Genomic DNA, 57,671 nt, shown 5'->3' with positions numbered 1-57,671 from the left:
CGCGATGCCGGCGGTGCGGACGCCGGCCTCAAGCACTCCCTGGCCACCGCGCTGGTCCGCGGACCACGCGTGAAACTCTCGGTGAGCATCATGTCCCAGACCGGGGGCCACGGGGACAGCTGGTTGCTCTCGGGTGCGTGCTCACCCATGCTCGCGCCGCACACCGGCCGCCCCGACGGCGTGGCCGACGGTCCCGACGGCGTGCGGCGCAAGGCCCGCGAGATCCTGCGGGCCGGTGCAGACCAGATCAAGATCTGCTCCACGGGCGGCGTGTTGTCCCCCGACGACGATCCGCAGCACTCGCAGTTCGGCCCGGACGAGATCGAGGTCATCGTGGCCGAGGCCCGCGCACAGGGTGCCTACGTGATGTCCCACGCGCAGGGTGCCCCCGGGATCAAGAACGCCCTGCGCGCCGGAGCACGATCCGTGGAACACGGGATCTTCCTGGACGACGAGGCCATCGAGCTGCTCCTGGAGAACGACGCCTTCCTGGTCCCCACGCTGCAGGCCCCGCTCGCGGTGATCACGGCCCACGAGGCGGGCGTGCCCATGCCCCCGGGCGTGGTCGAGAAGGCCCGCCGCGTGGCGCAAGCCCACAGCGCGTCCGTGGCCAAGGCCCACGACGCTGGCGTGAAGATCGCCATGGGCACGGATGCGGGCGTGGGCACCCACGGCGAGAACCTCGAGGAGATCGAGCTCATGGCGGCCAACGGGATGTCCACGGCTCACGCGTTGCGTGCCGCGACATCCACGGCCGCGCAGCTCATCGAGGAACCGTGCCTGGGCAACCTCGAGCGTGGCGCCACGGCGGATCTGGTCCTACTCCAGGGCGATCTCCACCGCGAGGGCGTCACGCAACTGCGCGGCCGGGTCCGCGGGGTGTGGCAGGCCGGGGAACGGGTGCGCTGAGCGGGGCGCACCGCCCCGGCCCCCGGCAGGAACATCAGGCGCGCGCCAGACGCTCCCACGCGAGTTCGGCGAGGGCCGCGACCTGGGCGCCGCTCCGCCGGGTCCCTCCTCGCCGGGCTGGACCATGAACACGACGTTGCCCGACAGGTCGTCCCGGCGAGCGCTCAGCGGTGTGGCCGCGCCCACGAGACCAGCGGTGTGCAGGTCGGGCCGCAGTGATGTCGCGTCGTCCAGGAACGTCACGCGACCTCCTCGGTCCGGGCGGGCGGTCTCAGTCCCCGTCCGCCGGCATCCCCGTGAGTTCCGGTCCCGGCGCGAGCCGGACCGGGCCACGGGCTGTGGTGATGTCCACTGCCTCACCTTTTTGCTGCACCGTGATCTCCCCCACGTCCGCCAGTTCCCGGGCCACCGCCCGCACCCCGGGCATGTCGTCCCGCCATTCGTCCCCGCCCAGGGCCCGGGCGACGTCGGACGGGCAGATCGTCGTGCCCGCTCGGTGCCGCAGCAACGCACGGATCGTGGCCGCACGCCGTTCCCGCAGTCCGGACTCCGAGGGGCTCTCCCACCACGGGTCACCTCGCTCCCCCAGCGCGACCTTCGCGTCCTGGACCCGCTCGCGCGCGTGTTCGTCCTTGGACTTCACGGCTCGCCGGGCGCTCATGAGTTCGCGGACGAGTTCCTCCCGGAACTTCTCGGGGATGCACGGGTCCGTGGCGCGCCATGTGCGCCCGTTGACCACGATGTGGTGCCCGTCCGCAGTGCGTTCGGGGCCCGACGACGCCGCGGTCGCCGCGTCTTTCTTTTCCGGGGTCATCGGCGCAGCCCCCCGTCTAGTCCCAGGCGGGAGATGAGTTGTTCGTGGCGCGCCAGACCGGCCGTGACCACGGAAGGGTTCCGGGCGTACCAGCGCAGGTGTTCGGCCGCGATGTCCTGTTCCGGGATGTGTTCCCCGTGGATGATCCAGTCATCGTGCGGACCCCCGATCAAGTCGTCTGGATCGTGACCGAGGGCTTCGAGCGTGCTCGCGTATATGGGAGCGCGGATCCCACCGAGCAGTACCCGCCCGGGATCGGGGACGGTCGCGCTGAGGCCGGCCTCCGCCAGGATCGCCGCAGCGACCTCCGTGAGCACACCGTTACCCGGGTGATTGATCACGTGCACGGCATTGGGGCCGGCGGCATCCAGGATCGAGGCGACATCGAGGGCACGGTGCGCGTCCTGCCGCACCCGCAGCTGTCGCAGCGACTCTTCCCGTGCCGCCCACACTGCCTCCGGGGTCGGGCTGGTCAGCTCCACCGTGGACTCACCCCGGGCCGCGGCGGTCAGCACCCGCAGGTCGTGGTACGGAGCCACGGGAGGGTCCCCCACGCCTGGGGCCCGCACGATCGCGAGCGTGGGCATGAGGGCGGTCCAGCGCATCACCGGGATGCGCACGACCCGGGCGTCGTCGGCCAGGCGCGGGAGGACGTCGTCGTTACCCAGGGGCAGGCTGCGGTATCCGGCCACGACCGGTTGGGTCACGAACAGGGCGAGCCGCGGCAACAGGGCGTGCAGGTGGGACAGGTCCTGCTCGGTCAGTTCGTGCACGGGTGGCAGGCGCACGCCGTACCACGCACCGGCCAGTGCGCCGTGGAGCAGGACGCGCAGGGACTCGGCCTGACAGTTGCCGTACACCGCGAACAGCGGGACGTCGGGGAGTCCGTTGAGCCCGTAGAAGTCCCCGTAGTGCACCCGGCGGCCCGCGATGTGTGCGTCGTTCGTCGGTTCAGTGGTCATGTCCCACCCTGTCCTCGAGTCGTCGTGCGGTGTCCGCGGCGTGGACCGGGACCTGCGGATCGTCCGGGTCCACGTCCACCGGATTCGATTCTGCCCGGTTCACGGCACGCACGGAACGCACCGTGAGCAGCCCCGGCACATAAGTCTCCCCGCGCTCGCACCACCGACGCAGGGGCACGTCCAGAGTGAGGGGCGCGTGGACATCGGCGAGGACCACGGCCCGGTCGAGCACGTTCTGCGGTGGTGCACCGATCCGGATCCGGGGGTCCTCGGCGAGCGCGTCCGGGACCTCCGCGCGGTCCACGAACCACACCCCGGCATCCGTGTCGCGCAGGACGTGGGCGGCGGTGAGGTAGGCCTCGGCGGCGTCGTCGTGCCCGTGCACTTGCACGACCGCCCACGGTTGGCCGAACGCGACACCCGACCCGCGCGTGCTGCGCAGTGGGATCCGCCGGGCGAGGGCGAGAGTTTCGGCGTCCTTGACCGCGCGCGTGGCACTGCGGCCGGCGAGGTCGGGACCGTCGTGCCACGCCCCGGCCCCCGGTACGTGGGTGAAGCGCGCCCCCGCTTGCCAGCAGCGGTACGCCAGGTCCCAGTCCTCGCCGCCGTAGCCCACGAGGGTCTCGTCGAAGCCACCGCAGCGCTCGAAGAGTGCGCGGTCCATCGCGAGCAGCGCGCTGATCACGAGCCGGAAGTCCTCGGTCCCCGCGTCCGCCAGATCCGCCGTGCGGGCGTAGCCGTCCGCGAGCCACACGGGATCCTGCAGCCGACGTGCGCCGGGGACGTCCTCGCCCGCGACCCAGCGCAGCACGGCGGGCACGTTGAGGCCGTCGAGCGCCGCGTGATGGCGAGCGCCCACCGCGAGCGCGCCGTGGCCGTCATCCGCACGGGTGAGCCCGGTGAGCATCGCGGAGACGAACCCCGGCTCGGGGATCATGTCCCCGTCCAGGAACACGAGCACATCACCCTGCGCAGTGCGCGCCCCGAGATTGCGCGCCGCCCCCGCGCGGAAGCCCCGGTCCTCCTGGCGCACCACGGTGCACGTGAACGGGACGGGCGGGATCGCGGGGGCCTCTGCGGAGCCGTCGTCGGCGACCACAACCTCCACCTCTTCTACCGGGTGGTCCTGCTGCGCCAATGCGGCGAGCAGGCGGTCCAGGCCGCGCTGGTTCTCGAAGTACGGGACGATGACGCTCATCGACGGCGCGCTCACAGCGCACCTCGCCGAGGTGTGAGTCGATCCCCCGTGATCCGCTCCCACTGCATTGCGGCGGCAGCAGCCGTGCCGGGGACCTGAGCTACATCCCACGCGGCGGGATCGATCCACGTGGCGGCGGGATCCTCGAGTGCGCGAGCCAGCGCCGTCGGGAGGTCATCGGTAAGCGTAAGCGCCCATGGGGCCCGCGCCGCGAGTTCCTCGAAGAACGGGTGGGGCGTCACGAGGGGTTTGCGTCCGCTCGCGATCCACCGGCCCACCGATCCGGACGCCGACACGTGGGACGGTGCGACCACCGGGACCGTGACCTCTTGCGCGGCGCGGGTCAGGGCGGCGTCGGGCAGGAATCCCGTGGCGCTGAACGAATGCCCGAGCGCACGGGCCGCGGCGTCCAGGGCCGGGACGAGGTCGTCGTGACCGTCCGAGGGGCGGCCCAGCGCCACGACGTCAACCGGGGTGAGCACACCTTCGAGGGCCGCGACCACACGGTCGTGGCCCTTGCCCGGATACAGGAAGCCGAGCATCGCCACGCTCGGAGTGCCGTTCGCCGGGTGACGTCGCGCGGCCGCCCACTCCCCCGGCTCCGGCGGATCGATGGGCAGCGGGTCCACGAAAACGGCGGTGACATCGGCTGCGACGAACCGCTCGAGCTGGCGACGTTCCGACGTGCTGCTCACGATCACGGTGCGCGCGAGGTCCGCGACGCGCGCATAGGCGGCACGTCGCGCCTCGAAGGCGTGGCCGTCCGACGGCTGGGGAATGTCGTGCAGGGTCACCGAGACGGGCCGGACCCGAGCCAAACGGGCGATCGTGTCCGCGGCGGCCGTGGTGGAATCGCCGAACACGCGGTCGGTGAAGTGCAGGTGCACGGGGGCGTCGTCGCGGAGCAGGCCGGGCAGGAGTTCGTCGACCGTGCCGGACACCGATCGGGCTTCCGGGGTGTGCCGCGCGAGTGCCTCGGCATGCATGCGGACACCGTGCTGGGCCGGGCCCACACAGGCGAGGAGGGGAACTGTCACCGCCCCACTGTATCGACCCGGCCATCCATCCGGCCCCCAACATCTGTGTCCCGGAACAACACGTGGATTCGAGAATCCGTGCATTTTCGGGCCCCAGGTGTTGTGCAGTCCGGCTGCCGCGGCGGCCAGGAGCGGGCGGGTGGGTGGGTACCGGGTGCGTCCGAGAGGGCCCGGGTGGGCATCGCATGCGTCTTAAAGGACCCGGGTTGGCTGCCGGTCACACCCCGCACGTCGTGGCGGAACTCACTTCACCCGTGCACTCGTTGCACTTGTGCAACTTTGCACTCGTGCATAGGATTTTCGTCGTGCCTGAATCCCATCTCTCCCTGCGTGAACGCCACCGTGTTCGCACCCTCGCGGAGATCCATCGCGCCGCGCTGGAGCTCGCGACGTCGGGGAATTACGCCGACACCGCTGTGGAAGCCATTGCCGAACGTGCCGGGGTCTCCCGCAGGACGTTCTTCAACTACTACTCGTCCAAGGAGGACGCGATGCTGGGGCTCACCCCGCCGCGACTGTCCGAGGCCGCTCGCGAGCGCTATACGGATCCTGACGCCGGGGACGAGTTCGCTCGCACCGTGCGCCTGTTCGTAGACGTCCTCCGGGACGCCACAGGACCCCCGGAACTGGCCACGCGCCGTCGTGAACTGGTGTGCGCCCACCCCGAACTCAAACGGCGCATTGGGATGCACATCACCGCGGTGGAGAACCTCGTGGTCTCCACCGTCACCGAACACTCCGCGCGCGACACCCCTCCCCGCTCGGAGGAGACGACCCACGCGTTCGTCCTGCTGGCCGGCTCGGTCATCAAGTTCGTGTTCCGTACCAACACGCATCTGGCCACCACACCCGACGACGCCGCCATCCAGCGCGCGCTCGACCACGCCATCGGCGTCTTCCGCACCGCTCTCAAGGAGATCTCATGACCGCCACCGCCACCCGGGCTGTATCCAGCCCTCCTGTGGACGAGAAACCACCCCACCTCGGACTGCTGTTCGCGAGCCTCATGGTCGTCATGCTGCTCGCGTCCCTCGGCCAGACCATCCTCTCCACCGCTCTGCCCACCATCGTGGGAGACCTGGGCGGTGTGGACCACATGAGCTGGGTCATCACCGGCTTCATCCTGGCGTCCACCGTGATGATGCCGGTCTACGGCCGCATCTCCGATCTCCTCGGCCGCAAGCCCGTGCTGATCGCGGCCATCGTGCTGTTCATCGCGGGCTCCGCCCTGGGTGCGGCGGCCGGGACCATGAGCTGGCTCATCACCGCCCGCGTGGTGCAGGGCCTGGGCGGCGGTGGTCTGATGATCCTCGCCCAGACCTCCATCGCGGACGTGGTCCCCGCCCGTGAGCGCGGCAAGTACATGGGCGTGATGGGCGCCGTGTTCGCCGTGTCCTCGGTGGCCGGGCCGCTGCTGGGCGGCTGGATCACGGAGGGTCCCGGCTGGCGCTGGGCGTTCTCCTTCAACATCCCGCTCGGCATCCTGGCCATCATCGCGGTGGCCGTGTTCCTCAAGCTGCCCCGGCGGCCCCGCGAGGAGCGCGAACGCATCGACTATTTGGGCATGATCCTGCTGGCTGGTGCCACCACGTGCCTGATCCTGGTGTGCACGTGGGGCGGGACCCAGTACGACTGGAACTCCCCGCAGATCCTGCTGCTGTGCGCCACCACCCTGGCCGGGGCCATCGCCTTCGTGATCGCCGAGACCCGCGCGAGCAGCCCCGTGATCCCCCTGTCCCTGTTCAAGGACCGCAACTTCACCCTGACCACCGTGTCCGGGCTCGCGGTGGGCGTGGCCATGTTCGGCGCGATCGGCTACATGCCCACCTACATCCAGATGGTCAAGGGTGTGGACGCCACCCAGGCCGGTCTGCTCATGACCCCCATGATGGCGTCCCTGCTGATCACCTCGATCGTCTCGGGCCAGATCGTCTCCCGCACGGGTCGGTACAAGCTGTTCCCCCTGGTGGGCATGGTGATCATGGGCGTCGGCCTGTGGCTGCTGTCCACCCTGGAGGTCTCGGACTCCACCGTGCGGATGTGCGTGTTCCTCGCCGTGTTCGGCGCGGGCATCGGGCTGAGCATGCAGATCCTGGTGCTCATCGTGCAGAACTCGGTGCCCAACCGGATCGTGGGCACCGCCACCGCCTCCAGCAACTTCTTCCGCCAGGTGGGAGCCACCGTGGGCTCCGCCGTGGTGGGCTCGCTGTTCATCTCCCGGCTGAAGGACCTGCTGGCGGAGAACCTGCCCAAGATCCCGGGCAAGTCCGCCGGGGCGATGGACGCCAACTCCTTCACCCCGCAGAGCGTGCACGGGCTGCCGGTCATGTTCCGCGACCCGGTGATCCAGTCCTACAACGACGCCCTGCTGCCCATCTTCCTGTTCATGATCCCGCTCGCGGTGCTCGCGTTCGTGCTGCTGCTGTTCGTGGAGGAGAAGCCCCTGGCCACCCGCGTGGACCTGAGCACGGGCGAGATCTCCACGGTCGAGGCCACCGCCACCGAGGCGCAGGCGGCGGTGGGCGCCTCGGACCGCCCCGCAGAATCCCCTCGTCAGCCGGGGACCGTGACGGACAGTGCCGCCTCTGAGTCCCCGCGAACCCGGGAGACCTCGCAGGCGTCGGCAGCCAGGCAGACCGCGGCCCGCCCGCCGCGCAGAGGCCGACGCGGTGGCCGCCCGGCGCCGCGCCACCGGGCCTGAAAGAGCGCTCCGGGATCCGAGTGGTGCACGCCGTTCGCACCCCGGGACCAGCCGCTCCGCGTTGACCGGGCGGGCGCTGAGGCGAGACGGCCCCGCCACGAATGCAGTGCCCGACATCACGGGCCCGCAACCGCGCGACAGCACCGCCCCGCCCCTGGGATCCACCCCAGGGGCGGGGCGGTGCTCGTCAGTCCTCCGACGGCAGTACCTCGCACAGGTCCTCCACCAGATCCTCGAGGATCTCCGGCGCCTCGAGCATCCCGTCCCGCAGGTCGGACAACTCCATCCCGTGCAGCAGACCCACCGCGTAGCGGTCCTTGCCCGTGCGCTGGAAGGACCGGCTGGCCCGGGCCAACCACTCCTCCATGACGGCGGCGTCCGTGATCACGCCCAGATCGTCCTGGTAGTCCTTGGCCACCGCGGCCGCACGGACCCGCTTCTTGCCCGCCGTGGCGTGGGCGTGCCCCAGTGCCTCGGACACGTACCGCGCGGACTTGGCGGCCTTGCGGGTCTCGTGGACCACGTCGAACGCCGCGGCGGTCTGCATTGCGTCCAGACCCGGGAGGGTGATGCGTCGACCCACTTCGGCAGCCATGTCGCTGACGTCGGTCGCGACATCGGCGTCCGGGACCTTGGCGTTGGCGGAGACGAGCACACGGTTCAACGCGGCACCCAGCACGGTCTTGGCGAAGTCCTTGGCCGAAAGTTGCGCCGCGTCCTCGGTGATGTCCTGGCCCGCCGCGAGCACTCGCAGGTCCCGCACGAGTTGCAGGTAGGCGGCACCGTCGAGTTCCCGGCGCACGGTGCGGCCCGCCACCACGCCGAGCTGGTCGGCCGCGGCACGCAGTTCCTGCTTGGCCTGCTCCGTCACCACGCCGGAGGGCTGGGCCTCGAGCAACACGTCGAGTCGCTGACGGGCGACCTCTTGATCGCGGGCATCACCCAGGACCCTGGCAACACCCTTGAGGCGCTGTTCAAGATCCGCGACGACGTCCTCGGTCACGAACCCACGCGCGGCCTGCAGTACGGCCCGCAACGCCCGCGAGCGCACCCGCAACTGGTGCACCGAGTCCGGGGCGTCGATCCGCACGGCGAAGTCCCACCGCTGCAGCTCCCCGGTCAGGCGGGCGAGCATCGCCGCGAGAACGTCCGCTCCGGTCGGCTCGGACTCCGTTTCGGGCTCCGGCTCCGCCGCAGCGGGGACCTGAGAGTCCTTGTCCGAGGACTTCCCCGATTTCTTCTCGGTCTTTTTCTTCGACTTCTTCCCGGACTTCTCCGCCTTGGCCTTCTTGCCCGGCTTCTTGCCGGAGCCCTTGTCCGTCTCCGCATCGCCCGTCATCTCGGACTTCGTGGCCGAACCCCGCTCCGATTCCGCCGACGCCTTCGCGGCATCTGTTTCGCTCACACCACCGTCCGAGGACGTGGCGTGATCGGTGCCGGAACTGGCGTGGTCCGGGAGGGCGGCGTCGTTGGGCGCACCGGCTTGTGCGGCGTGCTCCGGGGCGACGACCCGCACGGAGTCGCCACCGTCCTGGCCCAGGGCCCGGGCGATCTTCGCGACCGACGAGGACGGCGCCGCCCCCGCCGCGTACAGCACGGCCTCCACGGCCTCGAACACCGTGCGGGCTTGCTTCTGGGTGAGGTCGTCGCGCGTGAGCTCGACCTCGCACTCGGACCACTCGCGCGTGACCCCGCCGCGCTCGTCGCGCGCGCTGACCGCGTCCAGGCACAGCTCCGCGTACTGCCCGTCCTCGCCGAGCACCGGGTACACCGTGCGGTGGGTGTTGATGGTTGCCACCGGGGTGAGGTCCTCCCCCAGGGTCAGGCCCAGCAGGACCTTGCGCAGGGCCGAGGGGATCCGCCGGGCGGAGGTCTTCAAGGGCTCGTAATGCAGTTCGCCGCGCACGTGCCCGGCCTGGTACTTGACGTGCCACCCGTCGTCGCTGCCACCCGTGCGACGCCGCACGGCCACCTTCGCGTGCGCGAGCGCGAAATCCGCGGTGTCGTAGTACGTGGCGCTCATCTCGTGCTCCACGGGCTCACCCACGGTGAAGTGCTCGAGCTTGTGCAGCTTGAGCTTGGGGGTGCGCTGCCCCGCGACGTCGTACTTGCGTTCGATCTCGACCTGCTGGGTGACCATGGTGCTCCCTGTGTGGAACGCGCCGCGGCCCTGGTCGGGTCCCGCGGCGCGTTGCTGTCAACGATTCTTCTGCAGAGCTCTCAGGCCCGACGTCGCTTCAACACGTCGTCGAGGTTCAGCGCCGCGGGTTCCTGCTCGCTGGCGCGCACGGCTTCCTTGAGGGACGTGGAACGCGCAGCCGGGCGCTCGGGCACCCGGAGGGGTTCCGGCTCGCTGCGCTCGACCACGGGCGCCTGCGTGTACAGGGGCTTGGGTACGGGGACCGGCTGCCATGTGGCAGCGCTCGACCCGGCCGACGCGGTGCTGCGAGCGACCTTGAGGGCCTCGGCGCGCAATTCGGCGACCGTGTAGGCGGGTTCCGCGGGACGTTCGGCGGTTCCGGTGGCGGGCTGTTCACCGTCCACGGGCAGATCCAGGGACGCGTGCAGCTCGCGGTCGTGCTGAGCGGCTTCCTGGCGGTCCTCGTCCTCGTTGTCGAAGATCGCGTACTGCACGGGGGCGACGTCAGCGATCGCGGGACGGGACGCGGTACGCTCCTCACGATCGGTCACGGCGAGGTAGCGCAGACCGGCCACGCAACCCGCACCCAGCAGGAACAGAACCACGGGCACGGCCCAGGACACGGCGGTCAACGGTGCCGCGAGGGCACTCATCACGGCGGCGACGAGCAACAGCACACCGGTGAGGAAGATGATCGTGCGGTCCCACTTGATCCGCAACCCCGCCAGGGAACCGCGCTGGACTGTGGTCGCGGCCGGCGCGGGTGCCGTTGTCTCCATGGCTGTCGTCTCCCGTTCGTGGACGTGTGATGAGGCTACTGTGTGCACTGTAGTGGACTCCGCGCCCACGCGCTCCCGCCTGTGGATCACGGCTTCGGTCTGCAGATCCGGGGCCTCCATCTGGGCACGTACGGGAGCGTTGGTGCGCCGAGCCACGCGCGGCGCGAACCACACGACGCACAGCACGATGATAACGGCCAACACGGCCGAACTGCTCACCCACGACAATCCCACCGTTTCAGGGTAGGTCACTGCATGGTGATCCCTCGGAACGGGGGCGCGTGTTGCTCACATCAATGTAAATCGATGTTGTCATGACGCCGGCCGATACCGCACGAGGCAGCCGTCAGCGGGACGCGCGCCGGACCGTGATCCCGCGGTCCTCCCCCGTGAAGCGACGGACGAGTCCCTCCGGTGCTTCCTCCGCGGTGAGCGCAAAGCTGCGGTGGTCCGCCCAGTCCCCAGCGATGTGCAGGAACCGCCGCCGCAGTCCCTCGTCCCGGAAACCGAGTTTCTCCACGACCCGCAGTGACTTGGCGTTCTCGGGCCGGATGTTGATCTCCATCCGGTGCAGGTTCAGGTGCTCGAAGCAGTAGTCGGTGGCCATGGCCACCGCCATGGGGGCGATCCCGCGTCCGGCTTGCGCGCCGTCCACCCAGTATCCCAACGTCGCGGAGCGGAACGAGCCCAGGGTGATGCCCGAGACGGTCAGTTGCCCCACGAGTTCGTGGCGCCGGGTCCCGGGGTCCTGCTCGGTGATCAGCCACGGCAGGGTCTGCCCTTCCCGCGCCTGCTTGGTCATGGAGCGCACGAAACCACGGAACGACGGCGCCGCGCCGTCCGCCTCGGGGTTGCTCGCCTCCCATGGTTCGAGCCACTGCTTATTGCGGTAGCGCACCCGGTCCCATTCACCGCGGTCACTCATGGCCAGTGGGCGCAGCACGAGCTGCGCCCACTGAAGGGTGACCGGCCATTCGGCAGCCGTGTTCACGAAGGTGGGGACCTCAGCCTTCGAGGTCGCGGGCGTAGTCCTTGATCCAGGCGCGCAGGCCCGGACCGAGGTCCTCGCGTTCGCACGCGAGCTCGATGTTCGCCTTGAGGTAGGACAGCTTGTCTCCGGTGTCGAAGCGGCGGCCCTTGAAGACCACGCCGTACATGCCGTGGGCAGCATCCCCGCGGTCCGCGATGGTCTGCATGGCATCCGTGAGCTGGATCTCGTCACCGCGACCGGGGGCCGTGTTCTCGAGGATCTCGAAGATCTCCGGGTGCAGCACGTAGCGGCCGATGATCGCGAGGTTGGATGGGGCGTCCTCCGGCGCGGGCTTCTCCACGAGGCCGTTGACCTGGACGTAGTCCTCCCCCTCGACGGCGGTGACGTCTGCGCAGCCGTACGCGCTGATGTTCTCGCGGGGCACCTCCATGAGGGCCACCACGGAACCGCCGGTGCGCTCCTGCACGCGGATCATCCGGGCGAGCAGGTCTTCCTTCTCGTCGATCAGGTCGTCGCCCAGCAGCACCGCGAACGGGTCGTCGCCCACGTGGGTCTTGGCACGCAACACCGCGTGTCCCAGCCCCTTGGGGTCCTGTTGCCGCAGGTAGTGGATCTCGCCCAGGTCCGATGCGTGCTCGACCTCGGCCAACAGGGCCTTCTTGCCGGACGCATCCAGTTGCGCCTCGAGGGCGGGGACGCGGTCGAAGTGGTCCTCGAGGGCACGCTTGGAGCGGCCGGTGATCATGAGGACGTCGTCCAGGCCGGCATCCACGGCTTCCTGCACCACGTACTGGATGGCCGGGCGGTCCACCACGGGCAGCATTTCCTTGGGCATGGCCTTGGTGGCGGGCAGGAATCGGGTGCCCAACCCCGCGGCGGGGATGACGGCCTTGTGTACGCGCTTGGTCTCTTCACGACTCATGGGATCAGGGTAAACGACCGCACACGAGCGCCCGCGTTCCAACGCCCGTGTGATACCGGGAATGCGAGAATTCTCGGGAAATGTACTCCCCACGGTGAACAGGGAAGGACGGTCGACGACGCATGGACCCCACGGCATCCCCCGCGGACGCATCCCCGGTCCCCGAGGACAAGGCGCGATTGCGCGCACGGATCCTGGCGCGGCGGCGTCGTCGTGGGGCGGCCGCACGGCACCGGGCGGAGACGGGGTTCGCGGAGCACCTGGCGCGCGTCCTCGCCGGGACCGGGACGGGTGACCTCGCTGCGTTCCTGCCGCTGCCGGACGAGCCGCCCCTGCTGTCCGCGCTCACGCAGGCGCATTACCGCGGCCACCGGGTCTGGTTGCCCGTGGTGGAACCCCTGCGGCAGTTGAGCTGGGTGCAGTGGCACCCGGATGCCCCTCTGGTCCAGGGGGCGTTGCCCGGGCTGCTCGAACCCGCCGGGGAACGGCACGGGGCGGAGGTGTTCACGGCGGTGCGGGTGTTGCTCGTGCCAGTGGTCGCGGTGGACGAGGCCGGTGTACGGCTGGGCTTCGGGGGCGGGTACTACGACCGGTTCCTGCCGCGCATTACGGGGACCCAGCACCGGCTGGAGGCCATGGCCTGCTGCTACGCGGACGAGGTGCTGCCGGCGGGGACCGTCCCCCGCGAAGCGCACGATGCCGTGCTCGGCAGCGTCCTCACGGAACGCGGCGTCGTGCCCCTGGGGCCCTCCGGGCAGTGACCGCAGCCGTGGACGGGCGAGTAGGATGTGAGGTCGGTAAACCACCCTCACCCCTCGAAGGAACACCCGTGCCCGTTTACGCCTATGCCTGCAAAGATTGCGGCCATGCTTTCGACATCCGCCAGTCCTTCTCCGACGACGCCCTGACGGTGTGCCCGGAATGCGGCGGCCGGTTGCGGAAGAAGTTCAACTCGGTGGGCGTGGTATTCAAGGGTTCCGGTTTCTACCGCAACGACTCGCGCTCGGACTCCTCCTCGAGCGGGAGTTCCTCCGGCACCTCGGGATCGGCGGATGCCACCGCGACCCCGGCCGCGGACAAGGGCGCAGGCAAGGACTCCGGCACCGCTGCGTCCGCCACCTCCGGCAGCGGCACGAGCTCATCCTCCGCCTCGACCGCGAGCGGGTCGACCTCCGCGTCCTGAGTCGACGTCGCTCCCACGGTCACTTCCGCCGGGCCCGCTGCTGACCGGACCAGCGCGGCGTCCCGGCACGACGGGACCCGGGTCGACAGACCGGCGCATGCCTGATTCTCACCGCGGCGAGCGCACTGCACGGGTGAGCGTTCGGCGCTGAGCCCACCCCCGGTCTCCACCGATCCACCACGCCGCTCCGGGACGACGCCGCCACCCGCCTAGCGTCCGGGTATGCGCTCCCGATCCCGTCCGCACTATCCGCTGGCTTTGCGCGTCCGCACCGCGGTGCGGCGCCGCCACCGCCTCGTGGCCGCGGCGCTGTGTGCCCTGGCCCTGACGCTCGTGATCCTGCGACTCGCCCCGCCGAACGCGCAGACCACACCCGTGGTCACGGCGGCCCGGGAGATCCCCGCGGGCCAGTCCCTTGCGCCTGGTGACCTCACGGTCGCAGAGTTCCCGTCCGCCCTCACCCCCGCGTCAGCCTTCAGCAGTCCCGACGACGCCGCGGGGCAGACCACCACGATCGCCCTGACCGCGGGGCAACCCGTGACACCGTCCACCGTGCTGGGCCCCGGGGTGCTCACGGGTCAGCCCCAGGGGACCACCGCTGCGACGGTGCGGGTGAGCGATCCCGCGGTGCTACGACATGTCCGACCGGGTGACGTGGTGGACGTGGTGCACCACACCGACGATGCCTCGAACGGGCGCGGTCGCGCCGTGGCCCAATCGGTCACCGTGCTGTGGGCCGCGACCGCACGCTCCCCCGACACCTCGTCCCTGCTCTCCGCGTCGGGCACCGACGGGGATGCCGGGCTCGTGGTCCTGGCGGCGTCCCGTGAGACCGCCGCGGAACTGGCCACGCTCGACGGGACGGGTCGGGTGTCCCTCGTCCTGGTGTCGTCGTGAGGGAACGCGGGATCATGCAAAACCCTGCCCCGGGTCGAGGTCATACGGACTCGGGTGGAATCACCACCGGATCCATCCGGCAGCCGGCTCACCCCCAGTGGGGCGGGCGCTGCTGTTTCAACCACTGCGCGTGGCCGCTCTCCGCGGCAGCCTCCCGGGGGTCCGGGGCGTCGCCGCCCAGCTCGTCGGAGCCCGCACCCCACTCAGTGGTGCGCAGCGCGCACTCCGCGTCCGGCGCGGTTCCGCCCGTCGCGCGGCGGTGGCCGCGGCGGCGTCGTCCCCCGGGCTGGGCGGAAGTGGCGCCATCCGGGGCGCCCTCGGGCGAGGTGACCGCTGCGCCCGGGGCGTCCTCGCCATCCGTGGGCCTTGGGCCCCGCGCAGGATCCGGAGCCACCTCCTTCGGCGCCGCCTCGTCCCGCGAGCGCCCGTCCCCGGCGTCCGAGCCGTCCCGCGAGGACTCAGGACGGCCCGCCGGGCGATCAGTCGTCACGCGAACCGCTCACTCTCCGCGCGTCGGTCTCCGAGTCGGACCCCGCATCGGGCCCCAGGCCGAGGTAGCGCTGGACGAGACCGGCCACGGTCTGCGGGTCCGTGAAGACCTCCACGGACCACAGGCTCACGTAGTTCCACCCCGCGCGTTCGAACTGTTGCGGGATGAGCCGCGAGCGTTCGCTCACGCTCAGCGCGCGGCTGCGCTCGGACCCGTCGGAGCGCAGCGCCACCGGGATGCGTACGGGCTCGCCCGTGGCCGCACGCTGGGTGACAGCCCCCGCGGACAAGGACTCGGTCTCCGCGTACGCGGCCATGTCGATCATGTGGGCGTAGCCGGTGTGGACCGTGGCTCCGGCGCCCCGCAGCCGTCGGGCGAGATCAGCGACCAAAGCATCCGGGGCGGCGTCGGTGTCCTCGGCGGGAGCCACCGCGCGCTCCGACGTGGTGTCCTCCCCAAAGAGGATCTCGAGCATGTGGTACATGTCCCTGGCGCCGTTCTGCAGCCGCCGCGGCTCGGTGTCCTTGGGGTGGATGGACGTGACGATGTGCGTATGGCGACGCGAGCGGGTCATCCCGCGCACGAACGCCTGGCGCCCGTCCCGCTCGGACAGTGCACCCAACTGCGGGGTGCTGCGCCCGGACGTGGTGCGCCCGAAGCCGAGCGAGAAGATCACGGTGTCCCGCTCGATCCCCGCGGCCCGGTGCAACTCGACCACGCGGAAGGACTCCCGCCCCGGAGCGAAGAACTCGGCGGACTCACCGGTCTCCCGCAGTCGACGCTGCACGGCCTGGGCCACGCGGGCGGCATGCATCGCACTCGCGGTGACCACGGCCAAGGACCGCTCGGGGTGCCGCTCGGCGTGGGCGAAGACCAGGTCCACGGTGCGGTGGACCTCTGCGGTGGGTGCCTGCACCCCTTCGCTGCCCGCGGTGAGCACGCCCACGCCGTTCACGACGTACTCGGCGGACATCCCCGTGCTCACGCTCGTCAGTTCCGAGGCCTGCGGCACGCGGGTCAGGGTGCCGTCGTAGAACGCGTCGTTGAGGTAGTCGAACAAGCGGGGGTCCATGGGCCGGCGCACCGAGGTCAGGGACCGGGAGTCCACCACGCGGGTCAGTGCGTCGTACGCCGAGTCGATGTCCGCGACGGGTTGCGGAGTGTCCCGGGCCGCGACGTGCGGGGCCACCGTGAAGGGCTGAGGACCCGCGGCGTTGCGGTCACCGAACGCGATGACCTGATCCGCCCGCACGAGCGCGGGCAGCGTGGCCGCCAGCGGGGTGGACTCGGCGTCCAGGACCACCACGGTGTCCACGGACTGCTCCTCCCCCAGCGTGGCGGTGAGTACGAGCGGACTCGCGGTCCACACGGGCACGAGCGACGGCGTGAGGTGCTGGACCCGGTCCAGCTCCTCGGTGCGCACGTGACCGCTGCGCAGCATGTTCCGCAGCGCGCGAGCCTCCCGGGGGTTGCGCTTGGTGTCCCGCGCCCAACGCTCGGCCAGCGCGTACTCGAGTCGCGCCGGTGCGGCCGCGATGTGGGCGGAATCGGCGCGGCGGAACACGGATTCCGTGCGGCGCAGCTCGGAACCGTCCGGCATGGCCACGAAGTCATCACCGCTGATCATGGCCTCGAGCACGGACTGCCACCACGCGAGGTCGAGTTCCTCGCCCACGCGCTCGGCGGGTACCGCGCGGGTCTCGAGGTCTTGCAGGAACTCCCCCAGCCCGCGCGCCCGCAGGTCGTCGAGCAACACGGTGCGTTCGGGCAGGGTCGCGAGGTGGGCCTCGTCGTTGATCAGTTCGTCCAGGATTTCCTGGAGTTCGTCCACCCCGGCCGTCTCCAGGCGCGCGGCAGTGCGGGAGCCCTCGAGTGCGATCGCGAGCCCCTCGAGGTCCTCTCGGAACCGGCGATCGATCTGCAGGGTCTCCCCGGCGCGGTCCGAGACGGCGGGCTGTTCGAGCGTGGTGGCCCATTGGCGCCACCTGTCCCGTTCGGACTGCACTTTCACGAGCGCCGAGTGCAGGTCCGAGAGGTGCACGCCGGGTCGGAGGTATTCCTTGGCGGCCTTGCGCAGGCGGGAGCGCTGCAGCCCGCTCAGCTCGATCTCGTGGTCCCGCCGCCAGGACGCTGAGGCCGTCGCGGCGATCAGGTCCGTCACGGGCCGGTCGTAGATGTCCGGTGTGAGGTACTCGAGCGACTCCCCGACCTCGATCACGAGTTCGAGCTGTTGCTCCCATTCGCCGATGGTCGAGCCCACGCGCAGCCCCGAGACCCCCAGGACGTTGCGCATGGCCGTCTTGAGGGTGGTCAGTTCGAGCAGCAGGGACTTGGCGAGGTCGTGGGCCTCACGGGCCTCGTCGTCGTTGACGAGCCGCGCACCGTGCCACGGGCTCGTGAGCGCCGCAGCGTCGAACGCGCCGAGGGTCGCGGCGCGCTGGAGCTGACGCTGCACCTCGCTGCGGTGGGACACTGCGTCCAGCACGGAACGGCGGAACCGCACGGCGGTCTGCGGTCCGGGGGTGCGCGCGGTCAGTTCCGCGAGCGCCTGCATGGCCTCGTAGGGCGAGGCCTGCCAGCGGGGACGCAGTGCGTGCAGGGATTCCTCGTGCACCCGCAGCTGTTCGCGGCTGCGCTGCAGGGCGTCCAGGTGCTGTTCCAGCTGCGGCTGCTCGGCGCGTTCGTTGCGGGCGACGGCGCGCACGAGCCGCTCGGCGACGTCGTCCGGGCTCAGGTGGGAGCCCAGCGGCAGGACGAGGGAGTCCAGGCCGGTGCGGTTCCACGCGCGGTTGAACGCGGCGAGCGTGGTGCGGGACTCGCCGAGCACCAGGACGCTGCGGCCGCGGTGCACGAGTGCGCCGACCGTGGAGACCACGGTGTCCACCGCGGCGGTGCCCACGGGTGTAGCGACCACGAAGCTCTCACCCTGTTCGGCGAGGTCCACGATCTCCTGCTGATTGGCGTCCAGGTCCGTGAGCAGCAGCTCCTGGGCGGGGTCGCGCTCGTCGAGACCGGGTGCCTGATCGGTCAGGGGGCGCACGACTGGCAGTTTGCCGACCTCGGGGTTCTTGAGCCGGGCGAGGTCCTCGATCAACTGGGTGTGCGCGACCACGTGCTCGTCCGCGGGACGTTCGTGCAGATCCGCGAACGTGGAGACCAGCAACTGGTGTTCCACGTGCATGCCCGGGACGTGGGCCGCGAGCTGGCGCAGGGTCTCCAGCACGGGCGCGGGGTCCAACTTGCGGGTGCCGTACGCGAGCCGGGACATCTCCGCCGTGGCCAGTTCCACGCCGTGGTCCTCGCGCAGCCGACGCACGAGTGCCGGGTTGAGGTGGGCGGGACCCACGATGTGCAATTCGAAGTCCTTGTGGTCCGGGCGCAACTTGACCGTGACCGGGGCGAGCAGGACCGGGGCGATGAACCGGCGCAACCCGTCCGCCACGGGATCGGCGAGCCACGACGCCGTGCCCGCGGCCAGATAGGAGGCGTCCAGACCGTGCATTACCGACAGCTCGTGGACCTTGGTGCGCAGCGCCCGGGCCGAGCGCACGGCGCGCTCGTACGCGGGGCTGTCCTGGTGGATCATCGTGGACAGCCGGGTGGGACGGCCCATGAGCAACTGTGCCTGCCCCGAGGAGTTGGCCTCGGTGAGATCGATGCAGACGTTGTCCACCTGGTTGAAGTCCAGCAGGGTGTCCGGGCCCGTGTAGGCGTCCATCTGTTGGGTCCAGGAACGCAGGGACACGCGGGGGTGTTCGCGCTCGCCCGTGGCGCCCGTGTCCTGGGGGGTTGTTCGGGAACGGTCCGGGGCGGGTGTCGACATGGTGCTCCTACTCACGAGTGCGCCGGTCTGCTCACCACGGGGGATGGGGCGGACCGGCGCACCGCAACTAACGATGGCTCTCTACGCGGTGGGGTTCACTCCCACTCGATGGTTCCCGGCGGCTTGGACGTGACGTCCAGGACCACCCGGTTGATCTCCTCGACCTCGTTGGTGATGCGGTTGGACATCCGGGCGAGCAGCTCGGAGGGCAAGCGGGACCAGTCAGCGGTCATGGCGTCCTCGGAGCTGACCGGGCGCAGCACCACGGGGTGGCCGTACGTGCGACCGTCCCCCTGGACGCCCACCGAGTGCACATTCGCGAGCAGCACCACGGGCATCTGCCACACGTCGTCGTCGAGACCGGCACGCGTGAGCTCCTCGCGGGCGATCGCGTCCGCGCGGCGTAGGATGTCCAGGCGCTCCTCGGTGACCTCACCGATGATCCGGATCCCCAGACCCGGACCGGGGAACGGCTGGCGGCCCACGATGTTCTCGGGCAGTCCCAGTTCGCGGCCCACGGCGCGGACCTCGTCCTTGAACAGGGCGCGCAGCGGTTCCACGAGTTCGAACTGCAGGTCCTCGGGCAGCCCGCCCACGTTGTGATGGCTCTTGATGTTGGCGGCACCCTCACCGCCGCCGGATTCCACGACGTCCGGGTACAGCGTGCCCTGCACGAGGAACCGGACGGGCTGGCCGTCCTGGGCCTCGTCGCTGAGCACCTTTTGCTCGGCGGCCTCGAACGCGCGAATGAATTCCCGGCCGATGTTCTTGCGCTTGGTCTCGGGGTCGGTGACACCCTTGAGCGCGGCGAGGAAGCGGTCCTGCTCGCGGGCCACGTGGAGCTTGATGCCCGTGGCGGCCACGTAGTCCTTCTCGACCTGCGCGACCTCGTCCTGGCGCATCAGACCGTGATCTACCAGCACGCACGTGAGACGGTCCCCGATCGCGCGCTGCACGAGGGCTGCAGCCACCGCGGAGTCCACACCGCCGGAGAGCCCGCACAGGGCCTTGCCGTCACCCACCTGGGCGCGGATCGCGGCCACCTGCTCCTCGATGATGTTGCCCGTGGACCACGTGGGCGTGAGCTGGGCCCCCTCGAAGAGGAAGTTCTCCAGGATCTTCTGCCCGTACGCGGAGTGCTTGACCTCGGGGTGCCACTGCACGCCGTAGAGCCTGCGCTCGCGGTTCTCGAAGGCCGCCACCGGGACGCCCTCCGTAGTAGCCAGGGTCGTGAAACCCTCGGGCGCGGCGGTGACCGAGTCACCGTGACTCATCCACACTGTCTGCACGTCCGGGGTGCCGTCCAGGATGGTGCCCACGCCGTCCCCGGAGGTCGAGGCGGCGGTGGCCCCGTACTCGCGCACACCCGTGCGCTCAACGGTCCCGCCCAGGGCGTTGGCCATGATCTGAAAGCCGTAGCAGATCCCCAGCACGGGCACGCCGGCTTCGAACAGTTCGGCGTCCCGTTGCGGCGCACCGGGCGCGTACACGGACGCCGGGCCGCCGGAGAGGATCAGCGCGGCGGGGTTGCGCTGCAGGATCTTCTCGGTGGACCAGGTGTGCGGGACGATCTCGGAGTAGACGTTCGCCTCGCGTACCCGGCGGGCGATCAGCTGCGCGTACTGCGCGCCGTAGTCGACCACGAGTACCGGACGTTGCTCCAGTTCGCTCAGGGTGTCAGGGGATTCACTCACGCGGACAAGTCTAGAACACCGCTCGGACACCCTCGCCCGGTCTCAGTAGCGCCGGGCGGCGCGCGGATTGGCCACGAGTTCGGCCTCCGTGGAGCGGTGGATCTTGCGTTCCACGATGAACGAGAGGAACGGCACCACACCGCCCAGGGCCATCACGACCAGCTGCGCGAACGGCCAGCGCATGAGCGACCACACGCGCAGGCATGAGAGCAGGTAGATCACGTAGAACCAACCGTGGATGATCAGGATCCACGTGGAGATGTTCACGCCCCCGGCCAGGTTCTCGAGCTCGAGGTCCTGCCAACCCAGGGCCACGCTCTGCCCCGTGGCCTTGTCCGTGCCGCCCGCGATCAGGTCGTAGCCGAAGCCGTAGCGGGTGATCATCTCCGCGACGAGTAGCAGCAGGAAGGTACCCGAGATCCACGCGCACACCTTGTAGAAGGTCAGCGCGCCGCGGATCTGCGCCTCGGTCCCGCCGAAGCGCCGTCGTGGTTTCAGCGCGGCGGCCTTGGCGCGCACGCTGTCCGGGACGGTCGCGCGCTCGGGGCTGGCGTCCTCGGGCGCGGTGACCCGCACGCCGTCGGTGCGGCGCACCGGGCGGGGCTGGGAATCGGGCTGCGGCGTGTGATCACTCATGACTGGCTCCGTGGGATCGCGGGGTGGAACTCGTGGGCGGGGTGCGCGATTCCGTGCGCACCGCGGGTTGGTCGTCGAAGTAGTAGTAGCACTGGTCCTGGGCGTCCCAGTAGTAGTAGGACTGCTCGGCCTCGTCCCAGAAGTAGTCGCCGTCGAAGTAGAAGTACTTCTCGGGGTCCTGCCGGCGCAGGTAGTCGTCCCGCACGAAACGCCACCACATGAAGAACGCGAAGCCCGCGAACACGACCCACTCGATCGCGTAGAACAGGTTTAGTGCGTGCACGGAGGTGTCCGCGGGTTGCTGCTGGATCTGCAGGGGTTCCAGCCCCTCCCCCATGAGCCCGGCCGACACCGCGAGCGTACCCTCCCGGGTCACGGGCGCCGGTTCCGCCGCGGGGTCCTCCGCGAACGCGGCCACGTACCCCGAGTACAGGGGCGCGTCCCACAGATTGCTCAGCTGCGCTGACGCCACGGAAGCGACCTGCCCGGCCGGCGCGTTCTCGCTCGGTAGCGGGGAGTCCGTGGGCAGGAGTCTGCCGATCACCCGGATCTCGTCCGACGGCGCTCGCGGCACCCGGTCGGCGGAAGCGACCCAGCCCCGGGCCACCGCGATCGAGACGTCGTTATCGGCGGCGTCCCAGCGCTGTTGCGAATCGGGGATCGCGAGTTGGGTGACTACCCAGTACCCAGGGTTGCCGTCCTGCAACCGTCCCGGGACCAGCACCGTGGAATCGGGGACGTAGCGCCCGACCGCGGATACCATGTGATCGGCTTGCTGAGCGGTCGTGGCCTCCCCCGGGGAGACCACGTCTTCCAGGGTCGAGACCCGGTCCTTGGCGGGATCCACCACCGTGGAAGACTGCAGGGAAGCGTTCAACTGCCACATGCTCAACACCACGAACAGTGCCGCCACGATCAGCGCGACCGCCAGGAAAGCCAGGGAGCGGGGGCGCAGGGCGGTCTTGAGCACCCCTCAACCCTAGTGCTCCGGGCTGGACGTTTCCCAAATCAGCGGGGGTACGGGCAGCCCCGATCACGGGACGGCCACGGGTCACGGGTCCGTAACGGCCGCCGGTTTCCGGGCCGGAAGCGCGGGCGTACCCGCGGCCCGGCGCGGGGGGATCAGCTGCGGATCACCACGTCCGCGCGTTGGAACTCCTTGAGCTCGGAGTAGCCGGTGGTGGACATGGCCCGGCGCAGGGCACCGATCACGTTAGAGGAGCCGTCCACGTGGCGTGAGGGCCCGTTGAGCAGCTCGCCCAGAGGACCCACGGTCCCCACGTGGGTGCGCACACCGCGCGGTGAGTGCGGGTTGTGGGCCTCGGGACCCCACAGCCAGCCCTGACCCGGGGCCTCCTCCGCGCGGGCCAGCAGGGTCCCGAGCATCACGGCGTCGGCGCCCATGGCGATGGCCTTGACGATGTCACCCGAGGTGCCCAGACCGCCGTCGGCGATCACGTGGACGTACCGACCGCCCGACTCGTCGAGGTAGTCGCGGCGGGCCGCGGCGACGTCGGAGATGGCCGAGGCCATGGCCGCGTGGATGCCCAGGATGGATTCGGTGCGCAGGGACGCGCCGCCCCCGAAGCCCACGAGCACGCCCGCCGCACCCGTGCGCATGAGGTGCAGGGCCGGGGTGTAGCCCGCGGCGCCGCCCACGATCACGGGAACGTCCAGGTCATAGATGAACTTCTTGAGGTCCAGGGGCTCCTGGGTGCGCGAGACGTGCTCGGCGGAGACCGTGGTGCCGCGGATCACGAACAGGTCCACGCCCGCCTCGAGCACGGTGCGGTAGTGCTCCACGACGCGCTGCGGGGACAGGGAGCCGGAGACGATCACCCCGGACTCGCGGATCTCGGCCAACCGGGCCTTGATCAACTCGGGCTGGATCGGGGCGGAGTACAGCTCCTGCATCCGCCGCGTGGACTGCGGCAGGTTTTCAGAGCTGAGGTCCGCGATCTCGTCCAGGACGGGCTGCGGGTCCTCGTAGCGGGTCCACAGGCCCTCGAGGTCCAGCACACCCAGACCGCCGCAGCGGCCCAGGGCGATCACCGTGGCCGGGGACATCACGGAGTCCATGGGCGCACCCACCACGGGGATGTCGAAGTTGTAGGCGTCGATCTGCCACGAGGTGCTCACGTCCTGCGGGTCGCGCGTGCGTCGGGAGGGCACCAGGGCGATCTCGTCCAGGCTGAACGTGCGGCGTGCCCGCTTGGAGCGCCCTATTTCGATGTCGTAACTCACGAGGGATCCTTTCACCGCGCGGAGAGCGCGGGGGCTGGCGCGATCAGCGCTTGTAGTTGGGGGCTTCCACCGTCATGGTGATGTCGTGCGGGTGGGACTCCTTGAGCCCGGCCGGCGTGATCCGCACGAACCGCCCCTTGTGCTTGAGCTCCTCGATGCTGTGCGCGCCCACGTAGAACATGGTCTGGCGCAGCCCACCGTCCAACTGGTGCAGCACGGACGCGAGCGGCCCGCGATAGGGCACCTGGCCCTCGATGCCCTCGGGGATGAGCTTCTCGTCGTCGGCCACGTCCGCCTGGAAGTAGCGGTCCTTGGAGTAGGACGTGTTCTTGCCGCGCGACTGCATGGCCCCGAGCGAGCCCATACCGCGGTACGCCTTGAACTGCTTGCCGCCCACGAACACGAGTTCCCCGGGGGACTCGTCGCAACCGGCCAGCAGGGAGCCGAGCATCACGGAGTCCGCACCGGCCACGAGGGCCTTGCCGATGTCCCCGGAGAACTGCAGCCCGCCGTCGGCGATCAGTGGCACGCCCGCGGGGATGGTGACCTGGGCGGCCTCGTTGATCGCGGTGATCTGCGGGACGCCCACGCCCGCGATCACGCGGGTCGTGCAGATGGAACCCGGGCCCACACCCACCTTCACGGCGTCCGCGCCGGCATCCACGATCGCCTGGGCGCCCGCGCGGGTCGCGGCCTGCCCGCCGATGATGTCCACGTGGGCGGCGGCGGAGTCCTTCTTGAGCCGGGCGATCATGTCCAGCACGCCCTGGGAGTGACCGTTGGCGGTGTCGATGAACAGGGCGTCCACCCCGGCCTCCACGAGCGCCATGGCGCGCTCGTAGCCGTCGCCGAAGAAGCCCACGGCCGCGCCCACGCGCAGCCGGCCCTCGTCGTCCTTGGTGGCCAGCGGGTACTGCTCGGCCTTGGTGAAGTCCTTGACCGTGATCAGCCCGGTCAGCCGATCCTGGTCGTCCACGAGCGGCAGCTTCTCGATCTTGTGCTTCGCGAGCAGCGCGTGCGCCTCGTCCTTGCTCATCCCCACCTTGCCGGTGACCAGCGGCATGGGGGTCATCACGTCCCGCACGAGCCGAGTCTCGAAATCGCTCTCGGGCAGGTAGCGGGTGTCCCGGTTGGTGATGATCCCGAGCAGCTTCTGGGACTCGTCCACCACGGGCAGACCGGAGACCTTGTAGTAGCCGCACAACCGGTCCAGTTCCGCGAGCGTGGCTTCCGGGGATACCGTGACCGGGTTGGTGATCATCCCGGACTCGCTGCGCTTGACGCGGTCCACGTGATCCGCCTGGTCCTGGATGGACAGGTTGCGGTGGATCACGCCGATCCCGCCCTGGCGGGCCATGGAGATGGCCATGGCGGACTCGGTCACGGTGTCCATGGCTGCGGAGAGCACGGGGGCCTGCAGCGTGATCCGGCGCGACAGGCGCGTGGTCGTGGAGGCCTCCGACGGGATCACGTCCGTGTTGCCGGGCAGCAACAGCACGTCGTCGTAGGTCAGTCCGGTGAAGCCGAACGGGTCGTCCATGAGGGCCGTGGGCACGGGTTCAGACACGAATAATCCCTTTCACGCGAGAATGTCCCCACCAGTCTACGGCGCCCGCCGAGGGCTCACTCCGTGTCCACCCCCGGTGTGACCTGGACCGCGCGGACCAGGGTGTCGTGCAACAGCGGGGCCATGCTGCGCGTGTAGTCCCACGTGAGGTGGTGGGAGTCCAACCACACCGCCACGTTGCCGATCACCGGGACGCACTCGCCCCGCGGGCAGACCAGCGGCGTGGGGTCCACTCCCATGAACCCGGGGATGGTCTCGAGCGCCTCGGCGGGGTTGTGGTCCCCGAGCACGTCGTTGCTCGAGACCGAGCACAACGGGTCGTCGGAGCTGCGTTCCTGCGCGCACCGGGTCGGGTCGAAGTCCAGCCGGGGGTTGTCCCGGAACCCCACGACAGTGATGTCGTCGGCTGTGAGCTCCAGGACGATCTGTTCGAGACCGGTCACCACGTGCTCGTCCTCCCCGGACATGAGCTCGGACCGTGTGGACGTGGTGACCACCACGTCCGGTTGCATGGCCTTGAGGTACTCCAGGGCGGCCTCGTTGCCCTCACGGCACGCCGCGGACTGGCCCTCCACACCGAAGCCGCACCCCGGTTGCAGCACGGAGATCAACTGCCAGTTCTCCTCTTCCGCCACGGGGATCAGCGCGCCCATGTACTGCTCCATGTGGGAGTTGCCCACCACGGCCACGACCGTGTCCGGGTCCCGCACCTCCGGCGTCTGGCGGCAGAACCCCTGGGCCGTGGCGTTGAGGCTGCGGTAGAGCCCGCTGCACTCCTGCGGCAGTCCCACCCACTGGTCCCCCATGGACTGTGGCAGGACGGGGGCGTTCGGGTCCCCCGTGAACTCGAACGCTGGGTCGAGCACGCGCGCCCCCGGGTTGTTCCGTTCCGCCTGCGCCTCGAGTTGTGCCTCGCGGTGCCGGTCGATGGCGGCCCAACTCGCGGCGGTCGCGGTGACCAGCCCCACGCACACCACGATCACGAGGCCCATGCGCCATGTCCGGGCCTCGGGCCACGCCCACCGCTTCAACGGGGTCTCGATCCACCGGGTCAACAGCAGTGCCAGTACGACCGAGAGCACCACGAGTGCCACACCGGACCGGGGCCCCGCTTCGGGGCGCTCACGGAGCACCAGGTAGGTGATGAGCAGCGGCCAGTGGACGAGGTACAGCGCGTACGCGGCATCCCCCAGTCGCACGATGGGGCCCCGCGAGAGGAACCGGTCGAAACCGATCCGGGACCCAGACTGCCCCGCCACGATGATCGCCGCCGCCGAGAGCAACGGCCACAACGCGATCCATCCCGGGAACGCGCCCTGCACGTCCACGAGCACACCGACCGAGACCATGCTCACGAAACCGAGCCAGCCCAGCACCACGCGCAGCACGCGGCCTGGGTGCAGGTACGGGATCGCGAGCGCGATGAGCGACCCCAGCGCGAACTCCCACAGTCGGGCACGGGTGTCGAAGTACGCGAATTCCTGCTGGGTCGCCGTCGTCACCACCGAGAACGCGAGCGAGGCGGCGAAGACGAGACCGAAGCACACGGCCAGCACGGGGATGCTGTTACGCCCCGTGCGCCGTTTGACGAACCACGCGAGCGCGAAGATCAGCGGCCACACCAGGAAGACCTGGCCCTGGACGGACAGGGACCAGAAGTGTTGAAAGGGAGACGCGGTCGAGTGGTCCGCCGCATAGTAGTTGACCTCGTTCGCAGCCAGGGCCCAGTTCTCGAGGTACAGGATCGAGGCCACGCCCTGGGACCGGAACTCTGCGACGTCCGCGCGCGGGAACACGAGCCAGATGAGCGCCAGGGTGAACAGGATGATCACCGTGGCCAGGGGCAGCAGGCGTTTGAACGTGTGCAGCCAGTACCGACCCAGCCCCAACGGTCGGCCGCCCTCGATCCGCCGCACGAACGACAGCGTCATGAAGAACGCCGAGATCAGCAGGAAGATGTCCACACCACCGGACACCCGGCCCATGAACACGTGATAGACGACCACGAGCAGCACCGCGATCGCCCGCAACCCCTGCACCTCTGGGCGGAACCCCGAGTACCGCTGCACCCGTTGCGCGGAGGAGGATCCGGCAGCCCACCGGGGTCGCTGCCCCACCGGGAGCGGGGATGAACCGGCAACGGGATCCAAGGCTGGGGAAATGCGCATCTGGTCGGCCTAAACGCAGCGGGGCGCACCGATCACATCGCACCCGGTTCCGCCCCGACCCGTCTCCGTGGGTGGGCAGCGCGCACGGCCTGCGAGTTGAGCCACCCGGTCGCGCGGGGGCAGACGTCGAGCACCGTCGCCGGTCGCAGCACCACAGACGACCGGCGGCCCACCCCCCCGAAAGGGGCGGGCCGCCGGCCATTCAGCGATTGCCGGAAGGATCGGGAGGACTCAGTCCTCGTCGTCCTGCTTCTCCGCCACGAGGGTCTCCGTGGTGAGCACGAGCGCGGCGATGGACGCCGCGTTCTGCAGAGCGGAACGGGTGACCTTGACGGGGTCGATGATGCCCGCGGCGAGCAGGTCCTCGTACTCGTCCGTCAGGGCGTTGTAGCCGTTGCCGGGCTCGAGGTCCGCCACACGCGCCGCGACGACGTTGCCGTCCTGGCCCGCGTTCTCCGCGATCCAGCGCAGGGGCTGGGTCAGTGCGCGCCGCACGATGGTCACGGCCGTAGCCGCGTCCCCGGTCAGACCGAGGTCCGTGCCGTCGAGCGCCTTGGAAGCGTGGACCAGCGCGGAACCGCCGCCTGCCACGATGCCCTCCTCGAGGGCCGCGCGGGTCGAGGACACGGCGTCCTCGATGCGGTGCTTGCGTTCCTTCTGCTCGACCTCGGTCGCGGCACCGACCTTGATCACCGAGATGCCACCGGCCAGGCGCGCGAGGCGCTCCTGGAGCTTCTCACGGTCCCACTCGGAGTCCGTGCGGGCGATCTCCGCCTTGATCTCCGCCACGCGCTCGGCCACGGCCTCCGAGGAGCCCGCACCGTCCACGAGCGTGGTCTGGTTCTTGGTCACGGTGATCCGGCGGGCGTTGCCCAGCTGGGACACGTCCACGCCCTCGAGCGAGATGCCGAGCTCGGGGGTGATCACGGTCGCATCCGTGAGCACGGCCAGGTCCTGCATGATCGCCTTGCGGCGGTCACCGAAACCGGGGGCCTTCAGGGCCACGACGTCGAGCGTGCCGCGCAGCTTGTTGACCACCAGGGTGGACAGGGCCTCGCCCTCGACGTCCTCGGCGATGATGGTCAGCGGCTTCTTGGCCTGCAGCACCTTCTCGAGCACGGGCATGAGGTCCTGGACCGAGGAGATCTTGCCCTGGAACAGCAGCACGAAGGTGTCGTCCAGGACGGCTTCCTGGCGCTCCGGGTCCGTGACGAAGGACGGGGACAGGTAGCCCTTGTCGAACTGCATGCCCTCGGTGACGTCCAGCTCCACCTCGGTGGAGGAACCGTCCTCGATGGTGATCACACCGTCCGTGCCCACGGTCTCGAAGGCGCGGGCGATCAGTTCGCCGATCTCCATGGACTGCGCGGAGATCGCGGCCACGTGGGCCACGTCCTTGCCCTCCACGGGGCGGGCGTTGTCGAGCAGACGCTGGGCCACGGTGGCCACGGCCGCTTCCACGCCGCGCTTGATGTCGCCCGGGGCCGCTCCGGCGGCCACGTTGCGCAGACCCTCCTTGACGATGGCCTGCGCGAGGACGGTCGCCGTGGTGGTGCCGTCACCGGCGACGTCATTGGTCTTGGTGGCCACTTCCTTGGCCAGCTGGGCGCCGAGGTTCTCGTACGGATCCTCGAGCTCCACCTCACGGGCGATGGTCACGCCGTCGTTGGTGATGGTGGGTGCGCCCCACTTCTTGTCCAGTACCACGTTGCGCCCGCGGGGGCCCAGCGTGACCTTGACGGTGTCGGCCAGTCGGTTGACACCGGATTCGAGCGCTTTGCGAGCGGCGTCGTTGAACACCAACTGCTTGGGCATGTGTGCTCCTTACGAAACGAGAAGGGTGTGGAAATGACGGCGCGGTGCCCCCGTGGCCCGTTCTCGGGCGAACGTCCGGGCACCGCGCACGAAAGTCGTTGCGGGGATTACTTCTCGATCACGGCCAGCACGTCCCGCGCGGGGAGCACCAGGTACTCCTCGCCGTTGTACTTGACCTCGGTCCCGCCGTACTTGGAGAAGATGACCACGTCACCCTCCTTGACGTCCACGGGGATGCGGTTGCCCTTGTCATCCACGCGGCCCGGGCCCACGGCCAGGACGGTGCCTTCCTGCGGCTTCTCCTTGGCGGTGTCCGGGATGACCAGACCGGAAGCGGTGGTCTGTTCAGCGGCCAGCGGCTGAACCACGATGCGATCCTCGAGAGGCTTGATGGAGACCGACACGATCTCTCCCTTTCTTCTAGGCGTGTGAGACGGTGTGCGAACGCGCCGTGTCATGGGGTCCCATGACCGCGTCCGCCACAGGCCAGTTGGCGTGCCAACCGTCGTCGCGGTGCCGATTGAGCGCCTGGCCTTTAGCACCCTCACCATGAGAGTGCTAATCATCACTGTAGGGAGACGGGCCGCGCGCGGTCAAGGCGCGCCCGCCGCGCTCGTCTCTGGGCACAATCCGCGGGTACGACGCCGCCGTCCCCGCGGCCGCGTCAGTCGCGGCCGGCGAGCCGTCCGTGCCGCGTCAGTAGTAGACCGCGAGCCGTCCGTGGGGACCGTCGTGGCACGTGACCGGGGTGTCGAACACGCGCGTGAGGGTCTCGTCCGTCATGATCTGCTCGGGCGGGCCGAACTCCACCACGCGACCGTCCTTCACGGCGCAGATCCAGTCCGAGTAGTGGCTCGCGAAGTTGATGTCGTGCAGAACGATCAGCACGGTGCGTCCGAGCTCGTCCGCGACGCGGCGCAAGTGATGCATCATGTGCACCGAGTGGCGCATGTCCAGGTTGTTCAGGGGCTCGTCCAGCAGGAGGTACTCGGTGTCCTGGCACAGCACCATGGCCACGTAGGCGCGCTGGCGCTGACCGCCCGAGAGCTGGTCCAGGTAGCGGTTCTGCAGGGGTCCCAGGTCGAAGAAGTCGATCGACTCGGAGATGATCCGCTCGTCGTCCCGGGTGATCCGCCCACGCGTGTAGGGGAAGCGACCCAGCGCCACGAGCTGGCGCACGGTGAGCCGCGCGCTGAAGTGGTTCTCCTGGCGCAGCGTGGAGACCACCTTGGCGAGTTCACGCGGCGGCGTCCTGCTCACGTCGTGACCGCCGATCTCCACGGTGCCGGCCTCGGGACCCAGCAGGTGACCCATCATGGTCAACAGCGTGGACTTCCCCGCGCCGTTGGGCCCCACGAGCGCGGTCACGCCACCGGCGGGGATCTGCAGATCCACCGGCCCGATCGCCAAGTCCGTGCCGTACTCCTTGACCAGTCCGGTCAACTGGATCACAGTCTGCCCCTCCTCAGGATCACGAAGAGGAAGACACTGCCACCCACCAGCTCGATGATGATGGACACAGCGCCCTCCGCATAGAAGACGTTCTTCAGGACGAAATAGGCCCCGGACAGCACCGCGAAACCGATCAGCGCGGCCATGGGGAACACGTAGCGGTGGTCGTGGGTGTCCGCGAACTGGTACGCCAGGATCGCCACGAGGAACCCCAGGAACGTCATGGGCCCGATCAGGGACGTGGAGACCGCCATCAGAATGGACACCCAGAACAGGGTGAGCAGCAGCTCCCGGCGGTGGTCCATGCCCAGGTTCGTGGCCACGTCCCGCCCCATAGCCATGACATTGAGCGTGCGGGAGTGCACGTACAGGGCCACCGTGGCCACCACGCACAGCGGCACGGCCAGCGGGAAGTACCCGGGATCCGCGTTGGCCACCGAGCCGAACAAGCGGGCGCTGAGCACGTCGAACTCGCTCGGTGAGAGCAAGCGCTGCATGAAGGTGGACACCGCGCCGAGCCCGCCGCCCAGGACGATGCCGATCAGCAGCATCACCTGCACGTTGGCGTACTTGCCCGAGAGCAGCCAACTGTAGAGCCCCAGCGCGAACACGATCATGAGGCTCACCTGCAGGGCGTACTGCGGCAGCCCCTGCACCGCACTGACCCCCACCGCACCCAGGAAGTAGACCGCCGAGGTCTGGATGAGCACGTACAGGGACTCGAAACCCATGATCGACGGCGTGATGATCCGGTTGTTCGCGGCGGTCTGGAACGCGACCGTGGCCATGGCTTGGCTCACCGCCACGATCAGGATCACCACCACGCTCGTGGCCCGGGACTCGGCGATCCGCCAGAACCCCGGGGTGCCGAACGGCAGGGGGTTGTCCCACGTGAGGATGCCCGCGCAGAACACGAGTCCCGCCACGAGCAGGGACAGCGCGGTGATCCAGTAGCGGCGGCGGTGGGCCGGGGAGACGAAGGCCCCCGATCCAGTGCGCGCCCGGTCGTGGCGCAGCGCGGTCACCTCAGACATGGCGCCGGCTTCGCAGCAACAGGGCGATGAACACCGCAGCGCCCACGATGCCCAGGATCAGGGACACGGGGACCTCGAACGGCGCGATGATCGTGCGCCCGATCAGGTCACACACCGTGACCAGGCCGATCCCGAGCAGGCACACCCACGGCAGGTTGGAGCGCAGGTCGTCGCCCCGGAACAGGGACACCACGTTGGGCACGATCAACCCCAGGAACGGCAGATTGCCCACGACCACCGTGACCACGCCGGTGGCCGCGGCCACGAGTCCGGTGCCGATCAGGATGATCCGGTTGTAGTTCAATCCCACGTTGGTCGCGATGTCCTCGCCGAGTCCCGCCACGGTGAGCCGGTCCGCGGTGATGACCACGAGCACCGCCACGAGTGCCACGACCCAGAGGGTCTCGTACTGGCCGCGCAGCACGGACGTGAAACTGCCGGCGAACCACACGCCCAGGTTCTGCAACCGGTCCGTGACGAGCGCCAGGTAGGTGGAGATCGACCCCACCACGGCCCCGAGCATGATCCCCACGATCGGCACGATCAGGGAGGAACGCAGCGTAACCCGGCGCAGGAACGCGAAGAACACCATGGTCCCCACGAACGCGGCCACGATCGCGCCGATCATCCGCGCACTCAACCCGGCGTCCGGGGCCAGGATCATCATGAGCAACAACCCCAGCCCGGCCCACTCGGTGGTGCCCGTGGTCGTGGGTTCCACGAACCGGTTCTGGGTGAGCAACTGCATGACCAGCCCGGACATGGCCATCGCGGCACCGGCCAGGACCAGGGCCACCGTGCGGGGAATCCGGGTCAGACCCAGGAACTGTTCACCCTGGGCGTCCGAAAGGTCCGCCACCCCCGTGACCAGGGACAGCCAGAGCAGTCCCAGGACCACCAGCAGGGCGAGCCAGAACTTCCAGTCCCGGGCCACCCCCGTGCGGGTCGGACGTTGTGCAGTGGAGACCATCACGTGTGCTTCCTGGATCATGCCGAAGCCCCGCGGGAGGCTCCCGCGGGGCGTCGGTGGTCGTGCGGGGTGGGAGGGATCAGTTGCTCCGGCCTCCCAGTTTCTCCGCGATGTCGTCGAGGATCTCGGTGTAGGTCTGGATCCCCTCGTTCGTGTAGGTGTCCGCGGGCAGGTAGACCACGTTGCCGTTCTTCACCGCGGGGACGTCCTTGAGGGCCTCGGACTTCTCGATCACCTCGGACGCCGGGCTGGCACCCTCGGAGGTCTTCACGCCCGCGTCACGGTCCAGCACGATGAGCAGTTCCGGGCGGGACTGGGCGATGGCCTCCACGGAGATGTCGTCCCCCTGGTGGTTGTCGGAGCCCTCGACCTTCAGCGCAGGCTGCAGCCCCACCATGTCGAACAGCGGGCCGATCGTGCGTCCCTTGCTCGGTGCCACGTACCCGATGTCACCACCGGAGACGATCACGCCCATCGTGGACTGGCCGTCGTAGGCGTCCTTGGCGCGCTGGGCGGCCTGGTCGAGCCCGTCGGTGAGTCGGCGGGCTTCCTCCTGCTTGCCGAAGACCTCGCCCAGGGCCGTGGTCTGGCGCTTGAGTTCCTCGTCCAGCGGCTGATCGTCGCGCGGATCCAGTTCCAGCATGGCGGCGTCCGGGACGAGCTTTTTGATGTCGTCGTAGTACTGCGTGAAGCGCTGCCCGTTGATCACGAGGTCCGGGTCCACCCCGGCGATCGCCTCGAGATTCGGTTCGCGGTGCGAACCCAGGTCCACCACGGCGTCGTCGTTCGCATAGGAGATGCCGTTCGGGATCAGCTGCTTGGGGGCGGCCTTGAGCTGTACGCCCCAGTCCGCGAGCGTCTCGAACACCCGGTTGTCGGTGGCCACCACGGACTGCGGCGGTGCGGGAACGGTCTGCTCGCCCTTGTTGTCCGTGACGGTCACGGTGGCCGAGGACGCCTGGGTGTCGGAGGCGTCCTGGGCGTTGGCACCGCACCCCACGAGGGCCAGTGCCGCCACGGCACTCAGCGCCACACCGGGGATCAATCGGTTCATGGACATGGATCTTCTCGCAATCTCGCGGGGTCGTCTGTTACGGGCGGCCAGCCACTAGGTGAGCCTAACCTAATTAGGGATGCGGATCGTAATGTAAATGGCTCTGTGACGGGCGTCGCGGCCCGCGCGTTCGCCGCGGCTTCCCCGCGCCGTGATGTGATGGACGCGTGAACGCCTCCACCGCCCCCGACGACGCCGAGACCCGCGGCCTCGCCCAGCTGCTGACCCCGCGGGGGATGCGGCTGCTGGATTCGCTGGGCCCCTACGACCCGGACGCCACGCTCGCGCTCTCCCAGTCCCTGCGAGCACAGGGCCATGACCCGGAGCTCGTGGCCGCGGTCCTCACCCAGTCCCGGTTGCGCGCCAAGGCCCACGCCAAGTTCGGGGACTTCGCCCGTCATATGGTCTTCACGCGCGACGGTGTGGAGCAGGCCACCCGGTGGTCGGTGGCCGCCCTGCACGCCCAGCGGTTCGCGCAAGCGGGGATCGGGCATGTGGTGGACCTGGGATGTGGGATCGGCGCGGACTCGCTGGCCCTGGCCGCGCTCGAGCGCACGGTCACCGCGGTCGAGCGGGACCCGGTCACCGCGGCCGTGGCGACCGTCAACCTCACGGGCTGGCCGCGCGCTCGCGTCGTATGCGCGGACGCGCAGTCCTTGGACCTGGACGCCCTCGAGTCCGGTCCCGCGCAGGGCGTGTGGCTGGACCCCGCGCGCCGGGTCTCGGGTCACGGCCGCACGCGGCGGTTGTTCGACCCCGAGGCCTTCTCCCCTCCCCTGTCCTTCGTCACGGACCTCGCGGACCGGGGGCTCGCCGTGGGCGCCAAGCTCGGTCCCGGCATCCCCCACGAGCACGTCCCGCGCGCCGCGGAGGCCCAATGGATCTCACAGCACGGTGACGTCGTGGAGGCCGCGCTGTGGTTCAACACCGTGCGCCGCCCGGACGTCGCGCGCGCCGCCCTGATCCTCGGACACGACGGCGCACCCCGCCTTCCCGGCGCCGCCGACGACACGCTCGTGCCGGGTGGCGACGCGCCGGGTGCCGGGGACGGCCGGAGCGGTGACGCATCCCGGGACGGTGCCGCGGCGTCGTCGGCGGCCGAACTGACCTCCGCGACGTGGGAGTCGCCCGCGGCGGAAGGGGATCTGCTGGGCGCAGTGGGGCAGTACTTCTACGAGCCCGACGGCGCGGTGATCCGCGCGGGGCTCGTGACCGATCTCGCGCAGCGCATCGGAGCGCGGCTGATCCATCCCGCGATTGCGTACCTGAGCTCGGACACGCTCGTGCACACCCCGCTGGCCACCGCGTACGAGGTGCGCGAGGTGCTGCCCCACACCGTGAAGACCCTCAAGAAGTGGGTGCGGGAGCAGGACGTGGGAACGCTGGAGATCAAGAAACGCGGCACGGACGTGACCCCCGAGCAATTGCGTAAGCAACTTGCACCCCGGGGCACACAGCGAGCGACCCTGGTCATGACGCGACTCGAGCAGGCGGGGAAGGAACGGCGCGTGGTGCTCGCCGTAAACCTCGTACACTGATACTCCTGTGTTCGGACCGCGCGCGACACCCCGGTGGTCGGCAACGACGTCCCGGTTCAGGTCACGACCGCCGATCCCGGTGCACCCATGAGAGGACCACGCCGTGCAGATTGATTTCCACAGCTCCGAACGTTCCACCCTGGGTGTGGAGTGGGAGGTCGCCCTGGTCGAGCGCGAGAGCGGCGAGCTCGCCCCGCGCGGCCAGGAGGTCCTCGATGCCCTCGTGGCGCAGCACCCGCAGTTCGGTGAGGAGGGGGACCACCCCCATGTCACGGGCGAGTTCCTGCAGAACACCGTGGAGATGGTGACCGGTGTGTGCGACACCGTGGGCGAGGCCGTGGACCAGCTCGCGGACACCCAGGACCGGATCCGGGAAATCACGGATCCTCGGTCCCTCGAGATCTTCGGCGCGGGGACCCACCCGTTCTCCCAGTGGGCGGACCAGCCCGTGGTGGACAAGGAACGCTACTTCAAGGTCCTGGACCGCGCGCAGTACTGGGGCCGGCAGATGGTGATCTTCGGGGCCCACGTGCACGTGGGCATCGACCACCGGGACAAGGCCCTGCCCGTCCTGGAGGGCCTGCTCAACTACTACCCCCACCTGCTCGCGCTGTCCGCGAACTCGCCGTACTGGTGCGGCCAGGACACGGGGTACGCGTCCCACCGGGCACTGATCTTCCAGCAGCTGTCCACGGCGGGGCTGCCCTTCCACTTCGACACGTGGGGCGAGTACGAGTCCTACGTCAACGACCTCATCGAGACCGGCGTGATCGAGGAGATCTCCGAGAACCGCTGGGACATCCGACCCGTCCCCCGCTTCGGGACCGTGGAGATGCGCGTGTGCGACGGTCCCTCGACCCTGCGGGAGGTGGGCGCGATCGCCGCACTGACGCAGTGCCTCGTGGAGTCCTTCTCCCGTTCCCTCAACGACGGCGGGACGATCCCCGTGATGCCCCCGTGGCACCACCAGGAGAACAAGTGGCGCGCCGCGCGCTACGGTCTCGAGGCCGTGGTGATCCGGGACACCCGCAATCGCGAGCGCCTGGTCACGGAGGACCTCGCGGATCTGCTCACCGACCTGGAACCCCTCGCGGACGAGCTCGGCTGCACCCGCGAACTCGCCCACGTGGAGACCATGATGAGCGGGGCCGTGGGCTATCAGCGCCAACGGCGCGTGGCCCGGGAGAACGGCGGGGACCTGCGCGCCGTGGTCATGGACATCGTGGAGCGCAACCGCTCGGAACGCTGATCCGGATACGGCCTGGCAGGGCTACGCGGCGGGCACCGACACCGTGGACACCGGCAGACCGGGGTCCGCGGTGAACGAGATCCCGGTGGGCTGACGGCGCTGTGACACCAACCGGGAGCCCAGGGCGGCCACCATCGCGCCGTTGTCGGTGCACAGGGACAGCGGCGGGATCACCACGGGAATCCTGTGCTCACCGCACCGCGCGGTCACGACCTCCCGCAACCGGGAATTGGCGGCCACGCCCCCGCCCATGAGAAGCGTGGTGATCCCGTGTTCGGTGCACGCCAGCACGGTCTTGCGCGCGATCACGTCCACGACCGACTCCTGGAAGCTTGCGGCCACGTCCGCCACGGGGACGGGTTGACCGGCGGCGTCGAACGCCTCGACCACGCGGGCCACGGCCGTCTTCAAGCCGGAGAAGGACATGTCGTAACGGTGCGGACCGGGATTCTCGGCCGACCCCATGTACTTGCCCGCCGTCAGCCCCCGGGGGAACGCGAAAGCCGTCGGGTCGCCGTCCTTCGCGGCCTTGTCGATCGCCGGTCCACCGGGGTAGGAGAGTCCGAGCAGGCGGGCGACCTTGTCGTAGGCCTCGCCGGCGGCGTCGTCGATCGTGGCGCCCAGTAGCCGCACGTCACTCGTGATGTCGGGGACGGCCAGGATCTCGGTGTGGCCCCCGGAGACGAGCAGCGCGCCCAGGCCGTCGGGCAGCTCACCGCGGTCGTCGAGCAGACCCACCCCCACGTGGGCCACGAGGTGGTTGATCGCGTACAGGGGTTTGCCCGTGGCCACCGCGAGTGCCTTGGCCGCCGCGACCCCTACCATGAGCGCCCCGGCGAGCCCGGGCCCGGAGGTCACGGCGATCGCGTCGAGCTGGTCCAGGGTCACACCGGCGTCGTCGAGCGCAGCACGCACCGCGGGGACGAACGCCTCCAGGTGCGCGCGCGAGGCGATCTCGGGGATCACCCCGCCGAAGCGCACGTGTTCGGCCATGGACGAGGACACCGTGTTGGTGAGCAGCTCAGTGCCCCGCACGATCCCGATACCCGTCTCGTCGCACGATGACTCGATGCCCATGACGAGCGGTTCAGCGGTGTTCATGAATGGTCCTTCCGTCCGCGCTGCGGGTGGGCTCCTTCGCGGGGACCAGTTCGCAGCGCATGATCAGCGCGTCGTGGCCGGGCCCGTAGTAGTGCGCCCGGGTGTGGATGTGGTGATAGCCGAAGTGGCGGTACAGCTCTTGTGCCCGCGGATTGTCCGCCCGCACCTCGAGCATCATCTCGGTGGCGCCGCTGCGAATCGCGGCCTCGTGCAGCACGCGCAGCAGGGCACTGCCCAGGCCCTTGCCCTCGTGGTCCTTCGCGACCGCGATGGTCTGCACATCCGCGACCGGCGGGATGCTCATCATCCCCGCGTAGCCCACGATCTCCCGGTCCCGGGTGAGCACCCAGTACTGCCGTGTGGGGTGGGTCAGTTCCTCGTGGAACATGTGCCGGGGCCAGGCGTCCTCGGGGAACAGGACGGTCTCCAGCGCGTACACGTCCTCAAGGTCCCCGGGTTGCATGGGGCGCAGCGCGTAGCCCGCCGGTAACGACGACGCCGCTCCCACCGCAGCCGCGTGCCCTCCCGTCATCGGGTGGCCCGCTTGGGGGATGCGGGCACCTTGGCGTCGGAATCGCGCAGGTACAGGGGGGACGTGTCGGTGCTCAGTTCCTGACCGCGGCTCGTGATCGCCCACGCCGCCCGGGCGAGATCTGCGGCGGAGGGGTGCAGGTCCGAGAATCCCGGGACCGCGTGCGACAACCGATCGGGGTAGAGCCCCGCACCGGAGCCGTAGCACGGCAGCGCGGGAACGTCCTCCGGGGGGCCAACCCGGGGATCGCCCAGCGGGGTGATCACGGGTCCGAGCTCGTCCTCGCGCACCCGGTAGCTCCTGCGGTAGAGCTCCTTGCGGCGCGCATCGGTGACCACCACGAACTCCGCATGACCCGCGGCGAGCGCCTCCGGGGCCACGTGGAACGCCGCCGCGTCCAGGGAACACACCCCATGGACAGGCAGGGCCCATGCAAAGCCCAAGGTGCGACCGGTCACAAGTCCCGCGCGCAGACCCGTGAACGGTCCGGGACCGGTGCCCACGAGAACGGCGTCCAGGTCGGTGCCGGTGAGGCCCGCCTCCGCCATGAGGTCGTGCACGGCGGGAGCCAGGGCCTCGGCGTGGGATCGGGTGTCGACGGTGTCGAACCTGCTCAAGACCTCACCGTCCCGGGACAGTGCCACGGACGCGATCGACGAGGAATCCAGACTCAGCACAAGCACCCGAACAGTCTAAGCCCGGCCCCGCAACCGCTCCGGGCCCCGGCGACCGCCCGCCGCCATCACTCCGGGCTCCGGCCGCCCCTCACCCCGGCACTGCGTGGCGAGGTCACAACTGGAGGGGGTCCGCCCAACGGGGTCCGTAGCCGCGCACGATCACCGCGCGCGGTTCATCGCTGAGTTGCTCCGCGGATTTCCACTCGTCGTTGAGGGCGCGGATCACGTCCGCCGCGGAGGGGGAATGGCCCTCTCCGTCGGAACCTGATCCGCCGGAGAGCACCGCCCCCCGGAGATCCGCGGGGTCCTCACCGTCCGTGGTCCCCACGGTGGACTCCGCACCCGTCGCGTCCGACACCGGATCCGCCGAGCCGGGCCCGTCCTGCGTACCCCGCGCCCGGACGATGTCGATCACCAACCGGGAATCACTGAGGTGTTCCACCTTGCCGGTCCCCCACTCCACGACGGTCACGCACGTGTCCACGGTGTCCTCGAGGTCGATGTCGTCCACGTCCGCCGCGGAGTCCAAGCGATAGGCGTCCACGTGCACGAGATCGGGTCCGCCCGGGCGGGGCCCGTCCGGATCGTTGGGGTGCACGCGGCTCAACACGAACGTGGGGGATATGATCCCGTCGCGCACGCCGAGGCCCCGGCCGAGCCCCTGGGTGAACGTGGTCTTCCCGGCGCCGAGGTCACCGTTGAGCATGACCAGGTCCCCGGCCCGCAGGTGCTCGGCCACCCGCTCGCCGAGCACCCGGGTGTCATGAGCGGTGTCGGGATGCCGAGTCACGGTCCAGGCGGCACTGTCCGCCGCGCTCCCGGCTGTTCCAACGCCGTCGGCATCGGGAGCGTTCACGTACTCCCGGGGTACGCGCGGCGAGATCCTCGTGACGATCTCGTAGTTGATCGTCCCCGCGGCATCCGCCCACCGCGTGGCGGACGGGTCCTCCCCCGCCCCGAACAGCACGGCCTCGTCCCCCACGCGCACGGGCGGTTCCGCCGCGGACGAGTCCACTCCGGGCGGTTCCGATCCGGACGACGACGCCGCGGGCTCCCCGCCCCGCGACAGGTCCACGACGCACTGGTCCATCGCGATCCGCCCCACCACGGGGTACACCCGGTCCCCGATCCGCACGGGGGCGCCCGTGGCTACCCGGGGAACGCCGTCGGCGTAGCCCAGCGGGATCAGCGCAAGGTGCGTGGGCCCGGTGGTGCGGTACGCGAAACCGTACGAGACCCCGTGGCCCGCGGGAACGGCTTTGACGTTGGCCACACGGGCCCGCAGGGTCATGGCCGGGCGCAGGCCGAAGTCCTCGGGGGTGCGATCCGCGAACGGGCTCAGCCCGTACAGGCCCAGCCCCACCCGCACGGCGTCGCGGAGCATGAGATCGGGGTCCGCCATGTCCTGTGCCCCGAATAATCCGGGGGTGTTGGCCGCGTGGATCAGGGTGGGGTCCAGGCCCGCGTCGCGCGCGATCCGCACCGCATCGCTGAGTGCGTGCAATTGCGCAACGGTCTCGGCCTCGCGCTGCGGTTCGTCCGCGACGGCGAGGTGCGTGAAGATCCCTTCCACGCTCAGCAGACCGGCGTTCTGAGCGGCCACCACGCGCTCGACGAACCCGGGCCACTCCTCCACCGTGGCACCGTTGCGGCCGAGCCCGGAATCGAGTTTCAGGTGCACCGTGGCCGGGGTGCCCGTGTCGCGGGCGGCGGCCAGAACGGCATCGAGTTCCCACCCGTTGAGACCCAGGCGGACGTCGCGTCGCAGCGCCTGTTCGAAGTCCGTGGCAGGGGTGTGCAGCCACGCGAGCACGGGGGCGGTGATGCCCGCGTCGCGCAGGGCCACCGCCTCGGACGCATGCGCCGTGCCGAGCATATGGGCGCCGGCGGCGAGCACCGCGCGCGCCACCGGAACCGCCCCGTGGCCGTACGCATCTGCCTTGACCACGGCGATCAGCGTGCGCCCCCGGGCGAGTTCCGCGAGGCGCCGCACGTTGTGCTGCACGGCGGAGAGGTCCACCACCGCGCTGCGTTCGCTGGGTTGCCGGGGCTGTCGGTCTGTCATCGCACTCACCATTCCATTGTGCCCTGCGCCGCCGGCACGCCCGGCCCCGCCCGAGTCACGCGCACTCGTTCCCGGGCGGGCGGTCCCGGTACGCCGCCCCAGTAGGCTGGTCGCGTGTCCTCTCCCGATCGGCCCCGTGTCCTGCTGCTGAGCATGCACACGTCCCCCGTGGACCAGCCCGGGACCGGGGACGCCGGTGGCATGAACGTGTACGTGTGGCACCTAGCCCACGCGCTCGCCCACGCGGGCTGGGCCGCGGACATGGCCACCCTCGATCGCGATCCGTCCCATTCCCCCGGCATTCGCACGACGGACCTCGCCCCGGGCGTGCGGCTGCTCACCGTGGCGCTCGCGGACGCCGCAGAGGTCCCCAAGGAGGGCCTGCCCCGGTTCGCTCGTGCCTTCGGCGAGGCCCTCGCACAGCATTACGCCGACGACGCCGCGCCCGTCGTGCACGCCCACTACTGGCTCTCCGGCGTGGCCGGGCTCCACGTGGCCAGCTTCCTCCGGGCTCCCCTCGTCCTGACCCTCCACACCTCCGCCGCCGCCAAGAACCTGCGCGCCGGATCGGACGAGTCCCCCGAACCGGCCGAGCGGGAGGCCGCCGAACGAGAACTGATCGCCCACGCCTGCCGCACCGTGGTGAACACCCCCGCGGAACAGCGGCAGGTCGTGGAGCTGTACGGCGCGGATCCGGCGAGCGTGGTCGTGATCCCGCCCGGGGTGGACCCCGAGGTCTTCCACCCGCCGGTCCCGGACGAACGGGACGAGTTACGGAACGGGCCCTTCACCGTCCTGTCCGCGGGACGCATGCAACCCCTCAAGGGACAGCAGATCCTGGTCCGCGCGCTCGGAGAGTTGCACCGCAGTCACCCCGACGTTCCCGTTCGCTTGATCCTGGCCGGTGTGGGCTCCCCCGATTTCCTGGCCCACCTGCGCGGGCTGGCGGACGCGGGGGGCGTGGCGAGCGCCGTCGACTTCCGCGGCTCCCTGCCCCGCGAGGACCTCGCCCGACTCATGGGCCGGGTGGACGCGGTGGCCGTGGCGTCGTCGTCGGAGACGTTCGGGCTCGTGGCGGTCGAGGCCCAGGCGTGCGGGACGCCCGTCCTGGCCACGGATGTGGACGGACTGTGCTACGCCGTGCGCGACGGTGAGACCGGCCGGCTCGTCCCGGACCGCGAGCCCGCGAGCTGGGCGGACGCACTGTACCGCGCGGCCCGGGACCCGGGCGCGTGGCGAGCAATGTCACACGCTGCTCGGCTGCGAGCGCGCGAACTGACGTGGGACGACGTCGCCGCGCAGCACGCTGCGGCCTACCTCGCCTGTGCGGCGCGCGAGCACGACGCCTAAACTTTCCCGTGTGACCACCGCGTACCTGAGCCGTGATTCCCTTGCCCGTTACCTGGACCGCTCCCGGATCACCGGGGCCGTCGCGACCCCCCGTGAAGCCAACCTCCGCAACATCCAAGGTTTCCTGGACGGGGACCAGCACCAGCACATGGGGGTCGAGCGCATCAGGGACTGGGATTTCGACTCCGTCTTCGAGCTCATGCGCGACCGCGTGGGGATCAACGACGACCCCGAGTACGCCGAGGGCCAGGACTCCATTTCCGCGCAGCTGTGCGTGGCCGGACTGGACCGCTACGCCGAGCTGTTCAGCCGCGCGGTGCAGGGCCGCAAGCGGTTGTTGTTCGCGACTGGTCATCCCTCCGGTCTCGCGCCCGTGTACGCCCGGCTCGCGCGGGTGGCACGCAAGTCCGGGGCGCGCGTGCTGCGCTTCGACGAGGCCCTGCCGTTCGAGGACGGGGACGTGCGCCAGATCGAGGACGTCGTGATGGTCGAGCAGTACGGCGGCCTGCGCCACACCCACTTCCCCGAGCCCATGCAGTTGGTCCTCGATCATCTGCGGGACCAGGGCCGCGAGGCGCCGGACCTCGTGATCGCCGATCACGGGATGGCCGGGTACGCGGGCTCGCGGGCGGGGCTGTCCACCATCGCGATGGGTGACTGCAACGACCCCGGGATCTTCGTCGCTGAGGCCCAGGGGCAGGTGGAGGTCGTGGTCCCGCTGGACGACAACGTCCCCCCGCACCTCTACGACCCCGTGGTGGACTACATCATTTCCCGTGCGGGGCTCGCGGGGCAGGAACGCGGCTGAGTTCGGCGATCCCGTCCGGCCACTCGCACGCCTGCCGCGCGGGCGGTCGGCCCTCGGCGGCGTCGTACCGACCCGCGTCCCCGAACCGGGACGCGCCCGCTGCCGCGAGGGTCTCGTCCAGCACGACGACGCCGCGCGAGAACGCCTCCCCGTACGTGCGGTTCCCGAGGCCGAACGCCGCGTAGCGCACGCTGCTCAGATCCGCGGCTCCTTCGGCCACCGCCGTCGCGAAGGCCCGCGCGGACGTGGGCAGCTCGCCGCCCCCGTACGTGGAACACACCACGACGTGCGGGTGGGAGGTGTCCAGCGCGGCGGGATCCGTTCCTGGGCGTGGGGACGGAGCTGAGTCGGGAGGGACTACCCGTGGTGTGCCGCCCAGTGTCCCCGGGGAACGAACGGGAGTCGGTCGTGCTGGCCTGGCCGCGGGGTGTGACCGTGCCCCGGCGGGTCCGGGTGGTCGCGGACCTGGCACACGCGTCCGCCGAGGGCTCGGCGATCTTTCGCTGAACCGCGCGAGAGCCGGGCCGCACGCCCGCCCCCAGGGACCCGGGCCGCCGCACCCGCGGGCCCGGGCCAGCGGCAGGACGCGCGCCCCCGGACGCGACCGAGGGCCGCCCGGTACGTGCCGGGCGGCCCTCGCGGTGTCGTCGTGCGGTGCTACGAGACGATCAGCGCTCGACCTCGCCGCGGATGAACTTCTCCACGTTCTCGCGGGCGGTGTCGTCGTCGAACTGCTCGGGCGGGGACTTCATGAAGTAGGAGGACGCCGAGGTCAGCGGTCCCCCGATGCCGCGGTCCAGGCCGATCTTCGCAGCGCGGATCGCGTCGATGATCACACCGGCGGAGTTGGGCGAGTCCCACACCTCGAGCTTGTACTCGAGCGAGATCGGGGCGTTGCCGAAGCCGTGGCCCTCGAGGCGGACGAAGGCGAACTTGCGGTCGTCAAGCCACCCCACGTAGTCCGAGGGGCCGATGTGCACGTCCTTGGCCCGCATCTCGTGCGGCACGTTGGACGTCACGGCCTGGGTCTTGGAGATCTTCTTGGACTCGAGCCGCGAGCGCTCGAGCATGTTCTTGAAGTCCATATTCCCGCCCACGTTGAGCTGGTACGTGCGGTCCAGGACGTAGCCGCGGTCCTCGAGCAGCTTGGCCAGCACGCGGTGGGTGATGGTCGCGCCCACCTGGGACTTGATGTCGTCGCCCACGATCGGCACGCCGGCGTCCGTGAACTTCTGCGCCCACTCGTCGGTCCCGGCAATGAACACGGGCAGGGCATTGACGAACGCCGCACCGGCGTCGATCGCGGCCTGCGCGTAGTAGCGGTCGGCCTCCTCGGAACCCACCGGGAGGTAGGAGACGAGCACGTCCACCTCGCGCTCGCGCAGCACCTGCGCGACGTCCACGGGCTCGGCGTCCGATTCCGTGATGGTCTCGCGGTAGTACTGGCCCAGCCCGTCCAGGGTGGGTCCGCGCTGCACGTTCACGTCCAGGTTGGGGACCTTTGCGATCTCCATGGTGTTGTTCTCGGAGGCCAGGATCGCCTGGGAGAGGTCCAAGCCCACCTTGGCGGCGTCCACGTCGAACGCGGCCACGAACTGCACGTCCCCCACGTGGTAGTCACCGAAGCGCACGTGCATGAGCCCGGGCACGGTCTCGGAGGGGTCTGCGTCCCGGTAGAAGTGGACGCCCTGGATGAGCGATGTGGCGCAGTTGCCCACACCGGCAATGGCCACTCGGATGGGATTTTCGGACACGGTTCTCCTCAGCTCGGGTGATGACGGCCACGCGCACCTCGCGCGTTCGTGCGTGGGCACCGCATCCCGCCGTGCCACGCCGCACGCAACCGACTCCACAGTCTAGCCACGCGCTCGGACGTGCCTCGCCCGGGCACCGCCGTGACGACGACGCCGCTGCCGCCCTCACGCTGCACGGTCACCCGGCCAGGACGACCTCCACGAGCAACAACACCGCGACCAGCAGGAACACGACCCCGGCCGCGATCTCGACCTCGGCCGAACGCGCTTGGAACCGCTGCGCCAGCGCGGGGACGGAACCGAACCACGCGACGGCCAGGAACCATGCCAGGCCCACGGCCATGAGAAGCGCCAGGGCGATCAATCCCTCCCACCACAGGATGTCCGCGGGGACAACGGTCGCGAACAGGGCGATGAAGAAGACGATCGCCTTGGCGTTGGCCAGGTTGGTGATCGTCCCCTGGAGCAGGGCCTTGCCCGATGTGAGGTGGCGGGTCCCGAGCAGACCTCCGGCCTTGGAGAACGCGGGACCCCCGATTGTGCCCGCGGGTGCGGCGGGGCTCGCGGCGACGTCGGGGTCCACTGGTCCGCTGAATCCGGCCGAACCGCCGGGGCCGTCCTGCCCGTCGGTGCAGACCCGTGCGGCGAGGCCCGCTCGTGCATCGGGATCCGAGGTCTCCGCGTGACCCGTTCCACCGCGATTCAGCACGCGCGTGGCCAGCCCGGCGCGCAGGGATCCGTAGCCCATGCGCGCCAGGAACAGGGCACCAGCGATCTGGATCACGAGTTTGAGCACGTGATTGCTGTTGATCACCAGCGTCACGCCCGTGAGCGAGAGCGTGATCCACATGAGGTTGCCGACCATCACCCCCGCCGCCGTGAGCATGGCCTTGCCACGGGTGGTGAGGAACGCATTGCGCAGAATCACCAGGACGTCCGGACCCGGGGAGATGATCCCCGCGATCCACAGCCCCAGCAGCGCGGCGTACTGCGCCGCGGTCATACGTGCTTGGACTCGGTGGCCGCCCCCCAGATGTTGATGTCCGCGTCCGAGACCAGCTCGTCGATCCGCTGCAGTTCATCGTCGGAGAAGTCCAGGTTCTGCACGGCGCGGGCGGAATCGGCGATCTGCTCGGGCGAGGACGCGCCCACGAGCGCCGTCGTGACCTGTCCCCCCGCCTGCGGACGCAACACCCACGCGATCGCCATCTGGGCCAACGTCTGCCCGCGGTCCCGGGCCATCGCGTTCAGTTCCCGAATCTGATCCAGGGTGTTCTCGCTCAACCAGTCCGGGTTGAGTGACTTCCCAGCGGCCGCGCGGGAGTGCTCGGGTACACGGTTCAGGTACTTGTCGGTGAGCATGCCCTGGGCCAGCGGGGAGAAGCTGATAGAGCCCATGCCCGCTTCCGTGAGCGCGCCCAGCAGGTTCTTCCCGTCCGCGTGCTCGTCCGGCTGCTCGACCCAGCGGTTGAGCATGGAGTACGAGGGCTGGTGGATGAGGAGCGGAGTGCCCAGCTCCCGCATGATCCCCTGCGCGGCGAGCGTGAGGTCCGCGCTGTAGGACGAGATCCCCACGTAGCTCGCGCGGCCCGAGCGCACGATATGGTGCAGGGCACCCATGGTCTCCTCGAGGGGAGTGTCCGGGTCCGGGCGGTGGTGGTAGAAGATGTCCACGCGGTCCAGGCCCATGCGTTCGAGCGACTGGTCGATGGAATCGAGCAGGTACTTGCGTGAACCGCCCACACCGCCGTACGGGCCGGGCCACATCTGCCACCCGGCCTTCGTGGAGATCACGAGTTCCTGGCGGTACCGGGCGAAGTCCTCCCGTAGGATGCGCCCGAAGTTCAGCTCCGCGGAGCCCGCGGGCGGGCCGTAGTTGTTGGCCAGGTCGAAGTGCGTGATCCCCAGGTCGAACGCCCGGCGCAGCATGGCCCGCATGGTCGCGAGCGGGGTGTCATCGCCGAAGTTATGCCACAACCCCAGGGACAGCGCGGGCAGCTTCAGCCCGGAGTTGCCCACCCGTCGGTACGGCATGGTCTCGTAGCGATCCTCGGCCGCGGTCCACACGGTGTTCTCACCAAAAGTCAGCATGGGGTCCAGTGTGCCACCCTGCGGGTGGGGCTGACTCGAAGCAGGTAACGGTCACGTCCCGGGCCCGGTGCAGCAGCCCGCACGACGACGCCGCGGCGGGGCCCGCGCGGGCCCCGCATGGAATCCGGCCGCACACACCGACGCCGCGCAGAACGACGCCACACGCATAGCTACACGCGCAGCACCACCGCCGTCTCCGGCGCGAGCCGCACCGCGCCCGGCGTCGTCGTAATGTCAGGGTCCGTGCCACTCGCGAAGAGCACCCGCGGGGCGTCACCGCCCATGAGCGGCAGCTCGCGTTCGGAGTCCGAGAGGTTCACGGCCACGACCACGCCGTGTTCGGACTCCGGCTCGCTCATCCGCTTGAGTACGAACCACTGCTCGGAATCGCTCGCCTGGGTGGCCACGGTGGCCCAGTTCTGATCGGTGAGCTCCGGGGTGTCGTGGCGCAGCGCGATCAGCTCTCGGTAGGCGTCCAGGATGCGCTGGTGCTCACCCTCGCGCACCTCGCCCCAGTCGAGCTTGGAACGTTCGAACGTCTGCGGGTCCTGGGGATCCGGGACGGTCGCGTGATCCCAGGCCATCGCGGCGAATTCCGCCTTGCGGCCCGTGGCCACGGCCTCCCCCAGTTCGGGTTCGGGGTGGGCCGTGAAGAACTGCCACGGCGTGCTGGCCCCGAACTCCTCGCCCATGAACAGCATGGGCGTGTAGGGCTGGGTGAGCAGCCACGTGGCGGCCGCGATCGCCCGGTCCACACTCATGCCGTGGTTCATCCGGTCCCCGGCCGCGCGGTTGCCCACCTGGTCGTGGTTCTGCAGGAACGTCACGAACTGCCACGGCCGCTGCTCGGCAGGATCGATCTCGCGGCCGTGCGAGCGGCCACGGAATGTGGAGTACGTCCCGTTGTGGAAGTACGCCGTGTGCATGGTCTTCTCCAGGGCGTGCAGGGATGCGAAGTCCCCGTAGTACCCGTGGGTCTCCCCGGTGAACGCCACGTGCGCGGCGTGGTGGACGTCGTCGAGCCACTGCGCGTCCATGCCCAGACCGTGCCCCTCCGTACCCGCGATCATGCGGGGATCGTTGAGGTCGGATTCCGCGATGGCCACGAGCTCCTTACCCGTGCGCTCGGACTCCGCCGCGATGCGCTGGGCGATCTGCTCCAGGATGTGCGTGGCACGGGAATCGGCGAGCGCATGCACGGCGTCCAGGCGGAACCCGTCCACGTGGTACTCGCGCAGCCACATGGTGATGTTGTCCAGGATGTACTCGCGCACGCCGTCCGAACCCCACCCATCCAGGTTGATCAGGTCCCCCCAGCTGGAGGCCCCGGGCTTGAAGTACTCCGCGAAGAGCGGCAGGTAGTTCCCGCTGGGTCCCAGGTGGTTGTAGACCACGTCCTGGATCACGGCGATGCCCTTGGTGTGGCACGCGTCCACGAACCGCTGATAGGCCTCGGGCCCACCGTAGGACTCGTCCACGGTGTACCAGGCGACGCCGTCGTAGCCCCAGTTGTGGTCCCCGTTGAACCCGTTGACGGGCAACAGTTCCACGGCGTCCACGCCGAGGTCCACGAGGTGGTCCAACTTGCCGATCGCCGCGTCGAGCGTGCCCTCCGGGGTGAACGTCCCGGGGTGCAGTTCATAGAGCACCGAGTCCCGCAGCGGACGCGGCCGCCACGCGGCGTCGTGCCATTCGAAGGCGTCCGGGTCGAACGTGCAGGACAAATCGTGCACACCTTGCGGCTGGCGGCGTGAGCGCGGGTCTGGAAGCACCTCGGACACCGAAGTGCGTTCTTTGTCCGTGCCCTCGTCGAAGACCTTGGTCAGCAGGTAGCCGTAGCGCACGGTGCCCCGGGGGACGTCGGCGTCGTCGGGCAGCGTCCACCAGCCGGGGCGATCGGCCAGGCCCTGCATGGAGTGGTCCACACCGTCGATGCGGACGGTGACCTTGCGGGCGTGGGGTGCCCACACGTCGAAACGATGGTCCTGGGTCATGTCTCAGCCGTCCTTCCGGCGCAGGATCGCCACGGGGTAGGTGAAGAGGAGGTCGGCCAGGCGCACGGCGCCGTCCTGGTCCGTGGTGTACTCGCGGTGCGTGAGGACGTCCTGCCACGTCCCCGGCGCGAGGACCACGGTCTCGTCCGTGAAGCCGCCCTCGGGGGCGAGGGTCGCGGGGAAGCGGGTGACCACGGTGGCCACGCCGCCGCGGTCGAAGCCCAGGGCGTGCTCGGCGAGCGCGCCCCGGAACTCCAGCGGTATGTACTCCGTGAACAGCTCGGGGTGCTCGCCGCGCAGCCGCAGGGCGCGCGAGGTCAACAGCATGCGCGCCGCCCCCGTGCCGTCCACGGGCGGGGTGGCGTCCGCGGAACCCGGCCGAGCGGCGTCGAGCCGTGCCAACATCTGCTCGCGCGCCGCGAAGTCCACGGGCCGACGGTTGTCGGGGTCCACGAGCGACGGTTCCCACAACTCCTGCCCCTGGTAGACGTCCGGGACGCCCGGCAGGGTCAGCTGCAGCGCGGTGGCCGCCAGGGCGTTGCTGAACCCCGGTGCGCTCACGCGCTCCACGCACCCCTCCACGATGCCGCGGGCGCGCGGGTTGCTGAAGAGGAAGTCGATGAACCGGGTCAGCTCCGCCTCGAAGTGCTCGTCCCCGTCCACCCACGCGGTGGACACGGACGCCTCGCGCACGGCCTTCATCGCGTAGTCCACGGCACGATCGCGCTCGAGCGGCCACGCACCCACCACGGCCTGCAGGACGAGGTTCACGGCGGGTCCGTCCGCCAGCTCGATCTGCGCGTCCTTGGCGCGGTTGACGAGCGTGGCCACGGTCTCGGACCAGGCCCTGGGCTGCTCCGAGAGCACCGTGATCCGCGCACGCACCGATGCCGAGCGCTTGGTGTCGTGGGTGGTCAGTGCGTTCATGGTCGTGGGCGATTCACGCTGCCGCCGCGCCGCCTCCGCGTGGAACTGCTCGGGCGTGAGCGAGAAGACCGAGGGGTCACCGCCCACCTCGGTGAGGGAGGAGAGCTTGGGGTATCGGTAGAACGCGGTGTCTTCCACGCCCTTGGCCATGACCATGCCCGAGGTCTGCTGGAAACGCTGCGCCACTCCGCTCAGGGTGCCGTTCACGTCCCCGCCGAGTTCACGCGCGAGGTCGTCGAGCACGTCCGCGAGCTCGGGGCGCCACCGCCGCGCGGCGGCGACCGCGTCGCGCAGGTACTGCGCACCCTCGGGCAGGTACGTGCGGTACACCGGGAAGTTGGCGAGGATCTCGGCGAGACCGTCGTACGACGCCGCGGCCCCGTGCGGGAAATCGGCCGGCAGTTCGCGCACCAGGCGGTGCACCTCTGCGGCCAGGCCAGCGTCCGCCATCCGGCGCTTGGTCTCGTGGATCAGCGGGTCCCAGCGCACGGGCTGACCACCGCGCAGCTTGGTGTCCAATGAGGCGAGCTCGTAGTGCCCGCGTGCGTCCGTGAGCACCCGGTCGATCCAGCCCAACGAGTCGTAGCCCGTGGTCCCGGCCGTGCGCCACTGTTCGGGCAGGTACTCCCCCGGTTCCAAGATCTTCTCGACGACGGTCCACGCGCCGTCCGTGAGCACGGCCAGCTTCCCGAGGTAGTCCTGCGGGTCCCGCACCCCGTCCGGGTGATCGATGCGCAGCCCGTCCACGAGTCCCTCGCGGAACCAGCGCGCGACCTCCGCGTGGGACTCCTCGAAGACACGGGCGTCCTCGACCCGCACCCCGGCGAGCGTGGCCACGGTGAAGAACCGGCGGTAGTTCAGCTCGGAGTCACCGCGGCGCCAGTTGATCAGTTCGTAGTGCTGCCGCCCGTGCACCTCGGCGGGATCGTCGCCCTCGCGGTACGTGCCCTCGGCCAGGGGGTAGACGTTGTCGTAGTAGCGCAGCGTCCCGTCCTGGACGGTGAGCGCGGAGAGGTCCTCGTCACCGTCGCCGAGCACCGGGATCAAGATCTTGCCGCCGCCGGCCTGCCAGTCCACGTCGAACGCGTCCGCGTAGGGGCTGTCCTGCCCCTTCTCGAGCAGCGACCACCACCACGGGTTCTCCTGCGGGGCGGCCACGCCCTGGTGGTTGGGCACGATGTCCACGACGACGCCCAGTCCGGCCTCGTGCGCGGCATCGGACAGTGCCTTCAGACCCTCCGATCCCCCGCGTTCGGGATCCACCTCGGTGGGATCCACGACGTCGTACCCGTGGTCCGAGCCGCTCGTGGCCCGCAGGATGGGCGAGAGGTACACCCACCCCGCCCCCAGACGCTTGATGTAGGGGACCAGTTCCGCCGCGCGATGCAGGTCCTGCTGGGTCGTGATTTGCAACCGGTACGTTGAAGTGGGTGTCAGCACCCTTACAGTCTGGCCGAATGCGCGCGCTCGGGCCAGTCACTCCGCGCTCAACGAGCACCGTGACGTAAACGGCGGACGCGCCACCCGTGTGGGGTGACGCGTCCGCAGTCATGTTCAGCGCGGCGCGGGCTGCGGGCGATCTGCCCGGTCACGCACCGCGGGGCGCTCAAGCGTCGTCGGACGACGCCGCGTACACCGCTGCCGCGACGGACGCGGCCACGGAGGCGTCCGGCTCTTCCTCGGGGGCCTCCCACGCGCGCAACAGCACCGTGGACTTGCCTGCCATCCGCAACGTGGAGGAGTGCCCGCGCACGGCACCGTCCGCATGCTCGCCGGCGGTGTCCACGATCTCCTCCCACTTCATGCCGTAGCCGGCCGGGGGCAGTGTGACGTCCACGGGCTCGGGGTTGGAGTTGAAGTACACGATAAAGTTCACGTCCGTGATCCGGCGACCGCGCATATCCACTCCCGTGATGCCCTGACCGTTGAGCCACATGCCCACGGCACGAGCCAGGGGCTCGTCCCAGTCGGCGGGCACCATGGGCGTGCCGTCCGTGTTGAGCCACGCAATGTCCGGCATGGGATCGCCCTCGGCACGCTCGCCCATGTCCACGGGACGCCCGTCGAAGAACTCCGAGCGGCGGAACGTGGGGTGTTCGTGGCGCAGGTGGGTGATCACCGAGGTGAACTCCACGAGCGGGGTATCCACCTTCTCCCAGTTGATCCACGTGAGCTCGTTGTCCTGGCAGTACGTGTTGTTGTTGCCCTTCTGGGTGCGCCCCGCCTCGTCACCGTGCAGCAGCATGGGCGTGCCCTGGGACAGCATGAGCGTGGCGATGAAGTTGCGCTGCTGACGCGCACGCATCGCGAGCACCTCGGGATCGTCCGTGGGCCCCTCTTCACCGCAGTTCCACGAGCGGTTGTGGGACTCACCGTCGTTGTTGTCCTCGCCGTTCTCCTCGTTGTGCTTCTCGTTGTAGGACACGAGGTCCCGCAGTGTGAAGCCGTCGTGGGCGGTCACGAAGTTCACCGAGGCGAAGGGGCGCCGGCCGCTGTTCTCGTAGAGATCCGCGGAACCGGTGACACGGGACGCGAACTCCCCCAGGGTCGAGGGCTCCCCGCGCCAGAAATCACGCACGGTGTCCCGGTACTTGCCGTTCCACTCGGTCCACTGCGGCGGGAAGTTGCCCACCTGGTAGCCACCGGGACCGATGTCCCAGGGCTCGGCGATCAGCTTGACCTGCGAGACGATAGGGTCCTGCTGGACGAGTTCGAAGAACGTGGAGAGCTTGTCCACGTCGTAGAACTCACGGGCCAGCGTGGCGGCGAGGTCGAAACGGAAACCGTCCACGTGCATCTCGGTGACCCAGTAGCGCAGCGAGTCCATGATCAGCTGCAGCGAGTGGGGGTGACGCACGTTCAGGGAGTTACCGGTACCCGTGTAGTCCATGTAGAACTTCTGGTCGTCGTCCACGGTGCGGTAGTACGCGGTGTTGTCGATGCCCTTCATGGACAGTGTGGGGCCCATGTGGTTGCCCTCGGCCGTGTGGTTGTACACCACGTCCAGGATGACCTCGATGTCCGCTTGGTGCAGTGCGCGCACCATGGCCTTGAACTCCTGGACCTGGCTGCCCAGGTGGGAGGCCGCGCTGTACTCGTTGTGGGGCGCGAAGAACGCGATGGTGTTGTACCCCCAGTAGTTGCGCAGCCCCTTCTCGAGCAGCGTGGAGTCCTGGACGAACTGGTGCACGGGCATCAGTTCGATCGCGGTGACACCCAGCTTCTGCAGGTGTTCGATGACCGCGGGGTGGGACACACCGGCGTACGTGCCGCGCTGTTCCTCCGGGACCTCCGGGTGCTGCATGGTGAGGCCCTTGACGTGGGCCTCGTAGATCACGGACTTGTGGTACGGGGTGCGCGGGGTGCGGTCACCCTCCCAGTCGAAGAACGGGTTGATCACCACGCCCTTCATCATGTGTTCCGCGGAGTCCTGGTGGTTCTCGGAGTCCTCGTCGCCGAAGTTGTAGGAGAACAGGGACTCGTCCCAGTCGATCCCGCCCTCCACGGCCTTGGCGTAGGGGTCCAGGAGCAACTTGTCCGGGTTGCACCGCAACCCCTGGGACGGATCCCACGGCCCGTGCACCCGGTACCCATAGCGCTGACCGGGCTGCACCTGGGGGAGGTAGCAGTGCCACACGTAGCTGTCCACGGCGGTGACCTCCACGCGCGTCTCCGTGCCGTCCTCCTCGAACAGGCACAGTTCCACACGGTCCGCGACCTCGGAGAAGAGCGCGAAATTGGTCCCCGTGCCGTCGAACGTGGCGCCCAACGGGTACGGTTGTCCTGGCCAAACTTCCATGTACTTCTCCTCAGCGTGTCGTGGGGCTGTGAGCGGATCCCCGCTCACAGCCAGCCACTAACAATAGTCGTTCGGGTCGCGGCTCACGGACGGGTCAGCACCGCGCGCACGTTCTCCGCGAGCACCGACGGCGGGACGGGGCCCTCCCCATCCGCCCGTGAGGCCACCGCGTGCAGACCGGCCCCGAGGGCCGCGGCGGCCGCCCAGCGACCGTCCCCGCGGGCCCAGTCGCCCAGGACCGCGAGCGCGTCCGGGTGCTCGGCCACGTGGGCCACGACCGTGCCCAGGATCCCGGCAAGGGTGTCCCCCGAACCCGCCGTGGCCAGCCAGGGGCTCGCGTGGCCGATGCTCAGGCACAGGCATTCGTCGCGCCCGGAAGCGTTCCCGTCCTCGCATGCGTCCCCGTTCCGTCCCACGGGGGACGCGATCACGGTGGACGCGCCCTTGAGCAACACCGTGGCGCCCGTGAGGCGCGCGGCTTCACCGGCCCAGTGCACGGGGTTGGCCTCGATCTCGGAGCGCTCCACCGTGGAATCGCACACCCCGAAACCGTGGAGCCACTCGAAGACCTGGGACAGCTCCCCCGCGTGGGGCGTGAGGATCTTATGGGGGCCCAGAGCGGCGCCGACCACGGATCGCGCAGCGGCGTCGAGCGCACCTGCGTCCAGCACAGCCGGCTCCTGGGCCTCGATGATTGCCTGCACGCGCGCGGCCTGGGACTCGTCCCCCACCACGCCGGGGCCCGCGAGCCACGCCTGGACGTGGACGTCCCACGGCTGGTCGTCCGAGCACACGACCTCCGGACTGCGCGCGAGCACCATGCCGCGCGTGGTCGAATCCCCCAGGAAGCGGACCATCCCCGCGCCAGCGTTGACCGCCGCCTGGGTGCACATGATCGCCGCGCCCGGATAGCTCGACGCGCCGGCCACGACGCCCAGCACACCTCGGGTGTACTTAGTGTCGGTCGCACCGGGACGCGGCCACGCGGCGAGCACGTCACGCGGTTCGAGCCGGTGCACGGCGGGGTCGCTCAGCCGGTCCTCGATCCCGATGGGCACCACCGTGAGCGCCCCCGTGGCCTGCTCCCCCGGGGACACCACGTGGCCCGTCTTGGCCCCGCCGAACGTGATGGTCGCGTGGGCATGCAGGACCGGCTCGGGAGCCTCGCCGGTGTCCGCGCTGACGCCGGAGACGAGGTCGCACGCCACGATCCGTGGGAAGCGCCGTTCACGCGCGGCGGCGGGATCCCGCTGCCGTTCGGTGAACGCCCGCACGAGCTCGGCGGCCGTACCCCGCAGCCCGCCCTGCGCACCGGTGCCGAGCACGGCGTCCACGATCAGGTGGGCGTCGGCCATGAGGGAGACCGCGCGGGACACCTCCACCGGGTGCGCGGCGGCCACGGCGTCCGAGAGTTCGCGCTCCTCGCCGTCCTGGTCGGTGAGCCGCAGCGCGGTGCCGCCGCGAGCGAGCAGCGCCCGCAGGCCCTGTTCGTGCACGCGCGTGCCGGTCAGGATGGCCACGACCTTCACGCCGCTGCGGCGCAGGAACGCGCCCGCCCACAGTCCGTCCCCGCCGTTGTTGCCCGAGCCCACGAGCAGCACCGCCGTGGTGCCACCCAACAACCCTCTCCGGTTGGCCAAGCGCAACTGCGCTTCGCAGCCGCGGGCCAGTCCCAGGGCCGCACGACGCATCAGCACGTCCCCGTAGCCCTCGTCCAGCAGCGGCTGTTCCGCGGCCCGGATACTCTCGCCCGAGTACGCCTCAATCATCGCGGTGTCCTCCCTGTCCCTCGGCCACGACGAACGCCACGGCCATGCCGCCGTCGTGGGAGATCGTTACGTGCCATGTTTCCACGCCCCTGCGCTGCGCCTGCTCGGCCACGGTGCCCGCGGTGTGCAGACGGGGAGCGCCGTGGGCGTCGTTGCTGATCCAGCAGTCCTGCCAGATCATCCCCGGCGGGGCCAGCAGCGCCTTGGCCGCGGCCTCCTTGACCGCGAAGCGCGCGGCCAGCGAGCGCGGGTGCAGCTCCCGTTCGTGCGGGACGAACAGGCGTTCCCGCAATCGCGGCGTGCGCTCCAGCTGTCGTTCGAAACGCGCGATGTCCACGATGTCCACGCCGGTGCCCACAATCATGTCGCCAGCCTACCGGCGCCGCCCGACCCCTCACGGGCGCCGCGGCACGGCCCCCATGGGCGTCGCGGCATGCCCGGGTACGACGACGGCGGGCGACGCTCCCGCGGGAAGCGTCACCCGCCGTCGGACGGACGAACCGGATGATTACTCCACGGTCACGGACTTGGCCAGGTTGCGCGGCTGGTCCACGTCGTAGCCCTTGGCCCCGGCGAGTTCGCACGCGAAAATCTGCAGCGGCACCGTGGCCAGCAGCGGCTGCAGCAGCGTAGGCGCCTCGGGGACGTAGAAGACGTGGTTGGCGAACTCGCGCACAGTGTCGTCGCCCTCCTCAGCGATCACGATGGTCTCGGCACCGCGAGCGCGGATCTCCTGGATGTTGGAGACCACCTTGGCGTGCAGCGAGTCCCGGCCATTGGGCGAGGGGACGATCACGAACACGGGCTGGCCCTGGTCGATCAGCGCGATCGGCCCGTGCTTTAGCTCACCGGCGGCGAAGCCCTCCGCATGGATGTACGCGATCTCCTTGAGCTTCAGGGCGCCCTCCATGGCCACGGGGAAGCCCACGTGACGGCCCAGGAACAGCACGGAGCCGGCGTCCTTCATCCCGGTCGCGAGTTCCTTGACCTGCGGCTCCACCTCGTCCAGCACGCGCTGGATCTTGGCGGGCATGGCCTCAAGCTCGGCCAGCATGGTGGAGATCTCGTCCTTGAACTTGTTGCCGCGCAACTGGGCCAGGTACAGGCCCAGCAGGTACGCCGCGGTGATCTGGGCGAGGAACGCCTTGGTGGAGGCCACCGCGATCTCGGGACCCGCGTGCGTGTAGAGCACGGCGTCCGCCTCGCGCGGGATTGTGGAACCGTTCGTGTTGCAGATCGCCACGACCTTGGCGCCCTGCTCCTGCGCGTGACGCACGGCCATGAGGGTGTCCATGGTCTCGCCGGACTGGGAGACCGCGACCACCAGGGTCTTCTCGTTCACGATCGGATCGCGGTAGCGGAACTCGTGCGCGAGCTCCACCTCGGTGGGGATCCGGCACCAGTGCTCGATCGCGTACCGCGCGACCTGCCCGGCGTATGCTGCGGTACCGCATGCGATCACCACGATCTTGTCGATCGAGCGCAGCACGGTCTCGTCGATCTTGATCTCGTCCAGCGTGAGCCGGCCGTTCTCGTCCAGGCGGCCCAGCAGGGTGTCGCCCACGGCGGCGGGCTGGTCGTGGATCTCCTTCTCCATGAAGGACGGGTAGCCGTCCTTCTCCGCGGCGGCGGCGTCCCACTCGATGTCGAAGGGCTTGCCCTCGGCGGCGTTGCCGTGGAAGTCCACGATCGTGTAGTCGTCCGCGGTGATGGTCACGATCTGGTCCTGGCCCATCTCCACGGCCCGCTTGGTATAGTCGATGAAACCGGAGACGTCCGAGCCCAGGAAGTTCTCGCCGTCGCCCAGCCCGATCACGAGCGGCGAGTTGCGGCGCGCAGCGACCACGCGGTCCGGGTGGTCCGCGTGAACGGCCAGCAGCGTGAACGCGCCCTCGAGGCGGCGGCACGTGTCCTGCATGGCCACGGTGAGGTCCTTCTCGTCCGCGCCCTGCGCGTTGTACGTGCGGGCCAGCAGCACCGCGGCGACCTCGGTGTCCGTCTCGGACGTGAAACTCTCGCCCTGGGCGCTGAGTTCGCGCTTGATCTCGCTGAAGTTCTCGATGATCCCGTTGTGGATCATGGCCAGCTTGCCGCCGTCGACCACGTGGGGGTGCGCGTTGACGTCGGAGGGGCCTCCGTGGGTGGCCCAGCGGGTGTGGCCGATCCCGATGTTCGATTCCGGCAGGGGGTGCGCTTCGAGCTCACCGATCAGGTTGCTCAGCTTCCCGGCCTTCTTGCGGTACTCCACCGCACCGTCGGCGATCACTGCGACGCCCGCGGAGTCGTACCCGCGGTATTCCAGTCGACGAAGCCCCTCGAGGATCACCTCGAGCGCACCCTGCTGTCGCCCGTCAGCACGGTGCGAGCCCACATATCCCACAATTCCACACATGAAAAATACTGTACCGGAAACGCTACGCGCCCTAATGCCTTGCGCGAGGGGGCCCGGGCCTACACTGGTCCGAGCATGAGCACACAGCCCATAACCCACCGCGTCTCCCCTTTCGTGGAGTTGGATCGTCAGACCTGGTCCAGGC

The 57,671-nt window shown here is 69.8% G+C and carries 47 protein-coding genes and 1 pseudogene (2 of these 48 only partly in view); 11 read left to right on the top strand and 37 right to left on the bottom strand.

Annotation, left to right across the window (positions count from 1 at the left end; translation table 11 throughout):
• A protein-coding gene (locus tag Q9R22_RS04385; protein ID WP_311254080.1) for an amidohydrolase family protein crosses the window boundary here: on the top strand, positions 1 to 909 show its 3' portion. The gene continues 321 nt to the left of window position 1, outside the view; 909 of the gene's 1,230 nt are visible here — the last part of the coding sequence; its start codon lies off the left edge, out of view; the stop codon is at positions 907 to 909.
• 84 nt (positions 910 to 993) lie between these two features.
• Here the strand turns inward: Q9R22_RS04385 and Q9R22_RS04380 are convergent.
• The 5 genes and pseudogenes from Q9R22_RS04380 to Q9R22_RS04360 all read right to left on the bottom strand — a co-directional run.
• Positions 994 to 1,116, bottom strand: a pseudogene (locus Q9R22_RS04380) (M20/M25/M40 family metallo-hydrolase); the annotation flags it as partial.
• 64 nt (positions 1,117 to 1,180) lie between these two features.
• Positions 1,181 to 1,723: a DUF3253 domain-containing protein gene (locus Q9R22_RS04375; RefSeq protein ID WP_311254079.1), complete on the bottom strand. Its 543-nt coding sequence runs from the start codon at positions 1,721 to 1,723 to the stop codon at positions 1,181 to 1,183.
• On the bottom strand, positions 1,720 to 2,685 hold the full coding sequence (locus tag Q9R22_RS04370; protein WP_131332507.1) for a WcbI family polysaccharide biosynthesis putative acetyltransferase: 966 nt from the start codon (positions 2,683 to 2,685) through the stop codon (positions 1,720 to 1,722). Before Q9R22_RS04370 ends, Q9R22_RS04375 begins: the two co-directional genes overlap by 4 nt.
• A complete protein-coding gene (locus Q9R22_RS04365) occupies positions 2,675 to 3,883 on the bottom strand; it encodes a glycosyltransferase (protein WP_131333880.1) in 1,209 nt (402 codons plus the stop codon). The genes Q9R22_RS04370 and Q9R22_RS04365 overlap by 11 nt, the downstream gene beginning before the upstream one ends.
• An 11-nt stretch (positions 3,884 to 3,894) precedes the next feature.
• Positions 3,895 to 4,920: a hypothetical protein gene (locus Q9R22_RS04360; RefSeq protein WP_242670612.1), complete on the bottom strand. Its 1,026-nt coding sequence runs from the start codon at positions 4,918 to 4,920 to the stop codon at positions 3,895 to 3,897.
• Between the two features lie 305 nt (positions 4,921 to 5,225).
• On the opposite strand from Q9R22_RS04360, the gene Q9R22_RS04355 reads away from it, so the two are divergent.
• Together Q9R22_RS04355 and Q9R22_RS04350 are read left to right on the top strand one after the other, a co-directional pair.
• The gene (locus Q9R22_RS04355; RefSeq protein WP_144931415.1) at positions 5,226 to 5,846 is read left to right on the top strand and encodes a TetR/AcrR family transcriptional regulator; all 621 of its coding nucleotides are present in this window, start codon (positions 5,226 to 5,228) and stop codon (positions 5,844 to 5,846) included.
• Positions 5,843 to 7,621, top strand: coding sequence for an MDR family MFS transporter (locus Q9R22_RS04350; RefSeq protein WP_131332506.1), 1,779 nt, complete (start codon positions 5,843 to 5,845; stop codon positions 7,619 to 7,621). Before Q9R22_RS04355 ends, Q9R22_RS04350 begins: the two co-directional genes overlap by 4 nt.
• 187 nt (positions 7,622 to 7,808) lie before the next feature.
• Here the strand turns inward: Q9R22_RS04350 and Q9R22_RS04345 are convergent, their stop codons facing one another.
• The 4 genes from Q9R22_RS04345 to galU form a co-directional block, all read right to left on the bottom strand.
• Complete coding sequence (locus tag Q9R22_RS04345) at positions 7,809 to 9,761, bottom strand: CYTH and CHAD domain-containing protein (protein WP_131332505.1); 1,953 nt, start codon at positions 9,759 to 9,761, stop codon at positions 7,809 to 7,811.
• Between the two features lie 80 nt (positions 9,762 to 9,841).
• Complete coding sequence (locus tag Q9R22_RS04340; RefSeq protein ID WP_242670611.1) at positions 9,842 to 10,792, bottom strand: hypothetical protein; 951 nt, start codon at positions 10,790 to 10,792, stop codon at positions 9,842 to 9,844.
• Between the two features lie 94 nt (positions 10,793 to 10,886).
• On the bottom strand, positions 10,887 to 11,531 hold the full coding sequence (locus Q9R22_RS04335) for a GNAT family N-acetyltransferase (protein ID WP_131332504.1): 645 nt from the start codon (positions 11,529 to 11,531) through the stop codon (positions 10,887 to 10,889).
• Positions 11,532 to 11,544: 13 nt separating this feature from the next.
• Complete coding sequence (gene galU / locus Q9R22_RS04330; RefSeq protein WP_035965884.1) at positions 11,545 to 12,453, bottom strand: UTP--glucose-1-phosphate uridylyltransferase GalU; 909 nt, start codon at positions 12,451 to 12,453, stop codon at positions 11,545 to 11,547.
• Between the two features lie 122 nt (positions 12,454 to 12,575).
• Here galU and Q9R22_RS04325 point away from each other — a divergent pair, with 122 nt between their 5' ends.
• The 3 genes from Q9R22_RS04325 (at position 12,576) to cpaB (ending at position 14,533) form a co-directional block, all read left to right on the top strand.
• Positions 12,576 to 13,214 carry a 5-formyltetrahydrofolate cyclo-ligase gene (locus Q9R22_RS04325; protein ID WP_311254078.1) on the top strand — a complete coding sequence of 213 codons (639 nt, stop codon included), beginning with the start codon at positions 12,576 to 12,578 and terminating at the stop codon, positions 13,212 to 13,214.
• A gap of 68 nt (positions 13,215 to 13,282) precedes the next feature.
• Positions 13,283 to 13,636, top strand: a complete 354-nt coding sequence (locus tag Q9R22_RS04320; RefSeq protein WP_131332502.1) for an FmdB family zinc ribbon protein — start codon at positions 13,283 to 13,285, stop codon at positions 13,634 to 13,636.
• Positions 13,637 to 13,858: 222 nt separating this feature from the next.
• On the top strand, positions 13,859 to 14,533 hold the full coding sequence (gene cpaB, locus Q9R22_RS04315) for a Flp pilus assembly protein CpaB (protein WP_131332501.1): 675 nt from the start codon (positions 13,859 to 13,861) through the stop codon (positions 14,531 to 14,533).
• Positions 14,534 to 14,621: 88 nt separating this feature from the next.
• On the opposite strand, the gene Q9R22_RS04310 is transcribed toward cpaB, so the two are convergent.
• From Q9R22_RS04310 to Q9R22_RS04245, 14 genes are all read right to left on the bottom strand, one after another.
• The gene (locus Q9R22_RS04310; protein WP_207387884.1) at positions 14,622 to 15,023 is read right to left on the bottom strand and encodes a hypothetical protein; all 402 of its coding nucleotides are present in this window, start codon (positions 15,021 to 15,023) and stop codon (positions 14,622 to 14,624) included.
• Positions 15,013 to 18,846 (bottom strand): hypothetical protein, encoded by a 3,834-nt coding sequence (locus Q9R22_RS04305; RefSeq protein ID WP_311254077.1) that lies wholly within the window; start codon positions 18,844 to 18,846, stop codon positions 15,013 to 15,015. Before Q9R22_RS04305 ends, Q9R22_RS04310 begins: the two co-directional genes overlap by 11 nt.
• A gap of 95 nt (positions 18,847 to 18,941) precedes the next feature.
• Complete coding sequence (guaA, locus tag Q9R22_RS04300) at positions 18,942 to 20,540, bottom strand: glutamine-hydrolyzing GMP synthase (protein ID WP_131332499.1); 1,599 nt, start codon at positions 20,538 to 20,540, stop codon at positions 18,942 to 18,944.
• A gap of 42 nt (positions 20,541 to 20,582) precedes the next feature.
• The gene (locus Q9R22_RS04295; RefSeq protein WP_035965872.1) at positions 20,583 to 21,176 is read right to left on the bottom strand and encodes a DUF3817 domain-containing protein; all 594 of its coding nucleotides are present in this window, start codon (positions 21,174 to 21,176) and stop codon (positions 20,583 to 20,585) included.
• Positions 21,169 to 22,146 carry an SURF1 family protein gene (locus Q9R22_RS04290; RefSeq protein ID WP_131332498.1) on the bottom strand — a complete coding sequence of 326 codons (978 nt, stop codon included), beginning with the start codon at positions 22,144 to 22,146 and terminating at the stop codon, positions 21,169 to 21,171. Before Q9R22_RS04290 ends, Q9R22_RS04295 begins: the two co-directional genes overlap by 8 nt.
• Positions 22,147 to 22,298: 152 nt before the next feature.
• Positions 22,299 to 23,420, bottom strand: a complete 1,122-nt coding sequence (locus Q9R22_RS04285; protein ID WP_131332497.1) for a GuaB3 family IMP dehydrogenase-related protein — start codon at positions 23,418 to 23,420, stop codon at positions 22,299 to 22,301.
• Between the two features lie 43 nt (positions 23,421 to 23,463).
• Complete coding sequence (gene guaB / locus Q9R22_RS04280; RefSeq protein WP_131333877.1) at positions 23,464 to 24,960, bottom strand: IMP dehydrogenase; 1,497 nt, start codon at positions 24,958 to 24,960, stop codon at positions 23,464 to 23,466.
• 83 nt (positions 24,961 to 25,043) lie between these two features.
• On the bottom strand, positions 25,044 to 27,155 hold the full coding sequence (locus Q9R22_RS04275; RefSeq protein WP_131332496.1) for an acyltransferase family protein: 2,112 nt from the start codon (positions 27,153 to 27,155) through the stop codon (positions 25,044 to 25,046).
• A gap of 231 nt (positions 27,156 to 27,386) precedes the next feature.
• Positions 27,387 to 28,970 (bottom strand): chaperonin GroEL, encoded by a 1,584-nt coding sequence (gene groL, locus Q9R22_RS04270; RefSeq protein ID WP_064847323.1) that lies wholly within the window; start codon positions 28,968 to 28,970, stop codon positions 27,387 to 27,389.
• A 107-nt stretch (positions 28,971 to 29,077) separates the two neighbouring features.
• Complete coding sequence (groES, locus tag Q9R22_RS04265; protein ID WP_035959438.1) at positions 29,078 to 29,374, bottom strand: co-chaperone GroES; 297 nt, start codon at positions 29,372 to 29,374, stop codon at positions 29,078 to 29,080.
• 292 nt (positions 29,375 to 29,666) lie between these two features.
• On the bottom strand, positions 29,667 to 30,422 hold the full coding sequence (locus Q9R22_RS04260; protein WP_131332495.1) for an ABC transporter ATP-binding protein: 756 nt from the start codon (positions 30,420 to 30,422) through the stop codon (positions 29,667 to 29,669).
• Positions 30,419 to 31,456 (bottom strand): iron chelate uptake ABC transporter family permease subunit, encoded by a 1,038-nt coding sequence (locus Q9R22_RS04255; RefSeq protein WP_131332494.1) that lies wholly within the window; start codon positions 31,454 to 31,456, stop codon positions 30,419 to 30,421. The genes Q9R22_RS04260 and Q9R22_RS04255 overlap by 4 nt, the downstream gene beginning before the upstream one ends.
• Positions 31,449 to 32,426, bottom strand: coding sequence for an ABC transporter permease (locus Q9R22_RS04250; RefSeq protein ID WP_085106481.1), 978 nt, complete (start codon positions 32,424 to 32,426; stop codon positions 31,449 to 31,451). Before Q9R22_RS04250 ends, Q9R22_RS04255 begins: the two co-directional genes overlap by 8 nt.
• Before the next feature lie 79 nt (positions 32,427 to 32,505).
• Complete coding sequence (locus tag Q9R22_RS04245; protein WP_131332493.1) at positions 32,506 to 33,486, bottom strand: siderophore ABC transporter substrate-binding protein; 981 nt, start codon at positions 33,484 to 33,486, stop codon at positions 32,506 to 32,508.
• Between the two features lie 161 nt (positions 33,487 to 33,647).
• On the opposite strand from Q9R22_RS04245, the gene Q9R22_RS04240 reads away from it, so the two are divergent.
• Together Q9R22_RS04240 and Q9R22_RS04235 are read left to right on the top strand one after the other, a co-directional pair.
• Entirely contained in the window at positions 33,648 to 35,018 is a 1,371-nt protein-coding gene (locus Q9R22_RS04240) for a class I SAM-dependent methyltransferase (protein ID WP_131332492.1), read from the top strand.
• A gap of 103 nt (positions 35,019 to 35,121) precedes the next feature.
• Positions 35,122 to 36,267 carry a glutamate--cysteine ligase gene (locus tag Q9R22_RS04235; RefSeq protein ID WP_131332491.1) on the top strand — a complete coding sequence of 382 codons (1,146 nt, stop codon included), beginning with the start codon at positions 35,122 to 35,124 and terminating at the stop codon, positions 36,265 to 36,267.
• Positions 36,268 to 36,288: 21 nt separating this feature from the next.
• Here Q9R22_RS04235 and tsaD read toward each other — a convergent pair whose 3' ends face one another.
• The 4 genes from tsaD to alr all read right to left on the bottom strand — a co-directional run bounded on the left by tsaD (position 36,289) and on the right by alr (position 40,642).
• Positions 36,289 to 37,368, bottom strand: coding sequence for a tRNA (adenosine(37)-N6)-threonylcarbamoyltransferase complex transferase subunit TsaD (tsaD, locus tag Q9R22_RS04230; protein ID WP_131332490.1), 1,080 nt, complete (start codon positions 37,366 to 37,368; stop codon positions 36,289 to 36,291).
• Entirely contained in the window at positions 37,355 to 37,900 is a 546-nt protein-coding gene (gene rimI / locus Q9R22_RS04225) for a ribosomal protein S18-alanine N-acetyltransferase (protein ID WP_098054356.1), read from the bottom strand. The genes tsaD and rimI overlap by 14 nt, the downstream gene beginning before the upstream one ends.
• Positions 37,897 to 38,583, bottom strand: a complete 687-nt coding sequence (tsaB, locus tag Q9R22_RS04220) for a tRNA (adenosine(37)-N6)-threonylcarbamoyltransferase complex dimerization subunit type 1 TsaB (RefSeq protein ID WP_131332489.1) — start codon at positions 38,581 to 38,583, stop codon at positions 37,897 to 37,899. The genes rimI and tsaB overlap by 4 nt, the downstream gene beginning before the upstream one ends.
• A 106-nt stretch (positions 38,584 to 38,689) precedes the next feature.
• A complete protein-coding gene (gene alr, locus Q9R22_RS04215; RefSeq protein ID WP_165489773.1) occupies positions 38,690 to 40,642 on the bottom strand; it encodes an alanine racemase in 1,953 nt (650 codons plus the stop codon).
• Between the two features lie 114 nt (positions 40,643 to 40,756).
• On the opposite strand from alr, the gene Q9R22_RS04210 reads away from it, so the two are divergent.
• Both Q9R22_RS04210 and Q9R22_RS04205 read left to right on the top strand, forming a co-directional pair.
• Positions 40,757 to 41,992, top strand: a complete 1,236-nt coding sequence (locus Q9R22_RS04210; protein WP_242670608.1) for a glycosyltransferase — start codon at positions 40,757 to 40,759, stop codon at positions 41,990 to 41,992.
• A gap of 10 nt (positions 41,993 to 42,002) precedes the next feature.
• On the top strand, positions 42,003 to 42,800 hold the full coding sequence (locus tag Q9R22_RS04205; protein ID WP_131332487.1) for a phosphatase: 798 nt from the start codon (positions 42,003 to 42,005) through the stop codon (positions 42,798 to 42,800).
• Here the strand turns inward: Q9R22_RS04205 and Q9R22_RS04200 are convergent.
• The 10 genes from Q9R22_RS04200 to glmS form a co-directional block, all read right to left on the bottom strand.
• On the bottom strand, positions 42,760 to 43,272 hold the full coding sequence (locus Q9R22_RS04200) for a flavodoxin domain-containing protein (protein WP_276401458.1): 513 nt from the start codon (positions 43,270 to 43,272) through the stop codon (positions 42,760 to 42,762). The two genes, Q9R22_RS04205 and Q9R22_RS04200, sit on opposite strands and share 41 nt — an antisense overlap.
• Before the next feature lie 196 nt (positions 43,273 to 43,468).
• Positions 43,469 to 44,554 carry an inositol-3-phosphate synthase gene (locus Q9R22_RS04195; RefSeq protein ID WP_131332485.1) on the bottom strand — a complete coding sequence of 362 codons (1,086 nt, stop codon included), beginning with the start codon at positions 44,552 to 44,554 and terminating at the stop codon, positions 43,469 to 43,471.
• 178 nt (positions 44,555 to 44,732) lie between these two features.
• Positions 44,733 to 45,557, bottom strand: coding sequence for a LysE family transporter (locus Q9R22_RS04190; protein WP_311254076.1), 825 nt, complete (start codon positions 45,555 to 45,557; stop codon positions 44,733 to 44,735).
• Positions 45,554 to 46,645: an L-glyceraldehyde 3-phosphate reductase gene (gene mgrA, locus Q9R22_RS04185; protein ID WP_131332483.1), complete on the bottom strand. Its 1,092-nt coding sequence runs from the start codon at positions 46,643 to 46,645 to the stop codon at positions 45,554 to 45,556. The genes Q9R22_RS04190 and mgrA overlap by 4 nt, the downstream gene beginning before the upstream one ends.
• A gap of 170 nt (positions 46,646 to 46,815) precedes the next feature.
• The gene (treZ, locus tag Q9R22_RS04180; protein ID WP_131332482.1) at positions 46,816 to 48,639 is read right to left on the bottom strand and encodes a malto-oligosyltrehalose trehalohydrolase; all 1,824 of its coding nucleotides are present in this window, start codon (positions 48,637 to 48,639) and stop codon (positions 46,816 to 46,818) included.
• A gap of 3 nt (positions 48,640 to 48,642) precedes the next feature.
• Positions 48,643 to 51,006 (bottom strand): malto-oligosyltrehalose synthase, encoded by a 2,364-nt coding sequence (treY, locus tag Q9R22_RS04175; protein ID WP_131332481.1) that lies wholly within the window; start codon positions 51,004 to 51,006, stop codon positions 48,643 to 48,645.
• A 166-nt stretch (positions 51,007 to 51,172) separates the two neighbouring features.
• Positions 51,173 to 53,365 (bottom strand): glycogen debranching protein GlgX, encoded by a 2,193-nt coding sequence (gene glgX / locus Q9R22_RS04170; RefSeq protein WP_131332480.1) that lies wholly within the window; start codon positions 53,363 to 53,365, stop codon positions 51,173 to 51,175.
• Positions 53,366 to 53,448: 83 nt separating this feature from the next.
• Positions 53,449 to 55,134: a bifunctional ADP-dependent NAD(P)H-hydrate dehydratase/NAD(P)H-hydrate epimerase gene (locus Q9R22_RS04165; RefSeq protein WP_131332479.1), complete on the bottom strand. Its 1,686-nt coding sequence runs from the start codon at positions 55,132 to 55,134 to the stop codon at positions 53,449 to 53,451.
• Positions 55,127 to 55,498, bottom strand: coding sequence for a holo-ACP synthase (locus tag Q9R22_RS04160; protein ID WP_131332478.1), 372 nt, complete (start codon positions 55,496 to 55,498; stop codon positions 55,127 to 55,129). The genes Q9R22_RS04165 and Q9R22_RS04160 overlap by 8 nt, the downstream gene beginning before the upstream one ends.
• Positions 55,499 to 55,642: 144 nt before the next feature.
• Entirely contained in the window at positions 55,643 to 57,526 is a 1,884-nt protein-coding gene (glmS, locus tag Q9R22_RS04155) for a glutamine--fructose-6-phosphate transaminase (isomerizing) (protein WP_131332477.1), read from the bottom strand.
• 75 nt (positions 57,527 to 57,601) lie between these two features.
• On the opposite strand from glmS, the gene coaA reads away from it, so the two are divergent.
• Positions 57,602 to 57,671: the 5' portion of a type I pantothenate kinase gene (gene coaA / locus Q9R22_RS04150; protein ID WP_131332476.1), read on the top strand. Its footprint extends 887 nt past the window's final position; only the first 70 of its 957 coding nucleotides appear in the window; its start codon is at positions 57,602 to 57,604; the stop codon falls past the right edge of the window.

Origin of the sequence: Kocuria sp. PD6 (genome assembly GCF_031844145.1) — a bacterium.
Lineage (GTDB): Bacteria > Actinomycetota > Actinomycetes > Actinomycetales > Micrococcaceae > Kocuria > Kocuria marina.
This window is presented reverse-complemented; position numbering and strand designations above follow the sequence as displayed.

What these genes read in the sequence shown, in the direction of transcription:
- Q9R22_RS04375 (WP_311254079.1), bottom strand. Translation starts at nt 1,723, where the DNA reads ATGACCCCGGAAAAGAAAGACGCGGCGACCGCGGCGTCGTCGGGCCCC.
- Q9R22_RS04370 (WP_131332507.1), bottom strand. Translation starts at nt 2,685, where the DNA reads ATGACCACTGAACCGACGAACGACGCACACATCGCGGGCCGCCGGGTG.
- Q9R22_RS04365 (WP_131333880.1), bottom strand. Translation starts at nt 3,883, where the DNA reads ATGAGCGTCATCGTCCCGTACTTCGAGAACCAGCGCGGCCTGGACCGC.
- Q9R22_RS04350 (WP_131332506.1), top strand. Translation starts at nt 5,843, where the DNA reads ATGACCGCCACCGCCACCCGGGCTGTATCCAGCCCTCCTGTGGACGAG.
- Q9R22_RS04345 (WP_131332505.1), bottom strand. Translation starts at nt 9,761, where the DNA reads ATGGTCACCCAGCAGGTCGAGATCGAACGCAAGTACGACGTCGCGGGG.
- galU (WP_035965884.1), bottom strand. Translation starts at nt 12,453, where the DNA reads ATGAGTCGTGAAGAGACCAAGCGCGTACACAAGGCCGTCATCCCCGCC.
- Q9R22_RS04325 (WP_311254078.1), top strand. Translation starts at nt 12,576, where the DNA reads ATGGACCCCACGGCATCCCCCGCGGACGCATCCCCGGTCCCCGAGGAC.
- cpaB (WP_131332501.1), top strand. Translation starts at nt 13,859, where the DNA reads ATGCGCTCCCGATCCCGTCCGCACTATCCGCTGGCTTTGCGCGTCCGC.
- Q9R22_RS04305 (WP_311254077.1), bottom strand. Translation starts at nt 18,846, where the DNA reads ATGTCGACACCCGCCCCGGACCGTTCCCGAACAACCCCCCAGGACACG.
- Q9R22_RS04295 (WP_035965872.1), bottom strand. Translation starts at nt 21,176, where the DNA reads ATGAGTGATCACACGCCGCAGCCCGATTCCCAGCCCCGCCCGGTGCGC.
- guaB (WP_131333877.1), bottom strand. Translation starts at nt 24,960, where the DNA reads ATGGACGACCCGTTCGGCTTCACCGGACTGACCTACGACGACGTGCTG.
- Q9R22_RS04275 (WP_131332496.1), bottom strand. Translation starts at nt 27,155, where the DNA reads ATGCGCATTTCCCCAGCCTTGGATCCCGTTGCCGGTTCATCCCCGCTC.
- groL (WP_064847323.1), bottom strand. Translation starts at nt 28,970, where the DNA reads ATGCCCAAGCAGTTGGTGTTCAACGACGCCGCTCGCAAAGCGCTCGAA.
- Q9R22_RS04255 (WP_131332494.1), bottom strand. Translation starts at nt 31,456, where the DNA reads ATGTCTGAGGTGACCGCGCTGCGCCACGACCGGGCGCGCACTGGATCG.
- Q9R22_RS04250 (WP_085106481.1), bottom strand. Translation starts at nt 32,426, where the DNA reads ATGGTCTCCACTGCACAACGTCCGACCCGCACGGGGGTGGCCCGGGAC.
- Q9R22_RS04245 (WP_131332493.1), bottom strand. Translation starts at nt 33,486, where the DNA reads ATGTCCATGAACCGATTGATCCCCGGTGTGGCGCTGAGTGCCGTGGCG.
- tsaD (WP_131332490.1), bottom strand. Translation starts at nt 37,368, where the DNA reads ATGAACACCGCTGAACCGCTCGTCATGGGCATCGAGTCATCGTGCGAC.
- rimI (WP_098054356.1), bottom strand. Translation starts at nt 37,900, where the DNA reads ATGACGGGAGGGCACGCGGCTGCGGTGGGAGCGGCGTCGTCGTTACCG.
- alr (WP_165489773.1), bottom strand. Translation starts at nt 40,642, where the DNA reads ATGACAGACCGACAGCCCCGGCAACCCAGCGAACGCAGCGCGGTGGTG.
- Q9R22_RS04190 (WP_311254076.1), bottom strand. Translation starts at nt 45,557, where the DNA reads ATGACCGCGGCGCAGTACGCCGCGCTGCTGGGGCTGTGGATCGCGGGG.
- mgrA (WP_131332483.1), bottom strand. Translation starts at nt 46,645, where the DNA reads ATGCTGACTTTTGGTGAGAACACCGTGTGGACCGCGGCCGAGGATCGC.
- treZ (WP_131332482.1), bottom strand. Translation starts at nt 48,639, where the DNA reads ATGACCCAGGACCATCGTTTCGACGTGTGGGCACCCCACGCCCGCAAG.
- glgX (WP_131332480.1), bottom strand. Translation starts at nt 53,365, where the DNA reads ATGGAAGTTTGGCCAGGACAACCGTACCCGTTGGGCGCCACGTTCGAC.
- Q9R22_RS04165 (WP_131332479.1), bottom strand. Translation starts at nt 55,134, where the DNA reads ATGATTGAGGCGTACTCGGGCGAGAGTATCCGGGCCGCGGAACAGCCG.
- Q9R22_RS04160 (WP_131332478.1), bottom strand. Translation starts at nt 55,498, where the DNA reads ATGATTGTGGGCACCGGCGTGGACATCGTGGACATCGCGCGTTTCGAA.
- glmS (WP_131332477.1), bottom strand. Translation starts at nt 57,526, where the DNA reads ATGTGTGGAATTGTGGGATATGTGGGCTCGCACCGTGCTGACGGGCGA.